The organism is Rossellomorea sp. SC111, from assembly GCF_024733565.1.
Taxonomy (GTDB): Bacteria; Bacillota; Bacilli; order Bacillales; family Bacillaceae_B; genus Rossellomorea.
In genome coordinates this window covers 230,687-288,357 of sequence record NZ_JANIOC010000003.1, presented here as the reverse complement: position 1 = coordinate 288,357, position 57,671 = coordinate 230,687, and the positions used below count along the sequence as shown (strand labels likewise).

The following is a 57,671-nucleotide window of genomic DNA, read 5'->3' as shown; positions in this document are numbered from 1 at the left end:
GACTATCGGGTTCGGGGAAATCTTCCCTGGCCTTTGATACCATTTATGCAGAGGGACAGAGACGATATGTTGAATCCCTTTCTGCTTATGCCCGTCAATTTCTCGGTCAGATGGATAAGCCCGATGTCGACGCCATCGAAGGGTTATCACCGGCAATTTCCATCGATCAAAAAACGACGAGCCGCAATCCCCGTTCAACAGTTGGAACTGTAACAGAGATTTATGATTATCTTCGTCTGTTGTTTGCGAGGGTCGGAAAACCGATCTGTCCCAATCACGGGATCGAAATCACCTCCCAGACGATTGAACAGATGGTGGACAGGGTCCTTGAGTATCCTGAAAGAACGAAGCTGCAAGTACTTGCACCCGTCGTTTCGGGCAGAAAAGGCACCCATGTCAAGACACTGGAAGACATCAAGAAGCAGGGGTTCGTACGTGTCCGCATCAATGGCGAAGTACAGGACCTTGGTGAAGAAATCTCTTTGGAGAAAAATAAGAAGCACTCCATCGAAGTCATCATCGACCGGATCGTTGTGAAGGAAGGAGTGGCAGCGCGCCTCTCCGACTCCCTTGAAACGGCACTGAGACTGGCGGATGGTCAGGTGATCATCGATGTCATCGGGAAAGATGAGCTTCTATTCAGTGAACATCATGCTTGTCCATACTGTGGATTCTCCATCACGGAACTTGAACCAAGGATGTTTTCCTTCAATAGTCCGTTCGGGGCATGCCCGAGTTGTGACGGACTGGGGACCAAGCTTGAGGTGGATAAAGAACTCGTCATCCCGAATTGGGACCGCACCCTCGATGAGCATGCGATCGCCCCGTGGGAACCGACAAGTTCTCAATATTATCCTTCCCTGCTGAAAGCAGTATGTGACCATTATGAGATTCCCGTGGATATCCCCGTGAAGGACATCCCGAAACATCAAATGGATAAGGTCCTTTACGGATCCGGTAAAGATGAAATCTACTTCCGCTACGAGAACGATTTCGGCCAGGTCCGGGAAAACTATCTTCGCTTTGAAGGGGTCATTCCCAATGTGGAGCGTCGCTACCGTGAAACGAGCTCGGATTATATCAGGGAGCAGATGGAAAAGTACATGGCGCAGCAGGACTGTCCTGCCTGTAACGGTCATCGCTTGAAAGAAGAGAGCCTCGCTGTGAAAGTGGATTCCCTTCATATTGGCGAAGTGACGGCTTTTTCGATTGAAGAAGCAGAGCAGTTCTTCCATAAACTTGAACTATCTGAAAAAGATATGAAGATTGCCAACCTGATACTCAGGGAAATTCGTGAACGACTTGGTTTCCTTATGAATGTAGGTCTTGAATACCTGACACTCAGCCGTGCGGCAGGGACGCTTTCGGGAGGGGAGGCCCAGCGGATTCGCCTGGCCACTCAAATAGGTTCCCGTCTGACCGGGGTACTTTATATCCTGGATGAACCGTCCATCGGCTTGCACCAGCGGGATAATGATAGACTGATTGATACGTTAAAGAATATGCGTGAAATCGGTAATACGTTGATCGTTGTGGAGCATGATGAAGACACCATGATGGCTGCGGATCATCTGATTGATATCGGGCCGGGAGCGGGGGTCCATGGTGGAGAAGTCATTTCAGCAGGGACACCACAGGAAGTAATGGACGATCCTAACTCATTAACCGGTCAATATTTGTCCGGGAAGAAGTTCATCCCCCTTCCACAGGAAAGACGCAAGCCTGACGGGCGTTACCTTGAAATTGTGGGTGCGAAGGCAAATAACTTGAACAACGTCAAAGTTAAGCTGCCTTTAGGGATCTTCTCAGCTGTGACCGGGGTATCGGGATCAGGGAAGAGTACATTGATCAATGAAATCCTCCACAAGTCACTTGCTCAAAAGCTTCATAATGCGAAATCAAAGCCTGGTGAGCATAAAGAAGTGAAGGGAATAGAACATCTGGATAAAGTCATTGATATCGATCAATCACCGATCGGACGTACACCGAGATCCAATCCGGCTACGTACACCGGCGTATTCGACGATATCCGCGATGTATTTGCCACCACCAACGAAGCAAAAGTTCGTGGTTATAAAAAGGGACGTTTCAGCTTTAACGTCAAGGGTGGCCGCTGTGAAGCGTGTCGCGGAGACGGGATCATCAAGATTGAAATGCATTTCCTGCCGGATGTATACGTACCGTGTGAGGTTTGCCATGGAAAACGATACAACCGTGAAACCCTTGAAGTGAAATATAAAGATAAAAATATCTCCGACGTCCTTGAGATGACCGTCGAAGATGCAGTGAAATTCTTTGAAAATATCCCTAAGATCAAACGTAAACTGCAGACCATCTTTGATGTGGGCCTTGGCTACATCACATTGGGGCAGCCGGCCACTACATTATCCGGTGGGGAAGCCCAGCGTGTGAAACTGGCGTCCGAATTGCATCGCCGTTCGACAGGCCGCTCTCTCTACATCCTCGATGAACCAACGACAGGACTTCATGTCGATGACATCGCCCGTCTCCTAGTCGTCCTTCAACGACTCGTTGAAAACGGGGACACCGTCCTTGTCATCGAGCACAATCTCGATGTCATCAAAGCAGCCGACTACCTGGTGGACCTTGGACCGGAAGGCGGGGACAAAGGCGGTAAAATCGTCGCAACCGGCACCCCTGAAAAAGTGGCAGAAGTAAAAGGTTCCTACACAGGGAAATACCTGAAACCCGTCCTGGAACGCGATCGAGAACGCATGAAAAAGAAAATCCGCGAAAAAGAAGAAGTTACTAATTAAACATAAAGGGAGATGCATTGTGCATCTCTCTTTTTTCGAAGAATGAATAAGGCAGTGAGTTTTAACTTCATCATTACTATTTTAGTAAGAAGGGGGAGAGTGTGTAAGAGCACTCTTGTTAAATGGTGACTTATGACTGAGTTTCAGGTTAAAAGAACATGCTTGGCAAGTTGATTGAAGCGGAAGGTGCTCGACTCCTGCGGGAAACGCTGGACAGGTGAGACCCCGCAGGCGAAGCCGAGGAGGCTCACCGCCAGCCCCGCGGAAAGCGAGCACCTGCAGCGGAAATCAACTACCACTCACTTCATTAAGAGTATCTGGGCATGATTCATCCTGAAATAGAAAAACACCTCTCCATACCTACCCAAACTCAGCCTCCAGATGGAGTCTAGGCACACTTCCCATATGAGAAAATAAGATTATAACAAATGCATTGAAACTTTTTGCCCAGCGTATCGTAAATAATAGTAGAGGAGATGATGAAGATGGAGACCAATAAGGTACTGTCAGCTCTATGCTATTTTAGTATATTTTTTGCCGGCTTCCTTTTTCCCTTGATCGTCTATTTCGTATCAGACAATCCACACGTGAAAAAGGACGCCAAATCAGCGTTTTTATCACACTTGTTACCGGTCATAGCGGTTCCCCTGGTGTTCGCAGGTTTGGTTATGGATATGGGGGTTTTCGCAAGTGGTGCAGGATTGCCGGTCTTTACTGTCATCATGATCGGTTTAGCTATATTACTTAGTGTTGTCGTGGTCATTTGGAATGTGTATAAGGGCATCAAAGTACTTTTATAATCAATAAAGGGGATGAAAGAGTATGAATGAAGAACGTAAACGCATTTTGGATATGTTGGAAAATGGAACGATTTCTGCACAGGAAGCTGTGGCATTACTGGAAGCACTTGATGAAAAGCCGCATACATCAAAGCCAAAAAAAGAGAAGGATTTCCTTGATGAATTTGTATCCATCTTCCAAGATGATAAAAAGGAAGAAAAAGAGCACACGTCTCATGCAGGTAATCCGAAAGATAAGCTTATGGATTTCATGAATTCAGCACTGCACAAAATCAAAAATTTCGACTTCGACTTTCAATGGAATCAATCGGTGGAATTGTCCCATGTGTACCAGCAGCCGAATACAGACTTTGAAAAAATTGACATCGATGTCGCTAACGGAAAAGTGGAGCTTATTCCGTGGGATGGCGAAGAAGTCCGGGTGGAATGTGAAGCCAAGGTGTATCGTACGGAAGATTATGAAGAAGCGAGAAAGCAGTTTATGGAGAATACGTCCTTTGCCGTTGACGGGGATACGCTCTATTACTCCACGCAACTAAAATGGATGAAGGTTGACTCTAAGTTATATATCCCTAAACACCAGTATAAAAGGATTTCTGTCCGTTTATTCAATGGTGGGTTAAAAGCGGGGAATTTAGATGTGCAAGACCTCCGTGCCAAGGCTGCCAATGGGAAAATCCAGATCGACCGTCTGACTTCTAAGAAAGCGGAAGTCGAAACGTCTAACGGTGCGATCTCCATTCTGACCGCTAAAGCGGATCATGTGGAGGCAGAATCCATTAATGGCAAGGTGCACGTTGAAGGAGATATCTCCTCTTTGGATGTTCAATCCCTGAATGGGAATATCGTATGTGCTCTGACCGGGGAGAAATCAGATACAGTACACGCGAAAACAGTGACGGGCAATATTGATTTGTTTGTTCCTGAAAACATCAATATATCCGGGGAAGCCAAATCAAATTTCGGTAGTTTCAAGGTGGAACTTCAGGGTATTGATGTATTAGAGGAAAAAAATGAAGTGGTGCAGAAATCGATCCGATTCAGCCGTAAGACTGACTCAGCCGATAAGCTTCATCTTTTTGCGGAAACAAAAGCAGGATCTGTCCTCATAAAAAAACATGAACAGAAGAATGTTAATAAGGACAACGCATAAGATGAGAAAGAGGGAATAACGATGAAAAAACGATTAGCACGATCAAGGTCTGACCGTAAGCTTGCCGGGGTGATTGGAGGATTGTCCCGTTATGCAGGGATTGATTCAACGATTCTCAGGGTGATCTTCATCATCCTGCTCATTCCAACGGGATTTTTCCCACTGGCTGTCGTATATGGTTTATTGGCCTTCGTGCTGCCACATGAGGAGGAAGCCATCAGATAATGAGATGGATTATTGGAATTTTAATCAATGCAGTGATCTTTATTGCATTAGCCGGCTTTTTTGACGGGTTCGAAGTGTCGGGGATCGGGGCTGCAATTGGAGCGAGCTTTATCCTGTCGATTCTGAATGTGCTCGTGAAACCCATTTTGATCATCCTGACATTGCCGGTCACGATTTTATCATTGGGACTTTTCTTATTCGTCATCAACGCCATCACGTTATTACTGACGGATGGACTGATGGGAAGCAGTTTTGAACTTTCGGGTTTCGGCATGGCCATTCTGGCATCGATCATTTTGTCACTTGCCAATTTGGTCATCCAAAAAGCGGTTCTCGACCCGATGAAAGAGAAATAATACAGAAGGACTCCGGTTTTCTCATGCCGGAGTTTTTTTGTGATTAAAAAAGGGGTTTTTAATTTTAAAATAGAAATACTTGGAAAGAGGAGGGAGGATCATATGAAAATGACAGCGGGTGTGATAAAGGGGTATGGGGAAATCGATGTCCCATACACATTGTTATCCAAAGGAAAAAAGGTTGAAGGGATTGCCATCCTCTTGCCGGGACTTGGTTACACCGTGCAGGCACCTTTGCTTCATTATTCGACAGGTATTTATCTGGAGAAAAATTTTGACGTGCTGCATGTTAACTATCAATATTCGAGTGCCAACTACGAAACATTTTCTGTGGAAGAGGTGGATGATGCTTTAAAGCACGATGTAAATATAATCATCGATAAGGTGTTACAACATCATGCCTATCCACATATCCACATAGTGGCTAAGTCGTTCGGGACACTGGCTTTGGGGAATGAAGCGGGAAGGGAGTCCGTGCAGGATGCCAAGTTCATCTGGTTGACCCCCTTATTGAAAGAGGATGAAATCTTTCAGGCTATGTTGAATAGTAAGCAGGAGGGTCTCTGTATCGTCGGGGACGAGGACCGTCACCATGATGAGGGGCGATTCATTGAACTTAAAAAAAATCCCCGCCTGGAGATGCATCTGATCAAAGGGGTCAACCACAGTCTTGAACATGACTTCAAGGTACTTGATTCCATCTCCACCCATAAAGAGATCATGTCGATCATCAAAGCATTCTCAGAAGCGTAGCAAATGGCTGCGCTTTTCTTGATGTTTTCATAAACTTTTTTACTTTTGAAGAGGTGAGTAGTGGTTGATTTCCGCTCCAGGTGCTCGCTTTCCGCGGGGCGTGAGTTGAGCCTCCTCTAGCTCTACCCTGCGGGGTCTCACCTTTCCCGCAATTCCCGCAGGAGTCGAGCACCTTCCGCTCCAATCAACACATATGTTGAGTTTTTCAAAAGACAAATCTCGGCACCTAGACGGTTTCAGAATCCTGATTTAAAAGTCTTCAACGACCAATCGTAGTATGTATATAATTCCCTTTTTAGCTCTGTCCCTCATATCTAATATAGATGGTGAAGGGAATTTCGTAGACTCCTGCGGAAAACGGGAGTGCTGAGACCCCGGAAGCGAAGCTGAGGAGGCTCGGCCGTACGTCCGCGGAAAGCGCAGCAGTTCCCATCACCAGCCAGCACATGTTGGATGACAGAGCCATAGCAGATATTATGATATTAACGAACTGTTTTTGCGTAAACCATCTTAAAAAACCCACCTTCTCATCCCCAAACTCAATCAGTCTTTGTGGATAAGCAAGCCTCCTTGCGCTTTTCTCCATTATTGCTAAAATAGGTTAGAGTACGCTTATAAATATGAAGCGAGTGTAACGTGAAGGAGGAGCTACTTTTGGCTAAAGTTCGCACAAAAGATATCGTCGAGAAGTTTAAATTGGAGCTTGTCGGCGGCGAAGAGGGTTTACATAGACCGATTACGACGAGTGATATTTCCCGTCCCGGCCTAGAAATTGCCGGGTATTTCAACTACTATCCCGCCGAACGGATTCAATTACTGGGGAAAACCGAATTATCCTTCCTCGAATTGCTGGATGAAGCAGAACGCAAGCGCAGGATGGAAGCGCTCTGTACAGATATCACCCCTGGTATCATTATTTCAAGAGACCTGGAGATACCGGATGAGCTGGTGGAAGCAGCGAATCGTTATGATGTCCCTGTCATGCGTTCTTCCATGAAAACGACACGGTTTTCTTCAAGACTGACGAACTACTTGGAAAGTAAGCTTGCTCCTACTACGGCCATCCATGGTGTATTGGTCGACATCTACGGGGTCGGTGTATTGATCACCGGAAAAAGCGGTGTCGGGAAAAGTGAAACCGCCCTTGAGCTTGTGAAAAGAGGGCATCGCCTTGTCGCCGATGATTGCGTGGAAATCAGACAGGAAGATATGGATACGTTGATTGGCAGTTCTCCTGAGTTGATCGAACATCTCCTTGAGATCCGGGGACTCGGGATCATCAATGTGATGACGCTGTTCGGTGCCGGAGCCGTGCGAAACTACAAACGCATTACCCTGTGCATCAATCTTGAACTGTGGGATAAAACGAAACAATATGACCGCCTTGGACTGGAAGAAGAGACAATGAGAATCATCGATACGGATATTACGAAATATACCGTGCCGGTCCGCCCGGGACGAAATCTTGCCGTCATCATCGAAGTGGCTGCCATGAACTTCCGCCTGAAACGAATGGGCGTCAATGCCGCCGAACAGTTTACAAACCGTCTGGCTGATGTGATTGAAGACGGGGAGAATGAAGATATCTAAGCTTTACATATAATAAAAAAGGAGAGACACAATGAACGAGAATATTACGCCAATCGATCCTATTGCCATTTCACTCGGTCCGATCCAGGTACACTGGTATGGAGTCATCATCGGACTTGGAATTGCACTGGGACTTTACTTAGTCATTCGTGAAAGCAAGCGTTTAGGTCTTCATCCCGATACCTTCATCGATTTGCTCGTCTGGGCGATTCCCATCGCCATTATCTGTGCCAGGATTTATTATGTTGCCTTTGAGTGGGACGATTATTACGCCGATCACCCCGGGGATATCATCAAAGTATGGAATGGCGGGATTGCCATTCACGGTGCGTTGATCGGATCCGTCCTCACCACTGTTGTTTTTGCGAAAATTAAAGGGTTGTCTTTCTGGAAACTGACGGATATCGCCGCACCAAGCATCATCCTCGGTCAGGCGATCGGACGCTGGGGGAACTTTGTGAACCAGGAGGCCCACGGTGGTGAAGTGTCACGCTCATTCCTTGAAGGTTTAAAGCTTCCTGATTTTATCATCAATCAAATGTACATTGACGGTGCGTATTACCAGCCTACCTTCTTATATGAATCTCTTTGGAGTTTCGCAGGGTTGATCCTCCTTCTTATCCTGAGAAGAAAAGCCGACTGGCTGCGTCGGGGAGAATTGTTCCTCGTGTATGTAGTATGGTATTCGATCGGACGATTCTATGTAGAGGGACTGAGGACGGATAGTCTGATGCTCGGATCTTTACGATTCGCTCAAGTGATTTCCATCGTCCTGATCATTGCCGCGATTGCTGTGTTCGTTTACAGAAGAAAAGCAGGTCTTGCCCAAAAGGCATACGATGAAAAGACAGATACAGTGAACGCATAATAAAAGGGGAGAGGGAAGTATGTGGATGTCATCTTTGAAAAATGGGGGACTCTCAGGATTGAAAACAACGTGGTCGTTGGGGAAAGTCATTTTCCCCATCACGCTGATCGTCTTTTTGCTGCAATACACTCCGGTCCTGCCTTGGATCATGGAGAAAATTTCGCCATTCATGAGGCTTCTCGGTCTTTCTGGTGATGCGGCGATTCCCCTTGTCCTTGGGAATTTCCTTAACCTATACGCAGGGATCGGAGGGATTTTGTCCCTTGATTTAACGGTGAAGGAAGTATTCATCATTGCGGTGATGCTGTCTTTCTCACATAATCTTTTCATTGAATCGACGGTCGCGTCAAAAGTGGGCGTGAAGATCTGGCTGATTGTCACGGTGAGAATCGGACTTGCACTCCTGTCTGCCGTCATCATCAATCTCGTATGGAGCGGGGGATCTGATATTGCCAAGTATGGAATGATGCCCCCACAACAGGCGGAGCCCGATGGATGGGGAGAGATCGTCTTGCTTGGCCTTGAAAAAGCAGGGTTCGGTGTCCTTCAATTGGCCATGATCGTCATTCCTCTGATGATCATCATTCAGGTGATGAAAGATTTGAAATGGATGGACGCATTTTCCCGCTGGATGTCCCCTGCTACACGGGCCCTCGGAATGAATGAGAATACGTCGACGACGATGGTGGCGGGACTCGTCATCGGTCTCGCCTACGGGGCGGGTGTCATGATCCAGGCGGTCAAGGAAGATGGGGTCAGTAAGAAAGATGTCACGATCGCTTTCCTCTTTTTAGTGGCATGTCACGCAGTGGTGGAGGATACATTGATCTTCATCCCCCTTGGCATACCTGTACTGCCGCTTCTTTTGATCAGGCTGGTGACCGCCATCCTGTTAACCATGCTGGTGGCGTATATTTGGAATAAAGTTGATGCTAAGAAAGAAAAGGAGCTGCATTATGAGCAGGATTACAACAATTCTATTTGACTTGGATGGGACACTGATCAACACGAATGATCTGATCATTTCATCCTTTTTGCATACATTGAATCATTATTATCCGGGGCAATACAAGGAAGAGGACGTCCATCCTTTTATGGGACCGCCACTTGAAGAGTCCTTCGGTGGATTGGATCCCGATAAGATGGAAGAAATGTGTGCTCACTATCGTGCATACAATCACGAGCATCATGATGCCCTCGTGACAGAGTTCGAGGGAGTCTATGAAACCGTGAAGACCCTTTACGACAATGGATACAAATTGGCGATCGTGTCGACGAAGGTCCGTGATGTGGTATTGAAAGGATTGGATTTGATGAATCTTCGTCCGTTCTTTGACGTCATCATCACCCTTGATGAGGTGGAGAACGCGAAGCCCCATCCAGAACCGATTGAAAAAGCATTGGTGCTATTGGGATCTTCCCCTTCTGAAGCCATCATGATCGGAGACAATCACCACGACATTTTAGCCGGAAAAAATGCAGGCGTCCTGTCGGCTGGTGTTGCCTGGAGTGCCAAGGGAAGAGAACATCTTGCCCACTATGAACCGGACTTCATGCTTGAAAATATGAAGGACTTACTAGCAATCGTGGGGGCCCCGACTGTATGAGACGGACGACCCGCTATCCTGTTGAAGGAGCAAATTCCCTCTGGCATGTGTACAAAACCGTACCATTCGGGAAGGTCGTCAAAAATTTCATCGTCATCCAGCTTGCCCGTTACACGCCATTTTTAGGAATGAAAAACTGGCTTTACAAGACGTTTCTACGGATGAACATCGGTGAACACACGTCCTTCGCCCTCATGGTGATGCTGGATGTGATGTTTCCGGAGAAGATTTCCGTTGGACGGAATACGGTCATCGGCTATAATACAACGATCCTTGCCCATGAATATTTGATCAAAGAGTACCGCCTGGGTGAGGTGGAGATCGGATCGGAAGTGATGATCGGTGCCAACACGACGGTGTTACCGGGCGTGAAGATCGGCGATGGTGCCATCGTCTCAGCAGGTACCCTCGTACATAAAGACGTGCCGGCAGGGGCCTTCGTCGGTGGGAACCCGATGAAAGTCATCTATACGAAAGACGAGTTGGCCGACCGTTGGCGGGAAGACAGCATCTATGGGTTGAATAAAGAAGAATAAGGGAAAAGGCAAAGATAGAGTGGATTCTGTCTTTGCCTTTTTTTATTTTTGTGAAACGGGGCAGGAAGTGTGGCGGAATTTGTCGAATGGCAGATAGATTGGTTATTTGTGAGGTATTTCATTTTGTCGCCGATATTTCTGGAATGGCCGATATATGTTAAAAACGTCAAATGACTAAAGCCCCCACATAACCTTTCGCTCCCTGCAACACTCCCCCGACAATTCCCCCTTCAAAACGGTTGACGAATAAAAAAAGAAACGCTACACTACAAATAACTTTATTTTATTAGCACATTAGCGAACTAAAGGATTTCTGAATAATCGAGAAGTAGTAACAATCCCCCGTTAAGGGAAAAATAGATGAATTAATACGCCAAAGGTGGTTCTTATGACGAATTTATTTATGTTCGAGAAGCCATTGGGAATGAGAGATACATTTCCTGATTTATATGAGATCAAAGATCAGACGAAGAAGAAAATGGAACAGGCCATGAAGCTTTGGGGTTACCGGTTCATTGAAACCCCGAGCCTGGAGTATTATGAAACTGTCGGTGAAGCATCGGCGATCCTCGATCAACAGCTCTTCAAGCTATTGGATCAACAGGGGCATACACTCGTGTTGAGGCCTGATATGACTGCCCCGATCGCGCGGGTTGCGGCTTCAAAATTATTAAAAGAAGAAGCCCCTCTCAGACTTGCCTATTCCAATTCAGTCTTCAGGGCCCAGCAGCGGGAAGGCGGGCGGCCGGCAGAATTTGAACAGGTGGGGATCGAATGCATCGGGGATGATTCCGTCAGTGCAGATGCCGAAGTCATCGCCCTTATGGTATCGGTTCTTAAAGAAGCAGGCTTGGAGCATTTCAAGATTTCCATCGGCCATATCGGATTTGTACAGGAGCTGTTCACTCAAATCGTCGGTACCGAAGAACGGGCAGACACGTTAAGAAGATATTTATATGAAAAAAATTATGTCGGCTACCGTCAGCATGTCAACGAACTGGCCCTATCATCCATCGATAAAGAAAGGCTTTTCCGGTTCCTGCAATTACGGGGATCGGAAGATGTACTCGGTGAAGCATATGCCCTCCTTGAAGGAGGAAAAGGACTGGGTGCCTTGGAGCAGCTGAAAGATCTTTGGAGTATTTTAAAAGATTATGAAGTGGAGAAATATGTGAAATTCGACTTGAGCCTTGTCAGTCATATGAGCTATTATTCCGGCATTTTATTTGAAGTGTATGGGGAGAATGTCGGGTTTGCCATCGGGAATGGCGGACGCTACAATAAGCTCCTTGAAAAGTTCGGCAAAAATTCGGGAGCGACAGGCTTCGGGTTACGCCTTGACTATGTTCTGGAAGCCATGCAGGTTGAATTATCTTCCACCCTTCAGCAGTGTGTCCTGTTCAGTGATGAGCGCAGGAAGGAAGCGATTGGCCTGGCGCGTGACTTGAGGAATGAAGGGGTCGAGGTTGTGCTGCAGAACTGGAAGGGTGTAGGAGATGTGGACGAATTCACAAAGGTGTTCAGCAATGTCCACTTCGTCGTCGGACAGGACCGGAAAGGCGGTGAAACATCATGAGTTCGTTAACCATTGCCATGCCTAAAGGCAGGATATTTGAAGAAGCAGTGGAACTATTAAGGCAGGCCGATTACAACCTTCCGCCTGAATTCGATGATTCACGAAAGCTCATCATCGAAGTGCCAGAGGAGGACTTGCGTTTCATCCTCGCCAAACCGATGGATGTCCCGACCTATGTGGAGCATGGTGTCGCTGACTTAGGAATTGCCGGGAAGGACGTCATGCTGGAAGAAGAAAGGGACGTCTACGAGCTCCTGGATCTTCGTATCAGTGGTTGTTATCTGGCGGTAGCGGGACTGCCGAATACGAAGATGAGTGAGGTGGCGCCGAAGATCGCGACTAAATATCCAAATGTCGCTTCCTCCTATTTCCGGGAGCAGGGAGAGCAGGTGGAAATCATTAAATTGAACGGTTCCATCGAACTCGCGCCGTTAATCGGGCTTGCCGACCGCATCGTCGATATCGTTTCTACCGGCCGGACCCTGAAAGAAAACGGCCTGGTCGAATACGAAACCATCGTCGGCATCACCTCACGTCTCATCGTCAATCCCGTCAGCTACCGGATGAAAGACGAAAAAATCGAAGACCTCGTCACCCGGCTGACACGCATCATCGGGTGAGAGGGACGGACCTCTCTTGTTCGAGTCCGGAATGTAGTGTTTGCAGGAATTTAAGAAGCTTTTGGGACGGAATATCGATGGAAATCGAGGTCCGTCCCTCTGAATAGAGATTACATATTTGAGACTGATCCTGATAACAGGTCCGTCCCTCATAAAGGTTGGTGAATGATGTGAAGATTATTAGGGATATTAGCGGGGCGTCGATCAAGCGCTCTGTGGATAGTGGTACGGAGGAGCAGCGCAGGGCGGTCCAGGGGATCATTTCTGCTGTGAAAAAGGATGGAGACAAAGCGGTTCGTGGATATACAGAGACATTCGATGGTATTCATTTAGAGAACTACAAAGTGTCTGAGAATGAGATAGAGGAAGCTTTCTCCTCACTCGATCAGGAAATGATATCGATCATTGAAGAAGCGGCGGATAATATTCGGGACTTTCATGGACAGCAAAAGAGATCGTCATGGTTTTCAACAGATGAAGATGGAACGATGTTAGGTCAAAAGCTCACGCCTCTTGATTCGGTTGGTGTGTACGTTCCGGGTGGGACCGCAGCCTATCCGTCATCCGTATTGATGAATGTCCTTCCGGCAAAAGTGGCCGGAGTAAAGAGAATTACAATGGTTTCACCTCCAGGTAAGGACGGAACGTTATCTCCGGGGGTTCTCGTGGCCGCGAAGGTAGCAGGAGTAGAGGAAATCTTTAAAGTCGGTGGCGCTCAAGCCGTTGCCGCACTTGCCTACGGGACGGAATCCATCTCGCCTGTGGATAAAATCACGGGACCGGGGAACATTTACGTTGCCCTCGCCAAACGGGAAGTGTTCGGTGATGTGGATATCGATATGATTGCAGGGCCGAGTGAAATCGTGATACTGGCCGACGGAAATCAGAGGGCAGATGAAATCGCGGCAGACCTTCTTTCCCAGGCAGAACATGATGCCCTTGCTTCAGCGGTCCTCGTGACCCCTTCATCGACACTTGCGGAAGAGGTATCCGCTGAGGTTGAGCGTCAATTGGCTGCTCTTCCCCGGGAAGAAATCGCCCGTCAATCGATCACGGATTTTGGTGCAATCTATGTGACGGGAGATATTGAAGAAGGAATCGATGTCGTGAATAAGCTCGCTGCAGAGCATCTGGAAATCTTGACGGATAAGCCCTTTGAAACGATGGCGAAAATCCGCCACGCCGGAGCGATCTTTCTCGGACGATACAGCTCCGAGCCTGTCGGGGATTATTTTGCAGGACCGAATCATGTTCTGCCGACGAACGGGACAGCCCGTTTCTCAAGTCCGTTGAATGTGGATGAGTTTATGAAGAAGACAAGTGTCATATCCTATAGCGAAACGGCACTGGAGAAAAACTACGAAAAAATCGCGAAGCTTGCCCGATTAGAGGGTCTTGAAGCACATGCGAGAGCAGTGGAGATACGATTCGATAAAGAGAAATAGGGAAGAGGGACGGACCTGCAGAGGTGAGGTCCGTCCCTCCAAAAAAGGAGGACATCATGGTGAGAAGTGCAGAGATTGTGCGTAAGACGAGTGAGACAGATATCCGATTGAGTTTTGGAATCGACGGGGAAGGGAATTCGAGGATCGAGACAGGGGTCCCGTTCATGAGTCATATGATGGACTTGTTCACGAAGCATGGACAATTCGATTGTACGATCGAGGCAAACGGGGACACGGAGGTCGACGATCATCACACGACAGAGGATATCGGGATTTGCCTCGGACAGGCACTGCTTGAGTCCCTTGGAGACAAGAAAGGCATCAAGCGTTATGGTTCGGCCATGGTCCCGATGGATGAAGCCCTGGCTCAAGTCGTGGTGGACCTGAGCAACCGCCCTCACCTTGAATTCCGGGCAGAACTTCCAAGTCAGAAAGTGGGGACCTTCGATACGGAGCTTGTTCATGAATTCCTGTGGAAACTTGCCCTTGAAGCCCGGATGAACCTCCATGTCATCGTGCATTACGGTCACAATACCCACCATATCATCGAAGCGATCTTCAAAGCACTGGGACGCGCCCTGGATGAAGCGACCACGATCGATCCCCGGGTAAAAGGGGTACCATCAACGAAGGGAATGTTATGATTCATGATTGGAATTGTGGATTATGGAATGGGAAATCTGTTCAGTGTCAGTAAAGCGCTGGAACGATTGAACGCCCCTTACTTTATAAGTGATGTACAAGAAGAGTTATTGACTGCCGACGGGTTGATTTTGCCCGGGGTCGGTGCATTTAAGGATGCCATGAGTCTCCTTGAAACCACTCATTTAAAACAAACTATCCTGACGTTTGCGGAAAGTGGCAAACCACTCCTTGGAATTTGTTTAGGTATGCAGCTCCTTTTTGAGGAAAGCAGGGAAAATGGAACGACGAAGGGATTGGCTCTGCTCCCTGGGGAAGTGCTACATATCCCGAAAGAGGACAGTGAAGGGAATGCCTACAAAGTCCCTCATATGGGCTGGAATCTTCTCCGTTACCAGAAAAGCTCCACCATTTTAGAAGGGTTAACGGAAGGCTATGTTTACTTCGTGCATTCTTATTATGTGCAGGAAGGATCCAAAGACGTGATTGCGGCAAGCGCTGATTATGCAGGAGTTGAAATCCCTGCCGTCGTAAGTCGTGACAATATTTACGGCATGCAGTTCCACCCCGAAAAAAGCGGAGAGCTTGGCATGCAGCTGTTAGAAAACTTTACAAAACGGGTGAAGGAGAGGGTCTCATGAGTTTTACAATCTATCCTGCCATTGATATGCGGGGCGGAAAATGCGTCCGTCTCATTCAGGGGGATTATAATCAGGAAACGGTGTATGGAGACTCTCCCTTCGATATGGCAAAAAAATTCGCCGATGAAGGGGCCGAGTGGATTCATATGGTGGATCTTGACGGGGCAAAGGAAGGCTCCCGGATCAATGATGAATTCGTGATTGCCGTTGCAGAAAAACTCGATGCCAAGGTTCAAATCGGAGGAGGCATCCGTACGAAAGAGGATATCGAGCACTATTTGAACAAGGGTGTCGACCGTGTCATCATTGGCAGCATTGCTGTTTCCGACACGGAATTAGTGAAAGAATGGCTTCGGGAATATGGTGATAAGATTGCCATCGGACTTGACGCGAAGGATGGCTATGTGGCGACCCATGGCTGGTTGGAAACCTCTGCTCTTAAAGCGGTCGATCTTGGAAAGGAACTCGCTGAAGCCGGTGCAGAAACATTCATTTTCACCGATATTGCCACAGACGGAATGCTATCTGGTCCCAATGTTGAAGCGGTTGTGGATCTTGCCGAACAAACGGGGAAATCAGTGATTGCGTCTGGAGGCATTAGCTCACTGGAAGATCTGAAGATGTTAAATCGATACGAAAGCCAGGGAGTCTCCGGTGCGATTTGCGGAAAATCCCTTTATACAGGGAAGTTCACTGTGAGTGAGGCATTAAAAGAGGTGAAGTCATGTTAACGAAACGGATTGTTCCCTGCCTGGATGTGAAGGAAGGCAGGGTGGTAAAAGGCATTCAATTTGTGGAGCTCCGTGATGCGGGGGATCCCGTGGAACTTGCCAAAGTGTATGATGAGCAAGGGGCGGATGAGCTGGTGTTCCTGGATATTTCTGCATCACATGAAGGCCGCAAAACCATGGTCGAGGTCGTTCAACATGTGGCTGCCGAATTAGCGATTCCTTTCACAGTGGGTGGAGGGATCAATTCGGTGGAGGATATGAAAGCGATCCTCCGGGCAGGAGCGGACAAGGTCTCCCTGAACACAGCAGCCGTTCTGAGGCCGGAGCTAGTCCGGGAAGGGGCCGATTACTTCGGCTCCCAATGTATCGTAGTGGCGATTGATGCCAAATATGACGAAGGAACCAAGGGCTGGAAGGTTTACACCCACGGAGGCAGGAAGCTGAAAGACCTTGATGCCGTTGAATGGGCGAAGGAAGTGGAAGCCCTCGGTGCAGGGGAAATCTTACTGACGAGCATGGACAGCGATGGAGAGAAGAAAGGCTTTAACCTGGCTCTTACAAAGGCAGTCAGCGAAGCGGTGTCGATTCCCGTGATCGCTTCCGGCGGTGCCGGGAATGCAGGTCACTTTAAAGACGTATTCACCGAAGGGAAAGCCGATGCGGCCCTGGCAGCTTCCATTTTTCATTATAAAGAAACGAGTGTAGAAGAAGTGAAAAGCTACTTACGAAAAGAAGAGGTGCACGTACGATGACAAACACTGATTGGATCGCATCCGTGAAGTACGACGACAAAGGCCTTGTGCCTGCCATCGTACAGGATGCTGTAACGAAGGATGTACTGACACTAGCCTATATGAATGAAACCTCACTTAAAAAAACCGTTGAGACGGGGGAAACCTGGTTCTATTCCAGGTCCCGCCGAGAGCTTTGGCACAAGGGTGAAACGAGCGGAAATACCCAAACGGTCGAGAATATCACGTGGGATTGCGATCAAGATGCCCTTCTGGTCCTCGTCTCGAAGAAAGGTCCTGCCTGCCATAAAGGGGAGGACAGCTGTTTCCATGAAAAAGTCTTTGGTGAGGAGAGAGCATCAAAAGAAAATATTCTTCTCACTCTGGAAAAACTTATCGAAACTCGTGAAATCGAGCGTCCGGAAGGAGCATACACAACCTACCTTTTTGAAGAAGGAGTGGACAAAATCCTTAAAAAAGTAGGAGAAGAAGCATCAGAAGTGATCATTGCCGCAAAAAACAGGGACAGTGAAGAACTCAAATGGGAAGTCGCCGACCTCTTCTACCACGTCCTCGTCCTATTAAGAGAACAAAAACTTCCACTCGAAACGGTCTTGGATGTCCTCGTGGAACGTCATAATAAGTAACAGACAGAGGGACGGACCTTCGCGCCTGGCGCGAAGGTCCGTCCCTCAAAATATGGTAGTTTAGTACGGGTGTATTGTATGATATACTACTGTAGTTATACTATGAACGTTTCGGAGGACTTTGATGAGAAAAGGGTCAAAATTAAGTAGTGAAGAAGCGAAAGTGTTGTCTTTTGTCCCCACTGGTGAGTATTACTACAACAAAGGGATGAAAGCTTATCAACGTCGTGAACTTAAGAAATCGTTAAAATATTTAAATAGAGCATTTCAATTAGAACCGATTGAACCGATGATTGCCTGTCAATTATCGATTGTGTATACGGAGCTTGGTGATTACAAGCGTTCCAATGATTTATTGCATACCATACTAGAGGATCTCGATCCCCGTATGACGGAATGCCATTATTTCTTGGCCAATAACTATGCCCACCTAGGCTTATTTAAAGAGGCGTACGAACAGGTCTCCACATATCTTGAGAAAGAAGAATACGGTGAATTCGTCGAGGATGCCGAGGACTTGCTGGAGCTTCTGGAACTCGATTCCGACTTGATTGTGGATGATCTGTATGAGCATGATGAGCTCATCGTCCAGCAGGAGAAAGCAAGGGATCTCCTCGAATCCGGTCACTTCCAGAAGGCGGTGGATACCTTACAGGAGGTCATCCGGGACTATCCTGAATTCTGGTCGGCTTATAATAATCTGGCCCTTGCCTACTTCTATCTTGGAGAAGTGGATAAAGCGTCCGCCACTCTGGAAGAGGTGCTTGAGAAGAATCCGGGTAATCTTCATGCCCTGTGCAATACGGCGGTCTTTTATTTCTACCAAAAACGCCATGACGAGCTTGAACAACTGATCCGGGGTCTTGAGAAGGTCCGTCCCCTTCTCCATGAGCACCGTTACAAGCTCGGTGCCACATTTGCACTTGTGGGTCATTCAAAGCGTGCGTATGATTGGCTGAAGTCCCTTCAGAAGATCGGCTTCGAAGGTGACGCGAGCTTTTATTACTGGTTGTCTTATTCAGCTTATGAGACAGGTCATGAGGATACGGCCCGTAATGCGTGGAAAAAGGTACTTGATATCAACCCTGAAAAAGAAGGGCTCGAGCCTTGGAACGACCAAAAACAGGAGGAAGGCTTTGAAAATCACGTCACATCCATTTTAAAAAAGCTTCAAAGTGAGTATACGGAAGAGAAATTATTCGGCCTTTTCCTGACGTCCATCTCTGATAATCAAAGGGCCATCCTCACTCACGCAGACTTTTGCGATATAGAGGATCTGTCGATTGTCGAGAAGGTGTATTTGGCGCAGGTATTGAATAGTAACGGCAATAGTTCGATCAAGGTGAATCAGGAAATCCAGAATATGCATCAGGTCGCCCTTCATCTATATGGCGAACATCACCCGATCACGAGCGTGGAATCCGGTTTGTTCCTTACGTGGTTCACGATTGCCTACCGGGGGATCAAAGAACGGGAAACCTTCAAGAATGCCAAAGCATTTGCAGCGGCAACGGAATTCGTCTGGAATCGCCTCAGGAATGAAAAGGTGACGAAAAAGCAGCTTTGCGACCGGTTTGACTTATCCACAAGCACACTGACAAAATATATAGCGGTCGTGGAAAGTTACCTGCCCTGAGCATATTTTTGGACGATATGAACCTATTTTTTATAGGATAGGTGTAGGAAGTAAATACTATGGGTTGAAGGCTTCTGGGCGCCATTCCAACCTTTGTCCATAGTATTGAATAAAGAATGTGCTTACGACTGTTTCGGAAGGAGAATGTCATTATGTCTGAAGAAAAAATTTATGATGTAATCATTGTAGGTGCTGGCCCTGCAGGAATGACTGCAGCTGTTTATACGTCTCGTGCAAGCCTTTCAACGCTTATGCTTGAAAGAGGAGTGCCGGGCGGACAAATGGCGAATACGGAAGAAGTGGAAAACTATCCTGGCTTCGACCATATTCTTGGACCTGACCTTTCTAATAAAATGTTCGACCATGCAAAAAAATTCGGTGCGGAATACGCATACGGAGACATCAAGGAAATCGTGGACGGCGAGGATTTCAAAATCGTCAAAACCGGTTCAAAAGAATTCAAGGCACGTGCCGTGATCATCACGACAGGTGCAGAATACAAGAAAATCGGTGTCCCTGGAGAAAAAGAACTTGGCGGACGCGGAGTATCTTACTGTGCCGTGTGCGACGGAGCATTCTTTAAAGGAAAAGACCTTGTTGTCGTTGGTGGAGGGGACTCTGCCGTTGAAGAAGGGGTTTACCTGACAAGATTCGCTAACAAAGTGACGATCGTTCACCGCCGCGACGAGCTCCGTGCTCAAAAGATCCTGCAACAGCGTGCGTTTGATAACGAGAAAGTGGATTTCATCTGGAACCATACGATAAAAGAAATCAACGATAAAGACGGTAAAGTCGGAAGTGTAACCCTTGTATCCACTGAAAATGGAAAAGAAACAGATTTCCAGGCAGACGGTGTATTCATTTATATTGGAATGCTTCCATTGACGAAGCCATTCGCGAACCTCGGAATCATCAACTCTGAAGGATACATCGAAACGAACGAACAAATGGAAACAAAGGTACCTGGTATCTTTGCAGCCGGAGATGTCCGTGAAAAGCAACTTCGCCAAATCGTAACAGCAACAGGTGACGGCAGCATCGCCGCACAAACCGCTCAGCACTATATCGAAGAGCTGAAAGAAAAAGTCAAAAACGGTTAATGTAACGAAGCCTTACGGAAGGGGAATCCTCTCGTAAGGCTTTTTTTATCGGTCAATTCTTCTTATGCTTATTAAACACATACACCAACTCCGACAGGGTCAACTTCTTTAATCCTTCATCACATGGCTTGTAAACCCCAGCTTCTACCAACCGACGAATAAATTGCTGCCTCTCTCGTTCAACGGCTTCACGTAAATATGGCATGCGTGTTCACTCCTTTTGGATTCTTAAGGAAAGTGTACGGGGATCTTGGCGGAAAGTCTTCTGGTTTGTTAAGTTTTCTACCAATTTAGAATTCTTTGTAAGGTTTTCTAACATAATAGTCCAAATCCCCTGGCAGGACATGTATAATCAACCTATTCCCTGCTTAGGAGGATGAGTCAGCCGTGGATAATGAACCTTCCTATAAAGATAAGAAAGTGATTTCGATCGGGGTCGTGAGCGAACTGACCGGATTGACCGAGAGGAAGATCCGCTATTACGAAGAGAAGAATCTGATCTTTCCACAGCGCTCCAACAGGGGATATCGCAAATACTCATTCTCCGATGTGGAACGATTGATGGATATCGCCGACCAGCGCGAAGAAGGGGTCACGACCAAAGAAATCAAACATGAACTAACCATAAAAGAACAAAAAGAAGCGAAACAGAAAATGATCAAAGGCCAGCTGAATGCACGTTTTGGGATACAGAAGAAGTAAAGAGGGACGGACCTCTGGATCTTTGGAGTGATATCTATGTGAATCTCTCCGAAAGTGTCCTGATGTATTAGAAGATTATTCCGTGGTGAAAAATGGATTAATCTCAAGAACTCCAATTCCAAACCTGCTATGAAAGAAACCGATAACCATCTTCCAAAAATAAACAGGATTATAACCCCTCCAACAGGGAATAACGACTATTATGAAAGTCATCTCAGTTTATTTCGGAAGGTCGGATCAACAATGAAAATAGTGAAACTCGCAGCGGTTGTCGTACTGTTTGCTCTTATACCCGTCGTCTACTTCAGTTTTTTTGCAGATGAGACAGAGTCATCTTCAAAAAAACGAGTGATCGCATTGGGGGATTCCCTCACCTATGGTTATGGTGATAAGAAGGAAGCAGGGTATATCGGGCGGTTAGAAGGAAAAGTAAACAAAAAACATACCAAGACGTCGTATAACTTCCAAAACCTTGGAATACCCGGGCAGCAGTCGGATCAATTACTCGCACAAATCGTGAAGCCTGAGGTTGCCGAGGATTTGAGTGAAGCGGATGTATATATCATCAACATTGGAACCAATGATTTAATCAAGAACAATGGTGGAGACTTGTTCCCTTTACATCACGATGAGATCATGGAAGCGAAAGAAGATTATCTCGATAATCTGGATAAGATCCTGAATATTACCGGGACAGCGAGCGATAAAGCGGATATCATCGTGTTGGGATTGTATAATCCATACCCGGACAAAGACAGCGATAAAATCGAAGCATATGTGGATGATTGGAATAAGTCGATGAAGAAGGAAGCAGAAAAACATGAAAATGTGAAATACGTATCGACCAATCCATTATTTAAAGGAAAGTCCAAGGAAAACTATTTCCATGATTCCCTTCATCCCAATGGAAAAGGATACGAATTAATGGCAGATCAAATCATGAAGAACTATAACTTTTAAACCTTATTTTTACAGTATTCGGGAGAATTCGGGGTGATTTGCGAAACCCCATTTGAAACATTAACAATTCCGTAATACCGTTTTAAATCTGTTGTAACACTAGTGAAACAATTTTCGGGTAATATAGATAATAAGAAATTGACCCCCTTTTAAGTAATAAATCCCGTAGATGACACAGGAATCGCCTGTGTCTATTTTTTTTGCTTTTTTTTCTGTTATAGTGACTGGGGTATACCTGTACCAATCACTTGCAGACTCCTCAACATGTCAAAACCTGTCCCAATATTTTTCGATTTCAATCGACACGTTTTCCGGCAGGCGGAGACATTGTAGCTTGTCTGTAATCATAGTATAATGTAAGGAATGAAGTTGACTGTAATCGGGACTGGTGCATCCACGGGTCCCAAAACATCAAGATTGAGGTGAAGGTAGTGCAACGTGTCACAAATTGTTTATATCTGGATGGAGACAAGGTGCTCCTTCTCCAAAAACCAAGAAGGAACTGGTGGGTCGCCCCGGGTGGAAAGATGGAGTCCGGAGAATCGATCAGGGATGCCGTCATCCGGGAGTATCGCGAGGAAACAGGCATCTATTTAAAGAATCCCGATTTAAAAGGCGTGTTTACGTTCATTATTAAAGACGGTGATCAAATCGTTTCGGAGTGGATGATGTTCTCTTTCTTTGCAACAGAGGCGGATGGAGTCAATCTTCAGGAATCGGCAGAAGGTAAGATTAAATGGCACCCGATTGAAGACATCAAGAATTTGCCTATGGCTGAAGGAGATTATCATATTCTGGACTACCTTTTGCATGGAAAGAATACGATTTATGGAACATTCACCTATACGCCTGATTTTAAATTATTATCTTATCGACTGGATCCAAGTTAAACAACGAACTTTTTATATAGAATATTACGATAAAAGCGGGGGAAGAGCATGAGTACAGGTTCGACGAACGATGTTCAATTGGTCATCATAACGGGTATGTCCGGAGCCGGCAAAACGGTTGCCATTCAAAGCTTTGAGGATTTAGGATTCTTCTGTGTGGACAATCTGCCGCCCACTCTTCTGCCAAAATTTTTGGAACTGATGAAAGAGTCCGGTAATAAAATGAATAAGGTCGCCCTTGTCATGGATCTCAGGGGAAGGGAATTCTTCGATCATCTATTTAAAGCATTGGATGAACTGGCGGAAACGTCATGGGTATCGCCTCAGATCCTCTACCTTGATGCAGATGATTCGTCCCTTGTCAGACGGTACAAGGAAACACGCCGTTCGCATCCATTGGCTCCATCAGGCTTGCCTCTTGAAGGGATCCGTCAGGAAAGGGAGCTCCTCGAGGAATTGAAGGGGCGTTCCCAGTTGATCTATAATACTTCCACCATGAAGCCAAGAGAACTTAGGGAAAAGATTCTAACGGAATTCTCGGTGAACAAGAAAACGATCTTCACGGTGAATGTCGTATCCTTCGGTTTCAAACACGGGATTCCCATTGATGCCGATCTGGTATTTGATGTCCGCTTCCTTCCGAATCCCCATTACATCGATCATATGAGACCGAAAACGGGATTGGATGAAGAGGTTTCTACCTATGTGTTGAAATGGAATGAAACGAATAAATTCATTGAAAAAATAACCGACTTACTCTCGTTCATGCTTCCCCAATACAAGCGTGAAGGAAAGAGCCAGCTTGTCGTGGCCATTGGATGTACAGGCGGGCAGCATCGCTCGGTTGCGTTGGCAGAGTATCTTGGACATCATTTTGAAAAGGACTATCAAACAAAAATTTCTCATCGAGATATCCAGAAGAGAAAGGGTCTAACAACATGACACATACACCCAAGGTCGTCGTGATCGGGGGAGGAACCGGCCTGCCGGTCCTCCTCAGGGGATTGAAGCGACACCCGATTGATATAACGGCCATCGTCACCGTTGCAGATGACGGTGGCAGTTCCGGTCGTTTGCGGGACAGTCTGGACATTCCTCCACCAGGAGATATACGCAATGTCCTCGCTGCCCTATCAGAAGTAGAGCCACTGGTTGAACAAATGTTTCAGCATCGATTTGAGACGACGAATGAACTGTCCGGTCATGCCCTCGGGAACTTGATCATCGCGGCCCTTGCTTCCATTACAGGGGACTTTGTCCATGCGATTCAGGAAATGAGCAGGGTATTGAATGTGAAGGGAAAGGTGCTTCCATCAGCGAATCAGAGTGTCATCCTCAAGGCTGAAATGGAGGATGGGACGATCGTGACGGGTGAATCCGCCATTCCGAAAGCCGGTAAGAAGATCAAACGTGTCTTCCTGAAGCCGGACAGCATCAAGGCATTAGGTGAAACCTTGCGTGCCATCAAAGAAGCCGATTTAATTGTGATGGGACCGGGAAGCCTATATACTAGTATCTTACCGAATCTTCTTGTCCCCGGAATTGGCGAAGCCGTCTGCCAGGCCGATGCCAAGAAGATGTATATTTGCAATATCATGACCCAGGCAGGGGAGACGCTGGATTATTCAGCGAGCGACCACGTGAAGGCGTTATACGATCATTTAGAAACACCAAGCATTGATTATATCTTGGTAAACAAGAAACAGGTACCAAAAGAGGTACAGGAAAGATATAATGAAGAGCAGGCGAGCCCCGTTCATTTTGATGTGGATAAATTAAAATCCATGGGCTTGGAAGTGATCGCAGAAGAGATCCTTTCCTATGAAAATCATCTCGTCCGTCATAACACAGAGAAGGTCGCGGATATTATTTATTCTTATTTGAAAGAATCAACCAACTGATATACTACGGGAATTTCTTGCGTATAAGGTTGTGCAAGCGTTTGCTAGGAGGTGATGGGGATGTCGTTTGCGTCTGAAACGAAAAAAGAACTGACTAATATTGAAGTGAAGGATTGTTGTGCAAGTGCAGAACTTTCCGCATTGATTCGCATGAATGGCTCATTGTCCTTCTCGAATCAAATGCTCGTCGTCAATATTCAAACCGAAAACGCCGCCATTGCCAGAAGAATCTATACCTTAATCAAAAAAGGGTACGACACCCCGGTAGAGCTTCTGGTACGAAAGAAGATGCGGCTGAAGAAAAACAATGTGTACATTGTCCGAATCAAAGAAGATACAAAGATGATCCTCGAGGACTTGAAAATACTGGGTGAACATTTCACCTTTATCCATAATATAGCGGAAGACCTGATCAAGAAGAAATGCTGCAGGCGCTCATACCTCAGGGGAGCATTCCTTGCGGGCGGTTCGGTCAACAATCCGGAAACATCATCGTATCATTTGGAAATCTTTTCTCTTTATTCTGAACACAACGAGGCGTTGTCCGAGCTGATGAATTCCTTTGGCTTGAACAGTAAGACCCTCGAACGGAAAAAAGGCTTCATTACGTATTTGAAGGAAGCGGAGAAAATCACGGAGTTCCTGAATATCATAGGGGCACACAATGCCCTGCTCCGATTTGAGGATGTACGGATCGTCCGTGATATGAGGAATTCCGTTAATCGTCTGGTGAATTGCGAGACGGCTAACTTGAATAAAACCATTGGTGCAGCCCTCAGACAGGTAGAAAACATCAAGTTTATCGAAAGACATGTAGGTTTGCAGGTTTTACCCGATAAACTAAGGGAGATAGCAGAGCTTCGAGTGAACTATCAGGATGTCACGTTGAAAGAACTGGGGGAAATGGTGTCAGGCGGCACGATCAGTAAATCAGGAATCAATCACCGCTTACGGAAAATCGATCAGCTGGCAGACAAGTTAAGAGCGGGAGAAAAGCTCAATACCTAATTAAGGACAAAGGGGAGAGAAATGGATATGGTGGAAAAACAAGTAGAAGTGAAATTGAAGACTGGTTTACAAGCGCGACCGGCAGCACTATTCGTACAGGAGGCAAACCGCTTCTCATCTGAAATCTTCTTAGAGAAGGACGGGAAGAAGGTAAATGCGAAAAGCATCATGGGCTTGATGAGTCTAGCGATCTCCACCGGTTCTGCCATCATATTGGTAGCGGACGGAAGCGACGAAGAAGAAGCCCTCGTCGCCCTTGAAAGATTCGTTCAAAAAGAAGCGTAAATGTGCAAATTCAGAAAAAGGCCGGTGACCAGGGAGTGGTCACCGGCCTTTTTTTTGTTCCAAACGAGAGGATAGCAACTCAGTCTTTCGAACCTTTTTTCCATTTATTTCACATTCTAAATGGAAGTCCCCCTCTTTTTTTGTTACATTGAACCTTTCAGGATACTCATATGAAATGGAGAAAAAGACACATAATATTTCCATTCCTCACCTATTAAACTAGAAAATACGAGAGTATAATAGAATGAGTTTGAAAAAATATATGACACAAAAATGTAACGGGAAGATTCCTATGAAATGCAAAAGAAGTTTACGACGAAGGAAGACGATGCCTTATGGAAAAATACACAAATCATTTCTTTAATAATATTCGAAAAAAACTAGAAGAATGGGAGGCCATGGCCACCATCCCCCATGAAGAAGTGTACCGCTTCATCCACTCCATGGCGGGGTCGGCCTCTGTTCTTGGTTTACATACAATCGGGGAGCGTGCCCGTGAATTGATGGATCAGCATAATGAAAAAGACGCTCGGACGTGGTCGATTTCAGAAGTGAAGGAAGAACTGTTTGATATCATCCAATATTGTTATCACCATGAGGAGGAATCGATCGAAGTATTTCCTGGCAAGCAAAGCAGGGATGGGGAAGAACCTGTTGTGTTACTCATCGATGATGATACGTCCTTCCTTATGTATATGAAGGAGGAGTTGGAGCAGATCGGATGGTACGTCGTTCCCATCGCCAATCCTGATAAGGCCATCATGTCGTACTATGATGTGAGGCCGGATTGTGCAATCATCGACATTTATATGGATGGGACGAATGGATTCGAGGTTCTGGACTTTTTCAAGAAAAAGCTGAAACAACAGTTCATTCCAACGGTCATGGTGAGCGTGGAGAACAGTAAAGAAGTCCGGATGAAGAGCTATCAGATGGGGGCGGATGATTTTATCGCCAAGCCATTTGACCTTGATGAGTTCATTGTACGGGTGAAGAGGCAGATGGAACGAAAGAAGCAAATGGAAGAGCTCGTATTGATTGATGAATTGACGATGGTTTATAACCGTAAATTCTTGAGTCAGGCGTATGCCCAAGTACAAAGCGACTGGGCACGCAGGAGGGATTCGTATTGTGTGGCCGTCCTTGATCTGGACGATTTCAAAGGGGTGAACGACCGCTATGGGCATCTGATGGGGGATCGGGTGCTGAAGGAATTTGCTTCACAATTGAAGTCCGAAACGAGGATCCAGGACACGGTTTTTCGCTTTGGGGGGGAAGAGTTTGTCATCGTCTTCCCACATACGTCTATAAAAGAAGCGTGCACATTTGTCGATGATATACGTAAGAGATTCAGTCAAATGGTGTTTCAGGCAAATCCCGACTTTTCTTGCACCTTTTCGGCAGGAGTGGCAGAGATCGCTGATCCGACGCAGCCATTTGATACATGGCTAAAGCTTGCGGATAATGCCCTTTATGAGGCGAAAAGCAGCGGCAGAAATGTCGTGAAGGTGGACGGGAAGGCAGGGGAGCATACCCTTCACAAAATCATGAAGATTGCCATCGTCGATGATGACCCGATCATTCGGACGGTGATGAAGGATATCGTGTCTAAACTGCCAGGGGAGCAGCATATTCAGTATGATATCCACACATTTAAAGATGGGGCTGCTTTTATAGGATCGGATTGGCATGAAGGAAATCCCTGTCTCGTGATTTTAGACGGGGTGATGCCGAAGATGGACGGGTTGGAAGTACTGGAGCAGATTCGCTCAAGAAGTGATTCGGATCGCTACAAAGTGCTCATGCTTACCTCCCGTAAAAGTGAGAGGGACATTTCAAGATCCCTTCAGCTCGGAGCCGATGATTATATGACGAAACCGTTTAAACTACTGGAGCTCGAGGCCCGTTTAGGTCAAATGCTAAAAAGGATGAGGTAAATTGTACTCACGGGAGCTTTATTATTTTTCTATTGCGCTGATCATTTTGCTCGTGATATTAACGGGTCTTTGCCTGTATTTGATGATAAAAAAAGTGATTGATAATAAAAATAGGACGCAGATTGAACGATATAAAGAGGAATATCAGTTGGCGCTCTTTCAATTTTTGCATGAGGGGGTGGAGGCGGAGGAGTTATCTGTTCGTTCTCCTTTGCAAACACGTGCCCTGGTCGAGTTACTGGCAGGCTTCTCGAAAATGTTTGCCTCGGATGACATGCAGGAACGCTTACAGGGGTTTGCAGAAGAACATTTTCAACCGTTCATTTTATCCCAGCTGAAGCACAGGCGATGGAGTATCCGGATGAATGCCCTTTATTGGATACACGATTTTAAGATGAAAAGTATGCTTGAACCACTAAAGAAACTTCACGCTTCAAAAAAGGTCAGCAAAGCGGAAGAGATGCAGCTGTTAAAAATTCATGTGCTATTTGATGAGAAGAACGTGGTTGAGAGGTTGAGTGAGACGAAGTATGAGTTGTCGGAATTTGAATTCAGTCTCTTGTTTCATTCATTCAGGGAAGATCAGTTCCGACCATTGATCTCTGCCTTTGATGATCTGCCTGAGGTCATGAGGTTTGCCCTCATCGATTCAATCGGGGTGAAGAATCGAATGGAGCATGTTTCATTCCTTAAGCGATTACTGGAAACCGGGACCACTGAGCTCAGGGTCCGTGCCTTGAAAGCAGTGGTGGGGATGGAATTTTATCTTGATATACCGACACTTTCCGTTCATTTGAACGCAGACTCATGGCAGGAGCGGCTGATGGCCATTAAAGCATGTGAATACATCCGTTCCACGGAGCTGAGTCCTGCCTTACAGGCCCTTATGAGCGACCCGTCCTTTTATGTTCGCTCCCAGGCAGCTCAATCCCTTTTGCGACTGGAAAATGGAGAAGCATTGTTAAGGGAAATTGCCGTGTATGCGGAAGATGGTTATGCAAGGGATATGGCCGAACAGTGGCTGGAAAGGGGGGCGGTTTCATGAATGAGATAGATTGGGGGAACATCCTGATTTCGATAGGGTGGTTCGTTCTCCTCTATATGATTCTCGTCGTCTCGTTTTATACGATTCTACTCGTGATCTCCCTTTTTCAATTAAGGAAAACCTATGGCCTCGATGAGTGGGAGCCGTATGAAGAGCTTTTACACCTCCATCAGACGAAGCCGGTTTCCATACTGGTCCCCGCTTACAATGAATCTGTCGGCATCATGGCGACGGTTAGATCATTATTGAGCATTGAATACCCGGAATACGAAATCATCATCGTTAACGATGGCTCCACCGATGATTCCATGGAAAAGCTCGTGGAAACCTTTCAGTTGGTGAAAATCAAGTGGGTGATCCGCCAGCAGCTGAAAACACAACCGGTGAAGGGTGTGTATCAGTCGAAGCTGTATAAAAATTTACTGGTGATCGATAAGGAAAACGGCGGCAAGGCAGATGCCTTGAATGCGGGGATCAATGTATCGAACTTTCCTTATTTCTGCTCCATCGATGGGGACTCGGTTCTCGAACGGACCGCTTTCCTGAAAGTGATGAAACCGATCGTCGAATCCGATGGGGAGGTCATAGCCTCCGGAGGAAGTATCCGGATCGCAAATGGATGCGAGATTGAAAGCGGTGAAATTGTGAAGGTGGGTCTTTCCCGTTCTCCACTCGTCGTGATGCAGGTGATCGAGTACTTAAGGGCGTTCCTTATGGGAAGGATCGGCTTGAGCCGCCATAATCTCCTTCTGATCGTATCGGGGGCGTTCGGTGTATTCTCGAAACGCTGGGTCGTCGATGCGGGTGGATATTCCCATACCGTGGGAGAGGATATGGAGCTCGTTGTCAGGCTCCACCGTTATGTGAAAGAACAAAAAGCCGATAAGAAAATCGTCTATGTGCCGGATCCGGTAAGCTGGACAGAAGCACCGGAATCCTTGAAATATTTACGCCGTCAACGGAGCAGATGGCATCGCGGTTTGTTTGAAAGCCTTTGGATCCACCGACGGCTCCTGTTTAATCCGAAGTACGGATCAATCGGCATGATTTCCATGCCATATTTTTTAATCATTGAATTTCTCGGCCCGGTCGTTGAACTGATGGGGTACATCATCATGGTTCTCTCCATTTTCCTTGGAGGGGTTTATCTGGAATTCGCCATTCTATTATTCTTGTTATCCATCCTATATGGGTCGGTGTTGTCCATGGCTGCGGTCCTCCTGGAAGAATGGTCCGTCCGAAAGTTCCCGAGAGCAACCGATATCGGAAGACTTTTCGTCTATTCATTGACCGAGACGTTATGGTACCGTCCGTTGACCGTTTTCTGGCGATGTGAAGGGATCTTGAACGTGATCCGTAAGAAGAGGGGCTGGGGAGAAATGGCGAGAAAAGGAGTATCGAAATGACAAAGTTGAAATCCTATTCGTTCCTCTTGTTCATCGTAAGCATCGTTCTTTTGGTGTCAGCCCCTTTTTGGCTGTGGCAGCTTAAAAAGGAACAGAACTTGGATGTACTGATCATTGATAAAACTGTACCGGATACTACTTATCGTGAACATAAAGGTCTTATGTGGCTGTTAAATCAACAGAAATATGTTCAATCAAATGGGAAACGGTATGATCTGAAGAAAGACTATATTGGGTTTGTTCCGGGAAAGGATCAAACCTTTGATGTAAAAAATATTCCCTCATCCACCGAGAAGTATGATGCGGTCTATATAGCCGATACATATGGGGTGTATGAAGAAGAGTTTCATAATGAAAATGTAGCGGGCAAGCGGTCTTCCAAACTTTACGGAGGCTTGACCGATCAGGATATGGACGCATTAAAAGACATGGCGATGAATGAAGGTAAAACATTGATTGCCGAGTTCAATTCCATGGCACAGCCTACGGAAGAAGAAACCCGGAAGAAATTCTACTCCCTGTTCAATCTGAAGTGGTCAGGATGGATCGGAAGGTATTTCCCTGAATTGGAAAATAGCGAAGTGCCTCAATGGGTAAGGGAGAACTACGAGAAGCAGTATGAAGAAGCGTACAATTTTACGGGCCCTGGTTATGTACTGGTGGACGAGAATGATCGGCTGGTGGTCATGGATAAAGATGACATCGGGAAGAAGGGTGCGGTCTTTTCCACTACCTCACGGGGTGAAGACTTAATCGGAAAAGGAATCAGCACGCCTTATTCATACTGGTTTGATATCGTGGAAGCGATCGAACCGGATGAAGTCATGGCCAACTATACGCTGTCGCTGTCCGAGAAGGGGAAGGATACCATGAAAGCACTGAATCTTCCCGTTACGTTCCCTGCCGTCGTTCACGGCCGGAACCGTCTATTCGACACGTACTATTTCAGCGGGGATTATGCAGATCAGGCAGATGTGCCCGATCTGTATCAAACCGTCGGATTTTCTGCCTGGAGAAAATGGACGGGGTCAGCCAGTCCGGATGATTCTTCCCAATTTTACTGGAAGGCCTATACTCCGATGATGACGGCAATCCTTAAGGATATTCAAAAGGGTAAAGAGCATGAGAAGAAGGAAAATATTGAAATCACGAAAGAAAATGGCCTGAAGCTCGCAGGGAAAACGGGCTCAGACTACATTCAAGTGAAAAAGGACGGAAAGTGGGAAGATCTCCTCATAAAAGGGGTGAATATGGGAATCGCAAGGCCGGGTTCATTTCCTGGAGAAACAGCGATTTCAAAAGAGGAATATTTGAGGTGGTTCAAACAAATCGGTGCCATGAATGCCAATTCACTACGGATTTACACCATCCATCCTCCAGAATTTTATGAGGCCTTTTACGAATACAATCAAATGGCAGATAAGCCTTTGTATTTATTCCAAGGCGTGTGGGTCAATGAAGAAATTTTCTTAAGGTCCGAGGATGCGTTTGCAAAAGAAAACACAGACGAATTTGCGTCAGAAATTAAAAAGACCATCGATCTCGTTCACGGGAACGCTGAAATTCCTGAACGAAAAGGCCATGCATCGGGGTCTTACACCTACGATATATCACCTTATGTTCTTGGGTGGATCTTTGGGGTCGAGTGGGATCCCGAGGTGGTCCTTGCGACAAATGAAAAACATAAAGGACTCGGGGACTTCAAGGGTGAATACATTGAAACGGACGGGGCAGAGCCGTTTGAAATCTGGCTGACAGAGAGAATGAATGAAGGCCTCAAGTATGAAACCGAGACGTATCAGTGGCAAAGGCCGGTCAGCTTCACGAACTGGGTGACCACCGATCTGTTGGATCATCCGAGCGAACCTCTGGAGAAGGAAGACATGGTGTCGGTCGACCCGAATGTCATGAAGGGGACCGACAAACTGAAAACCGGTTTATTCGCTTCCTATCATATCTACCCGTATTACCCTGACTTTCTGAATTACGAACAACCGTATGTAAATTACATCGATCACCGCGGAGAAAAGAATAATTACGCCGGCTATTTACATGACATGAAAAAGGCGCACTCCATGCCATTAGTGGTAGCGGAATTCGGTGTTCCGGGATCACGTGGCCTCACCCATGAAAACGTCTACGGTATGGATCAGGGAAATCATTCCGAAAAAGAACAGGGTGAAATCGACCGGAGATTATTCGAGGATATCGTGGAAGAGAAAATGGCCGGTGGAATGGTCTTTGCCTGGCAGGATGAATGGTTCAAGCGAACATGGAACACGATGGACTATGACAATCCGGACAGACGGCCTTTCTGGCAAAATGCCCAAACGAATGAGCAGCAGTTCGGAATGGTGAGCTTTGATCCGGGAGAAAGCGGGACATCCATGATTCATGTGGACGGTAGACCTGAGGATTGGACCTTCAATGAGATCGAACCTGCTTTTGATAAGGATGGCAACAGCATGTATGTGACAAGTGATGAACGTTTTGTGTATGTCCGAGTTGATTCGAACCGTATTTCAGAAGGGAAAGACACGTACCTTTTATTCGATACGATAGGGAATCAGGGTCAATCCACGCTTCCGGATGTGAAGGGAGTATCCACAAAAGGGGTGGACTTTGCTCTTCACATAAAGGGAACGAAGGAAGCGCGTTTATGGATCGACAGTTATTATGACACCCATCACTACCAATATGGGCATGTTCTCAACATGATAGAAGAAGAGACATATGCCAACGTGAAAAACAACGGGGTGTATCATCCAATTCGGTTGACGTTGAATAAATCACTGGACGTAGAAGGGAAAAACATCCCGTTCCAATCCTATGAAACCGGCGTTCTCCAGTTCGGAACATCGAACCCCGAGGATGAAGCGTATGATTCATTGACGGATATCAGTGTCGACTCGGCTGAAGGGCGATATGAAATCCGTATTCCCTGGCAACTGCTGAATGTAAAGGATCCGAGCCTGAAGGAGGCAATGGGGGATATCTGGGCAGGAAAAGGTCTGCAAAGCTCTACCACCCTTGACTCGATCAAAATCGGTTTATATGAAACCGACGGGGAAAAGGCATTTTCATATCCGGCACAGAATGAAGACGGGTTCATCAATCCTGCTCAGTTCTATCCATACTCTTGGGATACATGGGATGAACCGACCTCCCATGAGAGATTGAAGCAGTCTTACAATGAAATGAAAGAAGCTTTTGAGAAAGAAGGGGAATAAATATGGCAAGAATTCTGATTGCGGAAGATGAAGAAGTCCTCCGGATGCTGATGGTGGATACACTTGAAGACGAAGGACATGAGCTTGATGAAGCAGCAGACGGTGAGGAAGCGATCAATTCCATCATGGAAAACGACTATGATCTCATTCTTCTCGATTATATGATGCCTTTATACACAGGGCTTGAAGTGATTGAGAAAATAAGGAACTCTCCAGATAAAGGCACGGTGAAAATTATGATGGTGTCAGCAAAGAGCCAGCAGGCGGATAAAGACCTCGTTCTGAAGTCCGGAGCCGATTATTTCATTGCCAAGCCGTATAGTCCTGCAGAGCTTGTTCAGCGGATCGAGGACATAATGAATGAAGAGAATTAGAGAATTATTTCAAACGAGCTTACGCAATCAATTCATCGGATTGATGAGCGGCTTCATCGCCATCTTCTTCATCGGGGCTGCCTGTTTGTTTCTGTATGATCAATCCATTTCAAATGAGTACCAGGTTCAGAGGAACGACCTCAATCAAAAAGCAGACTTGGCTGAACAATTGGATAGAAACTTTCAAAGGGCATTCTTTGATGCGAGGGGATACCTTGCATTTGGAAGGCAGGAGTTGAAAGAAAGTATTTTCGTGCAGGAGAAAAAAGTGGCCGACACGCTGGAAAAACTGAAAGGATTAAAAACAGATACGGAAGATCAACTCTTCTTTAAGGATGTGGAAGAATTTTCTACTCTGTATTTTAAGGATATGGCCCCGAGGATCATCGGTGATTTCGAAAATGGGAATATCGAGGCAGTGAAAGAGGCCTCGGCTGACGGTGCAACGGCCACAATCGAAACCTTTCAAACCCAGCTCAACAGATATGCAGACTCAATTGAACAAAGCAAGCGAAGTGCATATGATGAGCTGAAACGGAAAGAGTCCTTTAGCCAAACAGCTTTTGTGATTTTTATTTTTCTGATGCTCCTTGTACTCATGCGTTTAATGAGGATGATTGCGAAACGGATCGGTCAGCCCCTCGATCAGGTGGCATCAGCAGCAGAGCAAATTGCTGAAAACGAAGCATACCAGCAATGGTCCTTTGAAAATAAACGGAAAGATGAAATCGGTAAGATGTCCAGGGCATTCGAAAAGATGATCTATAAAATCCAGGAGAAGGAAGAGCATCTCCTGGCTCAGAATGAAGAACTGCAGGCTCAGCAGGATGAGTTGGAATCCCAGCAATCAGAACTTGAGCATCTGCTGAATATGACAAAGAACAGGGAGTCACAGCTGGAGCGGAGAAACGAATTCATTCATGGGATATCGAGCTCCCTCAACAAGCAGGAGGTACTCGAGAGCATCGTGAAAAGCATGAGTCATGTGATGGGGGCCTCACGGGGTATGATCGTCCTAATGGATGAACAAAAGTCCAATGCGGTATATGGGATATCGAAAAAGGGTGCGGATCAGTTCTTGACGTACATTTATAATGGTATCCATCAGCGATTATTTGATTCGAGGGAACCCTTCTCACTTAAAAGGGAAATGGCGCCGTCCGAGAAAGGGTATCACGAGGAAATCCTTTACTCGTATGACTTATTCTTGCCTGTCCTTTCCGTCGATCAACAGGTGGAAGCCATCATGGTATTCAGCCGTTTCGGAAATGACTTCACTAAGCAGGAATTGGGTGAGTACACGAGCCTGGCAAAGCAAATCTCCATCTCCCTGCAAAAGATCACCCTTTTTGAAGAGTCCGAGACCAACCGTCAATTAACCCAGGACATCCTTAACAACATTCAAGAGGGAATACAACTCATCGATAAAGATGGCAACAACTTATTGATGAATAGGAAATTGTCGGCTCTGATCAAGGATGGGATCGACGGACTCCAACAGTCAGGCTATCAAACCTGGAAGCAAGCACTGATTGACCGGGTGGAAGACAAAGAGAAACTGGATAAGTATTTTGAAACCATTGTGAAGGAAGGGAAAACAGGTAAACATCTCCTTACCTATCACCTGGTGGATAGTAAAGAAGTATTCCAGGTATATTCTGAATCCCTCTATCGCGGGGAAGAGCAGATAGGCACGATCTTTGTTCATCGGAATATCACGAAAGAATTCGAAGTCGATCAAATGAAATCGGAGTTTGTCAGCACCGTCAGCCATGAACTTCGCACACCGCTGTCTAGTGTGCTTGGATTTACGGAACTGATGCTGACAAGAGACCTGAAGCCGGAAAGAACGAAGAAATACTTAACGACGATCTACCAGGAAGCAAAGCGGTTAACGTCCCTAATCAATGACTTCCTTGATGTGCAGCGCATGGAGTCCGGACGCCAGACTTTCGATAAAAAATTCGAGGATGTTGTCCCGGTCATTCAACAGGTGATCGATACCCAAAGGGTGAATGCACCCCATCACTCTTTCAATATCGCAAGGGATACGGACTGCACGATCGTCCTTGGGGACCGGGATAAGTTGTCACAGGCATTCACCAATCTCATCAGCAATGCCATCAAATATTCTCCTGACGGGGGTACCATCACCATTGGGTTCCGTGAAGGAGAGGAGAGCATCCTCATCGATATTCGGGATGAGGGTCTGGGAATACCACAGGAGGCGATTCCAAATCTGTTCAACAAATTTTATCGTGTCGATAATTCAGATCAGAGAAGAATCGGTGGCACCGGATTGGGTCTGACCATCGTGAAGGAAATCATTGAAACCCATGAAGGGGATATCACCGTTTCCTCACAAGAAGGGAAAGGGAGCGTGTTCACCATCCGTTTGCCGATCGTGACGATCGAAAGCTTCAAAGAGGATGAACACTGCGGGGATGGCATGAATATTATCGTCATTGAAGATGATATCAATTTGGCATCCTTACTCAAAGCCGAACTTTCCGACAGTGGTTTCAAGGTGCAGCATACAGCTTCAGGTGGTGAAGCATTAACCAAAATCCAGGAAGAGAAACCCGATGCCGTCGTCCTGGATATTATGCTTGAAGGAGGCATGTCGGGATGGGATGTCCTTGAGAAAATGAAATCGGACCACCACCTTGCCCAAATACCGATTATCATTTCTTCCGCGCTGGATGAAAAAGAAAAAGGACTAACCCTTGGAGCCAATGATTATTTAGTCAAACCCTATCATCCCAGCAGGCTGTCCAAAACGATCTTACATCTGCTATTAAAAAAAGGAATGAACGGTGAAATTTTGGTGCCGGTTGAGGGAAAACGGTTACAATAGAATAATAAAAACCCCTTTCCCATGAGTACCGGGAAGGGGGTTTTGTTTACTTATTTATTATCCATTTCGTTACGAGTGATGATGCGGTCGATCAATCCGTATTCAAGCGCTCTTTCAGCTGTCATGAAATTGTCGCGATCTGTATCTTTCGAAATCACTTCAAGTGGCTGGCCAGTGCGATCAGCCAGGATTTGATTCAGTTTTTCACGAAGGAATAGAATGCGCTTTGCAGCGATTTCAATTTCCGTCGCCTGACCTTGAGCTCCTCCAAGTGGTTGGTGAATCATCACTTCAGCGTTTGGAAGGGCTAAGCGTTTGCCTTTTGCACCTGCCGCAAGAAGGAACGCACCCATTGAAGCCGCCATACCGATACAGATCGTCTGTACATCAGGTTTGATGTATTGAATTGTATCGTAGATGGCCATACCTGCCGTGATGCTACCGCCAGGAGAGTTTATGTAGATTGAGATATCCTTCTCCGGGTTTTCAGATTCAAGGAAAAGAAGCTGTGCTACAATGGAGTTCGCCACATTGTCGTCGATCCCGCTTCCAAGCATGATGACACGGTCTTTCAATAAACGTGAATAAATGTCATACGCACGCTCACCGCGGTTTGTTTGCTCAATTACTGTAGGAATTAAATTCATCCTCGTTCCTCCTTAGAAATTCTTTTTATTTGTTGGAATTACTTATTCACTTTGTATTGTTATCATACACCCATGGTCAATAAAGGTCAAACTAAACGCTTCCTTTATTACCCTGTATATAAATCCTTTCTACATGATACCCATTGATACCTTTTTTAAACGGGAGGGTGTTTGTAAAGTTTATGGTTTATTATATGTGAGATAGTACTTCCTTCTTCAAGATTATTTAGAGAAGGTTCCTCTTTGAGAAAAGTACAGTTTAGAATCGAAGACCGTTTCTTTCCGCTGCAGGCACTTGCTTTCCGGCGGGGAGGGAGTCGAGCCTCCTCGGGCTTGCGCCCTGTGGGGTCTCAACTGTCTAGCTACAGCGGCTAGCCCCTCGAGGTCATAAGCTAAATGGTCCACGAAGGCAGAAAAACGCCTTCTTAGGCCCATTCATCTTATGCTTGTCGGGGCTGGGCGAGCCGCTTCCGCTTTTCGAACCTTCCCGCTTTTCCCGCAGGAGTCAAGTGCCTTCCGCTTCAATCCACTCTGTGATTCTCGAATGGGTTAGTAAAAAAGGGGAGTAGATCCTATCCTAATAGAGTAAGTGTGCTACAAAGAAGTTTCATCCACTTTAAAAGATATCATTGAAGGATTAAAAGAAGACGTAAATGATAATATCTATTGCAAACAAGTAATATCTGGCTTATAATATATATTCGTGACGGTTATTCATTTCATGCCCTCGTGGTGCAACGGATAGCACGTAAGATTCCGGTTCTTAAGATGGGGGTTCGATTCCCTCCGAGGGCGTAGTTTAATTCAACGAGTTCCTGTGTTTGTATGATTTTTATACAAGCGCAGGAACTTTTTTGTTTGGGTGCTTTTCATTCGTGAGTACCACGTAACGAATACCACGCAATGCAGGGCTTTATATGTCGAGGAGAAAAGCAGTCGATCCAAACGTTTTAGAAAAACTTATTAAAAAACAGGAACAACCAGTAAAAGATTTTCAACAAGCGTCTGAGGAATTCTTTAAGCATTGTAAAATTAAAGGACTTTCGCCAGATACAATTATGTATTATCAAAAAGAACTGAAGGGACCATTTAGAGCTTTTGTTGAAATTGATGTACGCATAAACGATGTAAGGGCCATGAAGACACAGGACATCGAGAACTGGGTGGAGCATATGCTAGAGCAAAATAGGGCTGTATCTTCGATAAATGCAAGAATGAGAGCGGGAAGAACGTTCATGAATTACTGTTTAAAGAAAGATTGTTGGATTCTCCTGATATAACACAATTCGTTGGGTTGCGTGACCTTGCAATTATGCTTACTTTTGCTCATGTTGGATTAAGACTAAAAGAACTTTGCTCACTAGACTAAAATTGAAATTAATGGAGTTGAAATTGAGATACCCAATAACTCCCTTAGAGAAAAACCACTTGCACATTTCGAAGCTATACGGGGATTGCTCAAATGAATATCAATCACTGGAGTGTCGTATTTGAAGCGCTCCATATTTCGTATATTAGATCGATGGAATATTATGGGTGAAATTCACGAGATTGTTACATAAACTAATAAAACCCGTCTTTTAAATAGTCTACTACACTAGTATCAGTATGTACGGGGGATTTTCTGCTATATCTTTCTTTATATATATGAATAGTTTGCAGGTACAGACACACGTCACAAAATTTTAACACTCTCTATTGCCTTTGAAGGGAGGACATAGTTACAAATTCGGAATGTATCCTATATTTTTGTGTAATAATGGAATAAATGGAGTTTTATCAATAGTGAAGAGAAAGGATATAGTATCGGAAAACCGTCATTTTTTACCTAATTAATGGAAATTATATTATAATTTAACGAAAAGAACGGAGGTGATTCAAATGGCGTATACTTTACATACCGAGCTAATTAATATTTTTTTGAAACAAGGAAGAGAAGAAATTGATGTTCAAATTACTGTTGAGGAAGTAGATAATACTGCTCTTAGTAAAAAATTAATTAACGGAATATCAAAAAAAATGGATCTAAATGTTTTTACTGCAACTTTAGAGAGGTTAATTGATATTCTTGAAGAAAAGTATCCAAGTGCATCTATTAAAATAGTAGATGAAAATAAAGCCCGTTCATTAAATGAAAAAGATGAGAACATAGTGATTAGTACAGAAATTATAGTGAAGTTTAAGTTCTTAGGTGGCAACTATAACTAAAGTGAAGAAACATGGTGGTTAATTGTATTGGCCACCTTTTTAATACTCTTATCGAGCGATAACATTGTTATTTTAAAAATATAAGGCCTATAGTTTTGATATTATTAAGTTTTATTTGCTATTAATAATGTGGTATTGTTTACCATATAGAAGACAGATTCCTATATTAAAAGAAAAGTGTCAATACTTTTATACTTGGGAGGGATTTTTTTGACAGTGCAAATATTAGCGTTGGATTCCGTGCAAATAATTTCACTTTTAAAGGAAAGGAATACAGATTTCTATAATGGCTTGATTAAAGTTTATAGAAAAGTTGAACCATTATTAAATACTAGAATTAGTCAAGTTTTTCCTAGTTATACACTACATGATATTAATCACTCTTTAAGAATTATGGATTATATGGGTAAACTAGTCCCAGATTTGAATAGACTAAATGATTTTGAATTAGCATTGTTGGCATTCTCTGCTTTACTACATGATATTGGAATGGCTGCTACAGACAAAGAAGTTAAAGGAATAAAAAATGGAGAACTTTCTTATAGTGAAATAGAGTATGATGCTGTTCTCAAAAAATTTAATGGTGACGAAGAACAAGCTATTCAGGATTACATAAGAAGAGTTCATGCTTTTAGATCCGCTGAGTTTGTAAAACGGTTCTTAAAAGACGATTTGATAATTCCAAATATGTTTAACACTACTTTTGAAGATCAAATAGCACTTATTTGTCAATCCCACACTGAAGATATTTCATGGATAAAACAAAATTTAGATACATATGGGCAAAAAGGTGAGTATACATATAATCCTCAGTTCTGTTCGATAATTCTAAGGCTTGCTGATATACTAGATTTTGATAGTCAACGAACACCTCCATCTTTGTTTGAATCCATACGTCCTCAAGGAATAAGTAAAGCAGAGTGGGTACAACATTTCTCTATCGAAAACACAGAAAAGATTAAACATGTTGAAAATGATTTTAAAGTAATTGAGCTTCATGGTAGATGTAGCAACCCATTTATTCACAGAAAAATATTGAGTTACATAAACTGGATTAATGCAGAAATCAATAACGCTAATGATTTAACACAGGGGTTTTCAAAAAAATATCGACTGCTTTTACATCCCAAAGTTTATAACTTTATTAAATCCGAGGGCTATACAATTGCTGATATGAAATTTAAAGTTAACTATGATCAGTTAACTAAGTTATTAATGGGTCAACAATTGTATGGTGAAAAGAAGCACGGACTAAGAGAGTTAATTCAAAATAGTATAGATGCTTGTAAGTTAAAAAAAGAGATTATCAACAAAAATAAGCAGTTTGGTGACGAGGAGTACAATCCGGAAATTAGGATTACGCTGGATAAAAAAAATAATACAGTTACCATTAAAGATAATGGGATTGGGATGAACCTCCATGTATTAAAGAACTATTTTTTGAAATTAGGAGCTTCATTTTATAAATCTGACGATTATACTCTTAAAGGATTTAGGTATAAACCAATCGGAAATTATGGAATTGGTTTTTTAGCTTGTTTTATGTTATCAGATGTAGTTAAAGTAAGAACCAGACATATGAATGAGCCAGAATTGTTTGAGGTTGATTTGTCTAAGTATGATGAATTTGTGTGTATTAACCATCATACTGCAGTTCAAAATCAGGGAACAGAAGTTACTCTAAGTTATAATCAATTTATGGATTGTTGGGAAAATTTAGATACCTTGAAGAAGTTTTTGAATAGTCACTTTCTAACTGATGAAATAAACATCATATACATAAATATTGATGAAGAAGTTATAGAAAAAATAGACCATCAATTTTTCCGTCATGAGGGTAAACAATTTGTTAATTTATCTAAATATTTTAATGGAATAGATGCTCAAGTTAATCTTGTGCAAAATAACTTTGACTATATTTTTGAGTCAAGTATTGAAGATATTCAATATAAAGGTGAACCGTTCATTTATGATGGGGAATCATTGATTCCACTTGATGAGAACGAAGGCAAATTTCAATTATTAGATTTTTTACATGATAATAAATTAACAGTCTTAAATTTTCCAATAATAGCAGATGGTGAAGAATTAGATAAAATCTTTGAACTTATAGATGATAGTGAAGATGCTAAGGATCTTTACATTGAAAAAAATGATCCTAAGTATATGACTATAATTGCGAAAAGGGAATTAATGGATGATGCTCCTGAAGGTTTTTTGAATCACGGTAATAGTATATTTCCAGATTTAAATCTAGATGATCTAGAAGGGTATGGACATGATTATTCAGCGGGTTCGTTCTTTGAAATTGAGGAAAAGATAATTTTCAACATTGATAATAATCGTGTGTTTTTACCTATTAATTCCACTAAGTATTTAAAGTATAGTGTTATTAACAGGGAGAATTTTGATTTATTTGTCAGAAATGTATTTGTAAAAAAATTTAGTTTAGATATTCCTTTTATCCTTCTAAATTTATCCATTAAGGAATTAAATATTAATATTAAAAATGAAGAAGTAATTCCAAATGTAACAAGGAATGATCTTAGCCAAAATGATCTAATTGAAATAAAATACGCGATTTACCAAGCGCTTTGCCTTCATTTGTATGAAAACCAAAAGGACGTTCTAAAAAAACAAACTATATTAGGGTATGTTAAGAAATATCACCAGCAAAAAACAAAATTTATTAAAAGTGAATATGGAAATCTTTTTAAGTAATTTAGGAAAGTCCATGATTAAATGGGCTTTCTTTTTTTATTGATAATCCATATATGAATTTGAAGGGATTGACGAATAATTTAATATAGGAGTTGTTTACGATAGAGTGTACTTTAATTGGTAATGATTGTAACTGTATGTCAATTAGAGAATATTCTCTTCTGTAGGATATCAAGAAAAAAAGGATGTTTCATTATCCGAGTATTTAATGTTCTGTCTTAATTCTCCTACTACAAAAAATAGGATGTTGGGTTTGATGTCCTGTAATGCAATTAGCAGATTAACATTAAAAAATTAAAAAGGTAATCCCACTACCTCCACTTGATGAACAGCAGGCTATTATCTTTCTATTAATAAATGTAAAAAAATTTATTAAAAGTTAAATTATGTTAGTAATGGACGATAAAATAAGAATGTTATACAAGCTATCCTTTTAAAAGCTATTAAAGGGGAACTTGAAGCAAATAATGCAAGTGAAGAAAGTGCAATGGAATACTAAAAGAAGTTTTAGATCACGTTCATCCACATACAAGGATCCCGTAAATTTCCAACACGAGTTAAATAGTAGCAATTTTTTAATGTAGTAAATTGCAAAATCATATAGAAATAAACTGAAGTAGTATTAAAGGAGTATCGAAGAGAGGTGGAACTTATTCAGTAATTGCAAAGGACAGAATCCTAGCTTTTAACATATTGATTTCGATAACCATACATGTTTCAAAAGGTGTACTTTTTACAACGTATTTTATGAAACGTTTAATAGGGATTTGAACAGTATCATATGGTATCCTATTTAACTTTGAAACATGCCATAATTATTGTCGACCTTTTGATACATTTTATAAAATAAGAGATTCAAAAGTAGTTGTGCATTAACTTAGTGCAAAAAACGGGTGGTAAAAGTGAGGATATAACAATGAGATATGCATATGCGAGAGTCTCAACAATTGCACAAGACTTAGAGGTTCAAATCCAATCGTTGCAAGCGGAAGGATGCAAGGTCATATATAAAGAGAAGTTCACAGGAACTAAAACTGATAGACCCGAGTTAAAAAAATTGCTTGAGGCATTACAAGAAGGCGACACATTGGTTATAACAAAGCTAGATAGATTTGTTAGGTCAGCAGTAGAAGGTATACAAACAGTTAAGATTCTATTTGTTAGAGATATAAAGGTTCACATTCTTAATATGGGACTAGTAGAAAACACCCCAACTGGAAGGCTAATTTTCAATATCTTAAGTTCACTTGCAGAGTTTGAGAGAGACATGATTGTAGAACGTACTCAAGAAGGTAAGGCATTAGCTAAGCAACGAGGTGATTTCAGAGAAGGAAGACCAAGGAAACACTCCAAGCAACAAGTTCTACATGCTTTAGGGTTGTTAAAGACTCATACATACAAAGAAGTTGAAGCAATGACTGGAATAAAGAAGCGAACACTGATTAACAGAAAGAATGAATTAGAAGCAAAGCAATTGTAAAGACTCCTGAACCAGGTGTGCATTTGATACAGGGGGAATATTTCCACATTTTCATTGGGGACGAAAGTAGGGATATACCCTATGTACCCTAATCCACACGACCCGAATAACCCGAAACAAAGAAGACTCCCTTCTATCTAAATCCAATTAAAGAAATGGAGAGTTTATGCCTACTCTCAAAGAAGAGTTAGCGGATATATTAGAAGTAACTGACACTGTAGCACACGCCTTTAACTTAAATTGTAATAAATAATCGGATTTATATGTTAAAATAAGGTAATGAATACGTGGGGTGGGCAAAATATGCATTACATTGATAGTGAAGGTAGATATTTTACAAAAAGATTATTAATAGAGGCAAACAATGCGGCTATTAGGGAAGATAGAAATCGACAATTGAAAGAGGAATATTTAGAAAAGTTACCCCATGATATGGTCTATCCAATCTCGCTCTCATTTGATGAACATAATAGAGGAGAGATTAGAGTTCAAATTGTCTTTGACGAAAAAGGTACGACGGGATTTTTAGATATGACAAAGAATCGATATAATCTCTTACCTAAAGCAATTTACCATAATGATGGCACTGTAGAACTTGAGACTGAAGAAATGATTAATGCTAGAAGATTATACCCTGAAGGAAGAGAGTATACAGAGACAGTTGGAAGGAAATTAATTAGAGATAGTAGCTTTAGAATTAAGGTACTTAAGGCGTATAATAATCAATGTGCAATGTGCGAATTAGATGATGTTTCAGTTTTAGTAGCTGCTCATATACATCCGGCACATTTATGTGAAGATGATACAGTGAACAATGGGATTTGCCTATGTAAGATACATGATAAATTTTATGAAGATGGAGATATATGTGTAAGGGCTAACGGTGAGATATTTCTTCAAAATGAAAACATAAAGATTGACTATGACAAGATTAGATTTCCTATTAATAAAGCTGATCATCCTTCTCCTAAAAGGTTGAATCAAAGATTAGAAATATCTTTGAGCCGTTTTAAGCGAAATTAATCAAGTTTAAGATGGTAGGATATTTTGGTTACAATGAAATACATTTTTATTACAACAACAGGATTAGATCTTAACTTGGTTAATAAGATACCGATACTGAGTAGGTTATTCCTTTAAAATAGCGAACAATGTGGTACTACCAACATTTTAAATTGAGCATTTAACCTGATATGGTTAGATGCTTTTATTGTGGAGTTGATGACGACAATTAATAATATATCGATTTTATTCAATTATTATTCATACCATTATATGTGAAAGTGATTACTTTTTACGGTATTGGTAATACAATTAATGGTAAAATATGTTTTAAAAGGGGTGTTTTATGGAATTTTTAGGGTTATCAAAAACTGATGAAGAAAAATTACAGTATGAGGTAATTTCAAACAGAGCAATGTTAAAAATAACTCGTTTAATTAGAGAGGCTATAAGGAAGTAGAAGCGATGACTGGTATTACAAAGAGGACACTAATTCGTCGGAAAAATGAAAGTATCTTAAACTAGTTAAGTTGGTGATTAAAAGAATATCATTTTCAAAATGATTGTTTTACTATACTTCAATGGTGATAAAATAGTAAAATAACCCTTCCATTGAAGAGTAACATTATAGGAGGGTCTTATGTATACCAAGTGATTTATCTACCAAAGAATTAAGAGGATGGAGTAATTTTAAGAAAGCCAAGGAAAAGTTAGTTCCACAAATAGAGTTAATACCACAAAATATGCTAATAAGTGCTTTGAATCAGAATATGCATATTATGAATCTATATGTTACTGCTTCAATTAATTCTTTTACAACAACGACTAAACCTGGTAAAAAGCAAGACATTGTTATTCTGGAAGATGTTATTGACCAAATAGAGGCTAAACAGTTTGTAAATGTCCTAAAAGTTGCTACAGGATACAACTCAACTGGATATGTCTATATCTCTAAAATTTCTTTGCAGGATTTTCAGGATTTTGAAGCTACACTAATAAAAATGCGTTCTGATTTTGATGATTACCAAGCATTTCAAGTTTATGATGAACTTCGTAAGGTATTTAAAGAGTTTTTAACTTACTTTTCATGGGCGTATGAGCCTTTATCCGAAAATGGGGATGAAGACCTTTATCTAGGTTTTGATGTTAATCCACTCTTCAGAACAAAATTAGCAGATGCACATATATACCGAAATAGATTAGAATATGCAACAGAGTTATATGATATTTTTGATGTCAATTATAAAAAGCTAAGTAGTTATTATGAAAAAAATGATATTTCAAGTAATTGAGGTAGTCTGCATACATATATGTATTTTGTGAAACACAAATGAAAACCACAGTTACATATGTCTAGAAAGGACATTGTTTTTGCAATAAGAAATATATTTAAGTATCATTAATTTTGGGAATAACACGCAATGAAAGGCAGTCAAACAAGCAAAACCATTGATATAACAACGCCTAATGACTATATGAACCGACCGTGGTGCAACGGATAGCACGTAAGATTCCGGTTCTTAAAATGGGGGTTCGATTCCCTCCGAGGGCGTAGTTGAAAGAGTGATATGAATGTGTTTCTACAAGTTTTTTAATTTGTGGAGGCATCTTTTTTTGTTCCTGAGAGTAAGGAAATATCACGAGTTATACTTGGTATACTAAAAGCACCTTTTCTTATAGTCATTGGAGGTTTCCATCATGCACGGGAAAACACCCTCACTACTTGCATGTGGTATCTCGAGGATAAAAGTTCTCCTCTTTAGATTTCTACCTTGTAAAAAACGATTATTTTAACATAGCTACAGAAGATATTCCCTAGAAGAAGTTATTTGTAATTTTATATATTGTATAATTATAGAATATACCTATTTTAAAGAAGTGCTGGATCAGTTTTGAGTTATATACATAGGAAAGTTACAAAACACGTAAAAAAAGATTTATGTGTTGAGATTTAATGGTTTTGAAAGAAGGTGCTTCGCCCTGCACCAGAATAGTTAGAGATGGGGAAAAGAAGAGAAACTCGTTGATATAGCAAAGAAGAATAATCTTAAACCGGGATGGTGGCTTAGTATGAAAGATTTTGTAGCTTTTGACTTTGAAACGGCTAATCGTGCAAGACACAGTATATGCTCAGTCGGAATGGTGTTTGTAGAAAATGGTGAAATGGTTGAGTCCATTTACCAATTAATCGATCCGGAAGAGGGATTTGATAGATTTAATATCAGAATCCATGGAATTACACCACAAGATGTTGAAGGCGCGATGACGTTCGATGCTTTCTATCATTCTATCAAGGACAAGATAGAGAATAAGTTGATGATTGCTCATAATCTTTCCTTCGATGGATACGCTTTGAGGGATAATTTAGCTCGTTATGAGATGAAGCCCGTATACAATCAATTTCTCTGCACCTATCAAATGTCCAGAAAAATGGTAAAGGGTCTTCCCGCTTATCAGCTATCCTCTATATGTGCATATTTTGGGATCGAATTAGATAATCACCATCATGCTGCAGATGATGCGAAAGCATGCGCTCAATTAATGCTAAAGCTAGCAGAAGAGTACAATATTACAGACTTTGATTCTCTCTACAATAAGACTCGAATTAAACCGGGAGAAATATCCGAAGGCATCTATCGCTCTTCATTAGTAAGTAAATCTGCTAAATAACTCAACATTCCGAGAATCTCTATCTTTTAGTGGATTCAATAAAGGCTTCCTCCCAGGATGCCTTTATTATCATCAACTTTTCATTCTAATGAATTTAAAAAAAGAATGGTGCGGTGATGGATGGGGACACAAAAATGCTATGTTGATTGAAGCGGAAGGTGCTCGACTCCGACGGGAATAGCGGGAAAGTTGAGACCCCACAGGGCAAAGCCCGAGGAGGCTCAACTCACGCCCCGCGGAAAGCGAGCACCTGCAGCGGAAATCAACTACCACTCTCTCCTTAAAGTTTTGAAGTAAAGAAGTAAATCATACATATAATACAAACCCACCAACTACCAACGAATTCCCATTAACGACAAAACAGAAGGACATTCTAGCTGTCTGCAAGCTAAGAATGTCCAACAATCCCCTTCTTCCATTAAAGGGCCATTTAATGAAATATGGGCATTGCCTTAAGTTTGAAAATTTGAAATAATTGTAAAGGATAATTGTTCAATATTATTACTGGAGGATTAAAATCATGGTTGAAGAATTAAATGCTGACAAAGTTTTCATTTCTTATGCTTGGTCGAGTCCAGAGCATGAAGAGTGGGTCTTAGAATTAGCGGAACGATTAGAAAGTAATGGCGTAGAAGTGGTTATAGATAAATGGGATAGTATCGAGGGACAAAACTTAAATGCCTTCATGCAGAGAAGTGTAAATGACCCTTCTATAACCAAAGTATTAGTGGTGTGTGATGAACTCTATACGAATAAAGCGAATGGCTTTGAGGGAGGAGTAGGAACTGAGACAGTTATAATCTCTAACGAAGTTTATAAAGATATTGAGCAAACGAAATTCGTTCCGATAATTGCTGAGCGAGGAAAAGATGGCGAAGCATACATACCTACATACCTTAAAGGTACAAAATACATCGATATGTCTTCAGAACAAAGTTACGAGGATGGATATGAAAAATTAATAAGAAATTTGTATGGTAAGCCAGAACATGTTAGACCCAAAAGAGGTTCAGCCCCATCTTTTTTGCTTCGAGATGAAAAAAAAACAAATCTTGATAGTAGGAGAGCACTAAATAGGTTTCGTTACAATGTAGAAAAAAAACCGAAAAACATAGAAATTTATTTCAATGAATTCCTTGAGACCTTTATAGAAGATTTTGCATCTTATACTATATCAACTTCAGATCGTGATGAGTTCATAAATCTACTTTTCAATAGGTTACATGAAACTTTAGAATTACGAAATATTTATAATGAGTTTTTGGAGTTTTATATTAAAGAAGCAGAAGAAGTTAGTGAACATTTATTAATTGAATTTTTCGAGACTCTCAATCCAGTTATATATACTAAAATTAATGGTTATCCAATTTTTGAAGGTCAATTTGATCATTTGAAATTGGTTATGACTGAGCTAATGATTTATACAGTTAGTATCCTATATAAATATAAGCAATATAATGCCATAAAAGGTTTAGTCAAAAATCATTACCTGGTAAAAGGTGATAACGATAGAGAAATAGATGGTCCAATTGGAGTATTTAATAATTATCCAAGGGTTCTGAGTGAAATGCCAATTCCTTCATCAGGGCAAAAGTTTATTTCCAATGCGGGACAACTAATTATTGAAAGAGCAAATTATAAAAGCATATCATCTAATGACTTAGTTCAGGCGGACTTCCTTTTATATTTCCTAAGTTACTCTTTTGATAAATTAGAAGATTACTTCGGATGGCATGCTCCTACTGCCCCTTACTTTTCTACTCAAAGAATTGAATTTATGTCCAAATTAAAATCAAAAAGGTTTTTTGAAAATATTAAACTGATGTTTGAAGTATCTAATGTTAGTGAGATGAAAAATTTAGTAGGAGGATTTAAAGATTATTTGAAGCAGCACGCTAGATCAAATGGACGTTCTATGTTTGCTCATAATGGCATAATAAATCCAGAAGAAGTGGCGAAGTTTTAAATCTTTTGAGCTTTTCTGTAAATGTGAAGGCTCATTTTATCATGCAAATTTTGAAGATACTTTTATTCAACTATTGGGCAGGTTAATTGAATATGGCTAAAATTTATCTTTGGTAAATCAAACATAAAAGTGGGTTAGAAATGAGGTGAAGATTTGAAGATAGCTGTAAATTACTCAATTGAGGCTGAGCAATTAGTAAAAGACACTATAATTGATGTTGATATGTTTAAATGTCCAGATTTTAGTAAGGAACTTATCCAACAAGCCGAGAGGACAAAGCCTTGTTATATTCATTTTGGTTTAAATGCTGGTAGCGGACAGTTGAATGGGGTCGATTGGAGACTTATTAAGGAATTAAAAAATTGGACTCAAACCCCATATGTAAATGTCCACGCTGTGGCTTTTTCTAAACAGTACCCAGATTATGATGTACTAACTGATAAGCCAAAGCACATTAATTTAATGGTGGACGCAGTTTTACGTGATATTGAAATCGCAGGTAAAGAAGTAGGTATTGAAAACGTGATAGTGGAAAACGTAATCTGCCGAGGGCGGGGTGAAAATATGATGAGTTCAATAATTAATCCCGAAGTTCTCTCGGAAATTGTTAATAAGGCTGGGTGTGGTTTTTTACTTGATACAGCTCATGCACAAATGACTTCTAAATGCCTTGGATTAAATGTAAAAGAATACATATCAAAACTCCCAGTTTATAATTTAAAAGAACTTCATATTACTGGCATCCAAGAAGATGAACATGGACGACTGCGGGACAGTATGCCAATGACAAAAGCTGATTGGGAATTGGCATCTTGGTCCTTGGAAAAAATAAAAACCGGAGAATGGCAAAAACCGTGGGTAGTAGCTCTAGAGTATGGAGGAGTTGGACCAGCGTTTGAGTGGCGTACAGATAAAGAGGTGTTATCTAAACAAGTACCTGAGTTTTATGAAATGGTAAAGCTTAATCAAAAAAATTAGATTGAAAGAGAAATCTATAAATATTGTTCATTAGATAGGACAAGTTGTAGAGAAATCCTGATATTGAGTTATTCGGCTTTAGCTGAAGATTGATCGGATATCTGATCTTCAGCGTTTTTTCTTTATTCGGTTAAAGGGCAGGTTAGTTGAACAAGAGTGAAAGGTAACATCATTTTATTAAGGGGTGAGATTTATGGGCTTTTGGTATTTCTTAATATTGTTTGTAGGAATATTTTTAGTTGTTAAAGGGTTACGTGGGAATAAAAAAATTAGCTTGATAATTGTAGGGCTTTTATGTACTGCGTTCTCAATATTTATGTTTTCTCCAGGGAGTGCTGAAATCATTTCGGAATTGTTTAATTTGGATTAGAGTGAACACCTACTGTGGATTTTCACTAACGGGGCGTTTGCTGAACAAGCAGCCGCCTTTTATTCAAGTAAAGGGCAGTTTAACGTAAGAATGAAAAAGCTGATCAACCAAAGTAATGCTGGAAATTAGAGGGGGATTTCGAAAAGAGATATGTATAAGGAAGTACTATTAAAAGACAGATGTTCTTCTGATCATTGTGTAACAGAAGAACATTTGTCTTTTTGTTTAAGGTGTTCGTTTGAGGATATCATCGCTAGACAGATAGCTAATCCTGAGCAGAGGAAGAGGAAGAGTTTTCCTTCAGTGATAAATTGATAGGCTATAAGTGGCCCTAAAGCTGCCCCAAAGTCTACAGCTATTGAATAGTAATTAATTAATGAAGTTCTCCCCTCAATTTGGTAAGCTTCGTCAGATACTAATGTATCGGTTAAGGTTGTAATAATTGTTGAACAAATTAGTATGGCGATAATGATGAGACCCCATATCATAAATGGGAGTTGGCTATCCATAAAAGGATATAAACTTCCGATAATTAGTAAGGCGCTCAAAAGTATAGAATGCCTGCCCCATTTCCCGTCTGAAATCCTTCCTATAAATGGAGCCAAGAAGGGCTCCCATGCCCATCTCATTCCGAGAAGAAGCCCTGAGACGACTCCTGAAGTTAATAGTATACCGTTAAAAGTCAAAGTCCCACCGTAATGCTTAGATAAGTAAAAGCTAACAGTTGAAAGAAACACCCCTTGTAGGAGGAAAGATACGATGAAACCTCTGAAAAGCGATAGCTGGATACCCCTTTTTTTTAGAAGAGAGATCTTAACTATCCCCGATTCTTGTCTAGGTGGTAAAGACTTATAAGAGAGAAAAAATATGAAAGGTATAGCTAAAGAGCATATACATGCAAATACCAGGCAAGTTAACTTAAGGCCAATTTGGTAGCATAAAAATCCCCCTATGGTCATTCCTGCTAAACTTCCTAATCGATAAGTTCCATTATACATCCCCATTAAATGCCCTTTATTGGAATTGGTAGACAATTGCACCACCATTAAATGCCCTGTAAGGCGTAATAATGCCCATGCAAATCCCCATACACAACGAAGTATTAACCAAAATAGGAGTCCATTTAGGGAGAAAAAACCAATGTTTACTATTATGGTTAAACAGATGGCTAGTAACAAGGAAAGTCGAAGATTTAAGGTTCTAGTTATAAAAGCAGCAAACGGATTAAGTGGTATACGAATTAAGCGATTAACCGACAATAGGAGGCCAACTTCTATTAGTGAAGATAATCCAGCTTCTTTCCAATAAAGGGGCAAAGCAATATACAGCATAGAATCTGTTAGCAAGCAAATACCTGTAATGAGAGCAGTTATTATTATGTTCGATTTACTAGATGTTTTTTCCATCAATTTCCTCCCTCTCTTTCATAATTATTGTAAAAGAGATAAAATGATAAGAAAAATATATATATTTTATTAATTCATAAATTTTATTTATAGGAGGAATGTTGATGAATCTACACGCTTTACGCCAATTTATCAATGTAGTACAGATGGGAAGTGTTACAAGCGCAGCAAAGCAGTTACATATTAGTCAACCTGCAATTACAATGCAAATTAGGAATTTGGAAAAAGAACTTGGTGTCACACTTTTTAGAGCAAAAGGTCGGGGAATCGAGCTTACAGAGGCAGGGGAATTTATTTATCAACAAGCCATTAAGTTGTTTACTGCAGAAGAGGAAGTAGAAAAGAAAATTAAACAATATACGAACGGGGTAACAGGTAAGGTAAGAATTTTTGCTACGAATTTTCCTGCAAGTTACTTATTTCCTAAATGGATTGCTAACTTTAAAAAGCGTTTTCCATCAACTGATATTACGTTGAATTCTGGTAATACCGAAAGTGCATTAGAAAAATTGGTCATGTATGAAGCAGATATTGCAGTAATTGCAAGTCCTTTTTCGATTCCAGAAGAACTGAAAGCCATTGATCTGCTAGAAGACAAACTCTTTTTTATTGTACCTCGAGGTCACCCTCTAGGTTCAAAGGTTGTAGAATTTAAAGATCTTATGAATGAGTGTTTTATTCTAAGAGGAGAAGGAAGTTCTACTAAAGCTTTAATAGATTCTTTATGTCATGTCAGGCAAATCCACTTGCAGAATGCGCCAATTCAAGTAGAGAAAATTGAAGAAGCGATTCAGATAGTTTCATTTGGGTATGGTATTACTTTAGCGCCAAAATTAGCAATTTTGCCTTATTTAAAAGCAGAGCTTATTGATATTGTTTACATAGAAGACCTACAACTTTCTAGAAAAATAAGATTGTGTATGCGTCGGGATGTTGATCTAGCTCCGGCAGTTAGAAATTTAATAAATCTAATCTTACATACAACAAAATCCAATTCTGATTTAGTTGTAGGCGGTGCCCTTAATAAAGCCGAGGTGGCAGCTATTATCGCTCAACATATAGCCGATTAAAGGTCCAGTGTTTGTCAATAACAATACAGCAAGTCTTATTCAATAAATGGGATCTAGAACAGGATGAGCCCCCTTTGAAGTTTTTCTTGAGTAAAACACTATATTTTGAAATAATTGGTATTAAGTTAAAGGGCAGGATTGTTGAAGACTTGACTTCGAGATAAATGTACCTATTAAGGGCTTTTTTTAAATTATATAACGATTGAACTATGTGGTATTATTAGGTTAGAAAATAATGGAAGGTGTGAGGTTGATGGAATTTAGTCAAAAAGAGATTAAGAGGGCGATTAGAGATTTCGAAAAGACAATTCACTCTCTTCAGTATGCTGGACATAAAGTGTACTCTACACGTGTAAAGGAACTTATAGGTTTAATCAAACAGAATAAAGTAATAAATTCGATCGTAGGTCCATATTTGTTTATGGATATTGACTTTGAAAGCATCGAAAATTCGTCAGGTGGTTGGTTTGAACTGCAATTACCAGAAGAAAAAGATTTGCAGATTGCTTACGTCTTACAAGTTATGAAACGTGCCTCAGAAGGTGAATTTACTATAGAAACCTATGCTTTAAATATATTTGTCGCAAAAAAGCTTAATGAAAATATTAGACTATGGAATGAACAGATTCTTTTTCCATGTTTAGATAACTTGATGGATAAGTTAAATGATTTGATAGAAGATGAAGTCGAAGGCAAAGATCATATAGAGTCTGGATCTTTACAGGTTATAAATTATGGAAGTATATCTGCTGATCACGGAAACATCGCTCTGGGAGAAAATATTACACAAACTTTGAAGGTAGGAGAGTTATCCGACGAACTTGTAAAGAAAGCTATAGAACAGGGTGTCATTGATCAATCTCAAGTAAATGAAGTAAAGGAAACAACTAATGAGATTCAAGATGAATTGGAGAAAACAAATCCTTCAGAAAATAATCTTCAAAGTCTTGCTTCAAGTATTTATGATATAGGATCAAAAGGTTTATTAAGGTTATCAACTAACGTCATAAATAATCCAAAGTGGGGAGAGGCTGTAACGAGCTTTTTATTAGGATTAGTATAAGAGGGGAAAGTTTAGAGATGAAAAAGTTAAAATGCATTTATAGTATTCTAATGAAGTTGGACCAAAGAGAGAAAATTGTACAAAGTGATTTTGACATAGATAAAGAAGAATGGGGAGATATAGCAGAACTTATTCTTGACGAAGGACTTGCTAAAGGGATCTCAGTTACAAGAGGTGGTCAAGGTAATAAAGTACAATCAGTATGGTACGATAATGCCAAAATAACATTAGATGGACTGAGGTTCTTAGAAGACAATGATGCCTATTCTTTAAAATGACTGAACAGCCAAAGCTGAAGATTGTATTGATAATCTTCAGCTTTGGCTTTATTCAAGAAACGGGGGCTTTAATGGAATGAAGCCATAAAAAAGACCAAGAGCAATCTAAAATGCTCTTGGCCTTTTCATATACTATTTCATCAAGTCACAGGTAAGTTGTTTGAGTCACACTTAAGTTGTTTATGTCATAACCGAGTTGTTTATGTCACACTTAAGTTGTCTCAGAACAAGAGGAGATTACTCTCTAATTCTAGAAGTTTATCAATCTATGCGTGAAATAGTAATTAACGCAACCAACTAAAAAATAAAAGAACGCCAGGGAACCTTATTATAAAAGGATTCTTGGATTCGACTTACTCCACAGGCTTTACGACATAGATTCGCTGCACATTTTGCACAAAAAGGGATGCCGCTTGGATGTATTCAAGTTCTTTTAGGACATACTAGTCCCCATCAGACTCAACTATATGCTAGGTTCTATAGTATTGCTTGGAATCCGTTGTACGATGAGTGGAGGTAAGAAATAAAACTAAAAATTCAATTAAATATTCTACTAAAACAGATATATAAAACCTAAAGCTTTAGCTTTGGGATTTTTTTATGGAATGTTAATTCTCTAAAGGTTATAGAGTGAGTATATAGAAAATCTTCAGTTTCTTAAAAATATGGAACTATTATTTCTGAAGAATTTTAACTGTGATTATCAGTTCATTGTACTTCAATAAATTTCCATGGTATTTAAATAAATTTTTGTTGTATTTTGTAAAATAATAGCTAAAATATTCTTGAAGAGAGGAGTGTAATTACTAGATTGAAAGATACGAATCTGGTTATTGAAATCATTTTATATAATAGACCGGAGGAAAAAGAATTTGGAACGTAAAAAGGGGTTTTTGGGTAAGTTTGTAATGTCGTTAGTAGCATGTGTGTTGTTATTTTCGTCTATCCCTTTAAGTAATGTATTTGCTCATGGTGGAAGTCACAGTGGGGAAATAAAGAAAGAAGAGAAAAAAGAAAAAAATAAAACAGCTAAACCAAAAAAAGTTTCAACTGAAGAGTCACTACTTGAAAATGTGGAAAAGGTTGAAGAAGTAAAGAACAGAAGAACGATTAATGGTAAAACCTATAAAAATAGTGATTTAAGTTATACAACGGATGTTCATACCGGTGCAGTTCACTACAAAGATAGTGAGGGTGTGTTCCAGCCGATTGAAAATAAAGTTAAAGAAATAAAGGGAAGTCAAGGACAAGAACTTAAATTAAAGTCTGAAAAAAATAAATTTTCAGTTGATTTTGCGGAGAAAGTAAAGAAAAATAAAGAACTGGTTTCAATCACTCTTGGGAAAGAACGAGTGGGGTTCATCTTACAGAATGCTCAAAAAGAAGCCGAGGTAATATTAGAAAAGAATAAAGTTGAATATCACAATGTATTTAAAGATACGGATATCAAATACACTCTTTTACCAGAGGGGTTAAAAGAGGATATTATTCTAAACACAAAAGAAGGTCAAACAGAGTTTATTTTCTCCATAACTGGGTCCTTAACAGCTAAACAACAAGGTCGAAATATTGAGTTTTATAATAAAGAAAACAAGCTAGTCTGGCTCATGACACCTCCTTATATGGAGGATGCAAAAGGAATATTTTCACATGCAATTGGTTACTCATTAATAGAAAATGGAAACAAGCAATCTATTCACTTGAAAGTGAATAAAGAATACGTCCAAGATCCTGAGAGAGCTTTTCCAATCATTATTGATCCAACTGTCAATTTAGGTGGAAGTTCTTCTAACACTTTAGACACATATGTAATGCAAGATTATCCTTCTTATAATTATTACAACAGCGTTGACCTAAGGACAGGGTATGCAGACTCTACTGGAGTAACCCGTTCATATATGAATTTTTCTAACAGCCTTCCAGACTTGAATGGTGGACTATTAGTTAAAGCAGAATTAAAAGCATATAAATTTAGCAATGGATACAATACGATCAATACTAATTTATACGCTCAAAGAGTTTCTTCTGCTTGGTCTGTCAATTCTGTTACATGGAACAACCAACCAAGTATAGACACCTCTAAGTCTTACGGTAGTACGGCGGTTAATGGTGGCGATGGATGGGCGATTTTAAATGTAACTGATCTAGTCAACAAATGGTATGACGGTACTGCTAAGAATGGGCTAGTATTACGATCTACATCTGAAGGTACTCTAGGAACCTATAGAAAATTCAATTCAGCAGATGCCTCCTCATCAAGACCGTACTTAGCTGTCACCTACACGGGAGTTCCTACAGCCCCTTCTGGTACTTATGCTGGAAATGGATCAGGTTCAGGAACAGGCCATGTTGATTTGACTTGGACACCTGTCACGGGGGCAACTGGATATAAAGTATTAATTTATAATGGGAAAAGCTATGAGGAAATTAATGTTGGTAATGTAACAAACTGGTCTACAAAAGGAAAAAAATTGTGGCCAACCGCTACTCAAATCCAACAAGGGTCCTATGCACTACGGTTAGATGGATCAGGTACTGAATTTGCTGATGACCCTAGTCCGGTATATAAAAATTCAGGTGGTACTTATCCTACCAATAAAAATTACTGGTTTAGAATTAAAGCATATAATGCTTATGGTGAAACGTCACAGTCAGGTGCATATATGCCTACTCTCCCTGATCAGACTAAGCCTAGCAAGCCAGGGATACCAACCGCCTCTAATAAATTGAATTCCAATTTCACTTTTACTTGGGGCAAATCTTCTGATAGTAACTCTGGGCTG

At 41.9% G+C, this 57,671-nt stretch carries 52 protein-coding genes, 1 tRNA gene and 1 pseudogene (2 of these 54 running past the window's edge); 50 read left to right on the top strand and 4 right to left on the bottom strand.

Features of this window, described 5'->3' with window-relative positions; translation table 11 throughout:
- The 6 genes from uvrA to NQ095_RS05380 form a co-directional block, all read left to right on the top strand.
- Positions 1–2,777, top strand: the 3' portion of a protein-coding gene (uvrA, locus tag NQ095_RS05405; RefSeq protein WP_258262441.1) for an excinuclease ABC subunit UvrA. The gene continues 97 nt to the left of window position 1, outside the view; only the last 2,777 of its 2,874 coding nucleotides appear in the window; its start codon lies off the left edge, out of view; the stop codon is at positions 2,775–2,777.
- Positions 2,778–3,262: 485 nt separating this feature from the next.
- On the top strand, positions 3,263–3,577 hold the full coding sequence (locus NQ095_RS05400; RefSeq protein ID WP_034764310.1) for a magnetosome magnetite crystal formation protein family: 315 nt from the start codon (positions 3,263–3,265) through the stop codon (positions 3,575–3,577).
- A gap of 22 nt (positions 3,578–3,599) precedes the next feature.
- Positions 3,600–4,730, top strand: a complete 1,131-nt coding sequence (locus tag NQ095_RS05395; protein ID WP_258262440.1) for a DUF4097 family beta strand repeat-containing protein — start codon at positions 3,600–3,602, stop codon at positions 4,728–4,730.
- 21 nt (positions 4,731–4,751) lie between these two features.
- Positions 4,752–4,955 (top strand): PspC domain-containing protein, encoded by a 204-nt coding sequence (locus NQ095_RS05390; RefSeq protein WP_258262439.1) that lies wholly within the window; start codon positions 4,752–4,754, stop codon positions 4,953–4,955.
- Positions 4,955–5,311 (top strand): phage holin family protein, encoded by a 357-nt coding sequence (locus NQ095_RS05385; protein WP_258262438.1) that lies wholly within the window; start codon positions 4,955–4,957, stop codon positions 5,309–5,311. The genes NQ095_RS05390 and NQ095_RS05385 overlap by 1 nt, the downstream gene beginning before the upstream one ends.
- Before the next feature lie 102 nt (positions 5,312–5,413).
- Entirely contained in the window at positions 5,414–6,064 is a 651-nt protein-coding gene (locus NQ095_RS05380; protein ID WP_258262437.1) for an alpha/beta hydrolase, read from the top strand.
- Between the two features lie 295 nt (positions 6,065–6,359).
- On the opposite strand, the gene NQ095_RS05375 is transcribed toward NQ095_RS05380, so the two are convergent.
- The gene (locus NQ095_RS05375; protein WP_258262436.1) at positions 6,360–6,650 is read right to left on the bottom strand and encodes a hypothetical protein; all 291 of its coding nucleotides are present in this window, start codon (positions 6,648–6,650) and stop codon (positions 6,360–6,362) included.
- Positions 6,651–6,718: 68 nt separating this feature from the next.
- On the opposite strand from NQ095_RS05375, the gene hprK reads away from it, so the two are divergent.
- The 15 genes from hprK to trxB all read left to right on the top strand — a co-directional run bounded on the left by hprK (position 6,719) and on the right by trxB (position 20,434).
- The gene (gene hprK, locus NQ095_RS05370) at positions 6,719–7,654 is read left to right on the top strand and encodes an HPr(Ser) kinase/phosphatase (RefSeq protein WP_098439060.1); all 936 of its coding nucleotides are present in this window, start codon (positions 6,719–6,721) and stop codon (positions 7,652–7,654) included.
- 31 nt (positions 7,655–7,685) lie between these two features.
- Positions 7,686–8,522: a prolipoprotein diacylglyceryl transferase gene (lgt, locus tag NQ095_RS05365; protein ID WP_258262435.1), complete on the top strand. Its 837-nt coding sequence runs from the start codon at positions 7,686–7,688 to the stop codon at positions 8,520–8,522.
- 19 nt (positions 8,523–8,541) lie between these two features.
- Positions 8,542–9,507, top strand: coding sequence for a nucleoside recognition domain-containing protein (locus tag NQ095_RS05360; protein ID WP_258262434.1), 966 nt, complete (start codon positions 8,542–8,544; stop codon positions 9,505–9,507).
- On the top strand, positions 9,479–10,129 hold the full coding sequence (ppaX, locus tag NQ095_RS05355; RefSeq protein WP_258262433.1) for a pyrophosphatase PpaX: 651 nt from the start codon (positions 9,479–9,481) through the stop codon (positions 10,127–10,129). The genes NQ095_RS05360 and ppaX overlap by 29 nt, the downstream gene beginning before the upstream one ends.
- A complete protein-coding gene (locus NQ095_RS05350; protein WP_258262432.1) occupies positions 10,126–10,665 on the top strand; it encodes an acyltransferase in 540 nt (179 codons plus the stop codon). The genes ppaX and NQ095_RS05350 overlap by 4 nt, the downstream gene beginning before the upstream one ends.
- A 388-nt stretch (positions 10,666–11,053) precedes the next feature.
- The gene (locus tag NQ095_RS05345) at positions 11,054–12,241 is read left to right on the top strand and encodes an ATP phosphoribosyltransferase regulatory subunit (RefSeq protein ID WP_258262431.1); all 1,188 of its coding nucleotides are present in this window, start codon (positions 11,054–11,056) and stop codon (positions 12,239–12,241) included.
- Positions 12,238–12,861 carry an ATP phosphoribosyltransferase gene (hisG, locus tag NQ095_RS05340; protein WP_375162811.1) on the top strand — a complete coding sequence of 208 codons (624 nt, stop codon included), beginning with the start codon at positions 12,238–12,240 and terminating at the stop codon, positions 12,859–12,861. Before NQ095_RS05345 ends, hisG begins: the two co-directional genes overlap by 4 nt.
- Before the next feature lie 170 nt (positions 12,862–13,031).
- On the top strand, positions 13,032–14,306 hold the full coding sequence (gene hisD, locus NQ095_RS05335) for a histidinol dehydrogenase (protein WP_258262430.1): 1,275 nt from the start codon (positions 13,032–13,034) through the stop codon (positions 14,304–14,306).
- A 56-nt stretch (positions 14,307–14,362) separates the two neighbouring features.
- A complete protein-coding gene (gene hisB / locus NQ095_RS05330) occupies positions 14,363–14,950 on the top strand; it encodes an imidazoleglycerol-phosphate dehydratase HisB (protein WP_258262429.1) in 588 nt (195 codons plus the stop codon).
- Between the two features lie 3 nt (positions 14,951–14,953).
- Entirely contained in the window at positions 14,954–15,589 is a 636-nt protein-coding gene (gene hisH / locus NQ095_RS05325) for an imidazole glycerol phosphate synthase subunit HisH (protein WP_258262428.1), read from the top strand.
- The gene (hisA, locus tag NQ095_RS05320) at positions 15,586–16,320 is read left to right on the top strand and encodes a 1-(5-phosphoribosyl)-5-[(5-phosphoribosylamino)methylideneamino]imidazole-4-carboxamide isomerase (RefSeq protein ID WP_258262427.1); all 735 of its coding nucleotides are present in this window, start codon (positions 15,586–15,588) and stop codon (positions 16,318–16,320) included. Before hisH ends, hisA begins: the two co-directional genes overlap by 4 nt.
- Positions 16,314–17,072 (top strand): imidazole glycerol phosphate synthase subunit HisF, encoded by a 759-nt coding sequence (hisF, locus tag NQ095_RS05315; protein ID WP_258262426.1) that lies wholly within the window; start codon positions 16,314–16,316, stop codon positions 17,070–17,072. Before hisA ends, hisF begins: the two co-directional genes overlap by 7 nt.
- A complete protein-coding gene (gene hisIE / locus NQ095_RS05310; RefSeq protein WP_258262425.1) occupies positions 17,069–17,698 on the top strand; it encodes a bifunctional phosphoribosyl-AMP cyclohydrolase/phosphoribosyl-ATP diphosphatase HisIE in 630 nt (209 codons plus the stop codon). Before hisF ends, hisIE begins: the two co-directional genes overlap by 4 nt.
- A 124-nt stretch (positions 17,699–17,822) precedes the next feature.
- The gene (locus NQ095_RS05305) at positions 17,823–19,334 is read left to right on the top strand and encodes a tetratricopeptide repeat protein (protein ID WP_258262424.1); all 1,512 of its coding nucleotides are present in this window, start codon (positions 17,823–17,825) and stop codon (positions 19,332–19,334) included.
- A gap of 152 nt (positions 19,335–19,486) precedes the next feature.
- The gene (trxB, locus tag NQ095_RS05300; RefSeq protein WP_258262423.1) at positions 19,487–20,434 is read left to right on the top strand and encodes a thioredoxin-disulfide reductase; all 948 of its coding nucleotides are present in this window, start codon (positions 19,487–19,489) and stop codon (positions 20,432–20,434) included.
- A 52-nt stretch (positions 20,435–20,486) separates the two neighbouring features.
- On the opposite strand, the gene NQ095_RS05295 is transcribed toward trxB, so the two are convergent.
- On the bottom strand, positions 20,487–20,639 hold the full coding sequence (locus NQ095_RS05295) for a Fur-regulated basic protein FbpA (protein ID WP_258262422.1): 153 nt from the start codon (positions 20,637–20,639) through the stop codon (positions 20,487–20,489).
- 182 nt (positions 20,640–20,821) lie between these two features.
- Here NQ095_RS05295 and NQ095_RS05290 point away from each other — a divergent pair, with 182 nt between their 5' ends.
- From NQ095_RS05290 to NQ095_RS05230, 13 genes are all read left to right on the top strand, one after another.
- Positions 20,822–21,136: a MerR family transcriptional regulator gene (locus NQ095_RS05290; RefSeq protein ID WP_258262421.1), complete on the top strand. Its 315-nt coding sequence runs from the start codon at positions 20,822–20,824 to the stop codon at positions 21,134–21,136.
- Positions 21,137–21,379: 243 nt separating this feature from the next.
- Positions 21,380–22,096, top strand: coding sequence for a GDSL-type esterase/lipase family protein (locus NQ095_RS05285; protein WP_258262420.1), 717 nt, complete (start codon positions 21,380–21,382; stop codon positions 22,094–22,096).
- Between the two features lie 431 nt (positions 22,097–22,527).
- Entirely contained in the window at positions 22,528–22,986 is a 459-nt protein-coding gene (locus NQ095_RS05280) for an 8-oxo-dGTP diphosphatase (RefSeq protein WP_034764665.1), read from the top strand.
- Positions 22,987–23,034: 48 nt separating this feature from the next.
- Complete coding sequence (gene rapZ, locus NQ095_RS05275) at positions 23,035–23,928, top strand: RNase adapter RapZ (RefSeq protein ID WP_258262419.1); 894 nt, start codon at positions 23,035–23,037, stop codon at positions 23,926–23,928.
- Positions 23,925–24,887: a gluconeogenesis factor YvcK family protein gene (locus NQ095_RS05270; protein WP_258262418.1), complete on the top strand. Its 963-nt coding sequence runs from the start codon at positions 23,925–23,927 to the stop codon at positions 24,885–24,887. The genes rapZ and NQ095_RS05270 overlap by 4 nt, the downstream gene beginning before the upstream one ends.
- A 60-nt stretch (positions 24,888–24,947) precedes the next feature.
- Positions 24,948–25,895, top strand: a complete 948-nt coding sequence (gene whiA, locus NQ095_RS05265) for a DNA-binding protein WhiA (RefSeq protein ID WP_034764240.1) — start codon at positions 24,948–24,950, stop codon at positions 25,893–25,895.
- A 27-nt stretch (positions 25,896–25,922) separates the two neighbouring features.
- Positions 25,923–26,180: an HPr family phosphocarrier protein gene (locus tag NQ095_RS05260; protein WP_258262417.1), complete on the top strand. Its 258-nt coding sequence runs from the start codon at positions 25,923–25,925 to the stop codon at positions 26,178–26,180.
- A 335-nt stretch (positions 26,181–26,515) separates the two neighbouring features.
- Positions 26,516–28,117, top strand: a complete 1,602-nt coding sequence (locus tag NQ095_RS05255; RefSeq protein ID WP_258262416.1) for a GGDEF domain-containing response regulator — start codon at positions 26,516–26,518, stop codon at positions 28,115–28,117.
- Positions 28,118–28,169: 52 nt separating this feature from the next.
- Positions 28,170–29,162 (top strand): HEAT repeat domain-containing protein, encoded by a 993-nt coding sequence (locus tag NQ095_RS05250; protein ID WP_258262500.1) that lies wholly within the window; start codon positions 28,170–28,172, stop codon positions 29,160–29,162.
- Complete coding sequence (locus tag NQ095_RS05245; RefSeq protein WP_258262415.1) at positions 29,159–30,568, top strand: glycosyltransferase family 2 protein; 1,410 nt, start codon at positions 29,159–29,161, stop codon at positions 30,566–30,568. The genes NQ095_RS05250 and NQ095_RS05245 overlap by 4 nt, the downstream gene beginning before the upstream one ends.
- On the top strand, positions 30,565–33,798 hold the full coding sequence (locus NQ095_RS05240; protein WP_258262414.1) for a hypothetical protein: 3,234 nt from the start codon (positions 30,565–30,567) through the stop codon (positions 33,796–33,798). Before NQ095_RS05245 ends, NQ095_RS05240 begins: the two co-directional genes overlap by 4 nt.
- 2 nt (positions 33,799–33,800) lie before the next feature.
- The gene (locus NQ095_RS05235) at positions 33,801–34,172 is read left to right on the top strand and encodes a response regulator transcription factor (RefSeq protein ID WP_258262413.1); all 372 of its coding nucleotides are present in this window, start codon (positions 33,801–33,803) and stop codon (positions 34,170–34,172) included.
- Positions 34,159–37,029 (top strand): ATP-binding protein, encoded by a 2,871-nt coding sequence (locus tag NQ095_RS05230; RefSeq protein WP_258262412.1) that lies wholly within the window; start codon positions 34,159–34,161, stop codon positions 37,027–37,029. The genes NQ095_RS05235 and NQ095_RS05230 overlap by 14 nt, the downstream gene beginning before the upstream one ends.
- A gap of 50 nt (positions 37,030–37,079) precedes the next feature.
- On the opposite strand, the gene clpP is transcribed toward NQ095_RS05230, so the two are convergent.
- Complete coding sequence (gene clpP, locus NQ095_RS05225) at positions 37,080–37,676, bottom strand: ATP-dependent Clp endopeptidase proteolytic subunit ClpP (RefSeq protein WP_098439082.1); 597 nt, start codon at positions 37,674–37,676, stop codon at positions 37,080–37,082.
- A gap of 723 nt (positions 37,677–38,399) precedes the next feature.
- On the opposite strand from clpP, the gene NQ095_RS05220 reads away from it, so the two are divergent.
- The 11 genes and pseudogenes from NQ095_RS05220 (at position 38,400) to NQ095_RS05175 (ending at position 50,701) form a co-directional block, all read left to right on the top strand.
- Positions 38,400–38,471: transfer RNA gene (locus tag NQ095_RS05220), tRNA-Arg, on the top strand.
- A 122-nt stretch (positions 38,472–38,593) separates the two neighbouring features.
- Positions 38,594–38,956 carry a site-specific integrase gene (locus NQ095_RS05215; RefSeq protein ID WP_258262411.1) on the top strand — a complete coding sequence of 121 codons (363 nt, stop codon included), beginning with the start codon at positions 38,594–38,596 and terminating at the stop codon, positions 38,954–38,956.
- A 601-nt stretch (positions 38,957–39,557) separates the two neighbouring features.
- Positions 39,558–39,884, top strand: coding sequence for a hypothetical protein (locus tag NQ095_RS05210; RefSeq protein WP_258262410.1), 327 nt, complete (start codon positions 39,558–39,560; stop codon positions 39,882–39,884).
- 216 nt (positions 39,885–40,100) lie between these two features.
- Positions 40,101–42,605 carry an HD domain-containing protein gene (locus NQ095_RS05205; protein WP_258262499.1) on the top strand — a complete coding sequence of 835 codons (2,505 nt, stop codon included), beginning with the start codon at positions 40,101–40,103 and terminating at the stop codon, positions 42,603–42,605.
- A gap of 916 nt (positions 42,606–43,521) precedes the next feature.
- Positions 43,522–44,085, top strand: coding sequence for a recombinase family protein (locus tag NQ095_RS05200; protein ID WP_258262498.1), 564 nt, complete (start codon positions 43,522–43,524; stop codon positions 44,083–44,085).
- Positions 44,086–44,388: 303 nt separating this feature from the next.
- Entirely contained in the window at positions 44,389–45,108 is a 720-nt protein-coding gene (locus NQ095_RS05195; RefSeq protein ID WP_258262409.1) for an HNH endonuclease, read from the top strand.
- Positions 45,109–45,534: 426 nt separating this feature from the next.
- A pseudogene (locus NQ095_RS22540) lies at positions 45,535–45,612 on the top strand (recombinase family protein); the annotation flags it as partial.
- A gap of 254 nt (positions 45,613–45,866) precedes the next feature.
- Positions 45,867–46,379: a hypothetical protein gene (locus NQ095_RS05190; protein WP_258262408.1), complete on the top strand. Its 513-nt coding sequence runs from the start codon at positions 45,867–45,869 to the stop codon at positions 46,377–46,379.
- A gap of 778 nt (positions 46,380–47,157) precedes the next feature.
- Entirely contained in the window at positions 47,158–47,757 is a 600-nt protein-coding gene (locus tag NQ095_RS05185; protein WP_258262407.1) for a 3'-5' exonuclease, read from the top strand.
- Positions 47,758–48,277: 520 nt separating this feature from the next.
- Positions 48,278–49,723, top strand: coding sequence for a toll/interleukin-1 receptor domain-containing protein (locus tag NQ095_RS05180; protein ID WP_098439447.1), 1,446 nt, complete (start codon positions 48,278–48,280; stop codon positions 49,721–49,723).
- A 153-nt stretch (positions 49,724–49,876) separates the two neighbouring features.
- On the top strand, positions 49,877–50,701 hold the full coding sequence (locus NQ095_RS05175; RefSeq protein WP_098439448.1) for a multinuclear nonheme iron-dependent oxidase: 825 nt from the start codon (positions 49,877–49,879) through the stop codon (positions 50,699–50,701).
- A gap of 561 nt (positions 50,702–51,262) precedes the next feature.
- Here the strand turns inward: NQ095_RS05175 and NQ095_RS05170 are convergent.
- Positions 51,263–52,477, bottom strand: coding sequence for an MFS transporter (locus NQ095_RS05170; protein WP_258262406.1), 1,215 nt, complete (start codon positions 52,475–52,477; stop codon positions 51,263–51,265).
- 104 nt (positions 52,478–52,581) lie between these two features.
- On the opposite strand from NQ095_RS05170, the gene NQ095_RS05165 reads away from it, so the two are divergent.
- The 5 genes from NQ095_RS05165 to NQ095_RS05145 form a co-directional block, all read left to right on the top strand.
- Positions 52,582–53,547, top strand: coding sequence for a LysR family transcriptional regulator (locus NQ095_RS05165; RefSeq protein WP_258262405.1), 966 nt, complete (start codon positions 52,582–52,584; stop codon positions 53,545–53,547).
- 253 nt (positions 53,548–53,800) lie between these two features.
- Complete coding sequence (locus NQ095_RS05160; RefSeq protein ID WP_258262404.1) at positions 53,801–54,610, top strand: hypothetical protein; 810 nt, start codon at positions 53,801–53,803, stop codon at positions 54,608–54,610.
- 17 nt (positions 54,611–54,627) lie between these two features.
- Positions 54,628–54,888 (top strand): YjcQ family protein, encoded by a 261-nt coding sequence (locus tag NQ095_RS05155; RefSeq protein WP_258262403.1) that lies wholly within the window; start codon positions 54,628–54,630, stop codon positions 54,886–54,888.
- A 346-nt stretch (positions 54,889–55,234) separates the two neighbouring features.
- On the top strand, positions 55,235–55,408 hold the full coding sequence (locus NQ095_RS05150) for a site-specific integrase (protein WP_258262497.1): 174 nt from the start codon (positions 55,235–55,237) through the stop codon (positions 55,406–55,408).
- A gap of 352 nt (positions 55,409–55,760) precedes the next feature.
- Positions 55,761–57,671, top strand: the 5' portion of a protein-coding gene (locus tag NQ095_RS05145) for a DNRLRE domain-containing protein (protein WP_258262402.1). Its footprint extends 6,474 nt past the window's final position; only the first 1,911 of its 8,385 coding nucleotides appear in the window; the start codon lies at positions 55,761–55,763; the stop codon falls past the right edge of the window.

Coding starts and splice junctions, on each gene's coding strand:
- NQ095_RS05400 (WP_034764310.1), top strand. CDS start 3,263: ATGGAGACCAATAAGGTACTGTCAGCTCTATGCTATTTTAGTATATTT.
- NQ095_RS05395 (WP_258262440.1), top strand. CDS start 3,600: ATGAATGAAGAACGTAAACGCATTTTGGATATGTTGGAAAATGGAACG.
- NQ095_RS05390 (WP_258262439.1), top strand. CDS start 4,752: ATGAAAAAACGATTAGCACGATCAAGGTCTGACCGTAAGCTTGCCGGG.
- NQ095_RS05385 (WP_258262438.1), top strand. CDS start 4,955: ATGAGATGGATTATTGGAATTTTAATCAATGCAGTGATCTTTATTGCA.
- NQ095_RS05380 (WP_258262437.1), top strand. CDS start 5,414: ATGAAAATGACAGCGGGTGTGATAAAGGGGTATGGGGAAATCGATGTC.
- NQ095_RS05375 (WP_258262436.1), bottom strand. CDS start 6,650: ATGGAGAAAAGCGCAAGGAGGCTTGCTTATCCACAAAGACTGATTGAG.
- lgt (WP_258262435.1), top strand. CDS start 7,686: ATGAACGAGAATATTACGCCAATCGATCCTATTGCCATTTCACTCGGT.
- NQ095_RS05360 (WP_258262434.1), top strand. CDS start 8,542: ATGTGGATGTCATCTTTGAAAAATGGGGGACTCTCAGGATTGAAAACA.
- ppaX (WP_258262433.1), top strand. CDS start 9,479: ATGAGCAGGATTACAACAATTCTATTTGACTTGGATGGGACACTGATC.
- NQ095_RS05350 (WP_258262432.1), top strand. CDS start 10,126: ATGAGACGGACGACCCGCTATCCTGTTGAAGGAGCAAATTCCCTCTGG.
- NQ095_RS05345 (WP_258262431.1), top strand. CDS start 11,054: ATGACGAATTTATTTATGTTCGAGAAGCCATTGGGAATGAGAGATACA.
- hisG (WP_375162811.1), top strand. CDS start 12,238: ATGAGTTCGTTAACCATTGCCATGCCTAAAGGCAGGATATTTGAAGAA.
- hisB (WP_258262429.1), top strand. CDS start 14,363: ATGGTGAGAAGTGCAGAGATTGTGCGTAAGACGAGTGAGACAGATATC.
- hisH (WP_258262428.1), top strand. CDS start 14,954: ATGATTGGAATTGTGGATTATGGAATGGGAAATCTGTTCAGTGTCAGT.
- hisA (WP_258262427.1), top strand. CDS start 15,586: ATGAGTTTTACAATCTATCCTGCCATTGATATGCGGGGCGGAAAATGC.
- hisF (WP_258262426.1), top strand. CDS start 16,314: ATGTTAACGAAACGGATTGTTCCCTGCCTGGATGTGAAGGAAGGCAGG.
- hisIE (WP_258262425.1), top strand. CDS start 17,069: ATGACAAACACTGATTGGATCGCATCCGTGAAGTACGACGACAAAGGC.
- NQ095_RS05305 (WP_258262424.1), top strand. CDS start 17,823: ATGAGAAAAGGGTCAAAATTAAGTAGTGAAGAAGCGAAAGTGTTGTCT.
- trxB (WP_258262423.1), top strand. CDS start 19,487: ATGTCTGAAGAAAAAATTTATGATGTAATCATTGTAGGTGCTGGCCCT.
- NQ095_RS05295 (WP_258262422.1), bottom strand. CDS start 20,639: ATGCCATATTTACGTGAAGCCGTTGAACGAGAGAGGCAGCAATTTATT.
- NQ095_RS05285 (WP_258262420.1), top strand. CDS start 21,380: ATGAAAATAGTGAAACTCGCAGCGGTTGTCGTACTGTTTGCTCTTATA.
- rapZ (WP_258262419.1), top strand. CDS start 23,035: ATGAGTACAGGTTCGACGAACGATGTTCAATTGGTCATCATAACGGGT.
- NQ095_RS05270 (WP_258262418.1), top strand. CDS start 23,925: ATGACACATACACCCAAGGTCGTCGTGATCGGGGGAGGAACCGGCCTG.
- whiA (WP_034764240.1), top strand. CDS start 24,948: ATGTCGTTTGCGTCTGAAACGAAAAAAGAACTGACTAATATTGAAGTG.
- NQ095_RS05260 (WP_258262417.1), top strand. CDS start 25,923: ATGGTGGAAAAACAAGTAGAAGTGAAATTGAAGACTGGTTTACAAGCG.
- NQ095_RS05255 (WP_258262416.1), top strand. CDS start 26,516: ATGGAAAAATACACAAATCATTTCTTTAATAATATTCGAAAAAAACTA.
- NQ095_RS05245 (WP_258262415.1), top strand. CDS start 29,159: ATGAATGAGATAGATTGGGGGAACATCCTGATTTCGATAGGGTGGTTC.
- NQ095_RS05240 (WP_258262414.1), top strand. CDS start 30,565: ATGACAAAGTTGAAATCCTATTCGTTCCTCTTGTTCATCGTAAGCATC.
- NQ095_RS05235 (WP_258262413.1), top strand. CDS start 33,801: ATGGCAAGAATTCTGATTGCGGAAGATGAAGAAGTCCTCCGGATGCTG.
- NQ095_RS05230 (WP_258262412.1), top strand. CDS start 34,159: ATGAAGAGAATTAGAGAATTATTTCAAACGAGCTTACGCAATCAATTC.
- clpP (WP_098439082.1), bottom strand. CDS start 37,676: ATGAATTTAATTCCTACAGTAATTGAGCAAACAAACCGCGGTGAGCGT.
- NQ095_RS05215 (WP_258262411.1), top strand. CDS start 38,594: ATGTCGAGGAGAAAAGCAGTCGATCCAAACGTTTTAGAAAAACTTATT.
- NQ095_RS05210 (WP_258262410.1), top strand. CDS start 39,558: ATGGCGTATACTTTACATACCGAGCTAATTAATATTTTTTTGAAACAA.
- NQ095_RS05200 (WP_258262498.1), top strand. CDS start 43,522: ATGAGATATGCATATGCGAGAGTCTCAACAATTGCACAAGACTTAGAG.
- NQ095_RS05195 (WP_258262409.1), top strand. CDS start 44,389: ATGCATTACATTGATAGTGAAGGTAGATATTTTACAAAAAGATTATTA.
- NQ095_RS05190 (WP_258262408.1), top strand. CDS start 45,867: ATGAATCTATATGTTACTGCTTCAATTAATTCTTTTACAACAACGACT.
- NQ095_RS05185 (WP_258262407.1), top strand. CDS start 47,158: ATGAAAGATTTTGTAGCTTTTGACTTTGAAACGGCTAATCGTGCAAGA.
- NQ095_RS05180 (WP_098439447.1), top strand. CDS start 48,278: ATGGTTGAAGAATTAAATGCTGACAAAGTTTTCATTTCTTATGCTTGG.
- NQ095_RS05170 (WP_258262406.1), bottom strand. CDS start 52,477: ATGGAAAAAACATCTAGTAAATCGAACATAATAATAACTGCTCTCATT.
- NQ095_RS05165 (WP_258262405.1), top strand. CDS start 52,582: ATGAATCTACACGCTTTACGCCAATTTATCAATGTAGTACAGATGGGA.
- NQ095_RS05160 (WP_258262404.1), top strand. CDS start 53,801: ATGGAATTTAGTCAAAAAGAGATTAAGAGGGCGATTAGAGATTTCGAA.
- NQ095_RS05155 (WP_258262403.1), top strand. CDS start 54,628: ATGAAAAAGTTAAAATGCATTTATAGTATTCTAATGAAGTTGGACCAA.